The 57,671-nt window shown below is 59.9% G+C and carries 42 protein-coding genes, 2 pseudogenes and 1 riboswitch (2 of these 45 running past the window's edge); of the genes and pseudogenes, 14 read left to right on the top strand and 30 right to left on the bottom strand.

All coding sequences use genetic code 11. The features are described from left to right. The 11 genes from ACFSR7_RS17515 to ACFSR7_RS17465 form a co-directional block, all read right to left on the bottom strand. Positions 1-252 carry the 5' portion of a GNAT family N-acetyltransferase gene (locus ACFSR7_RS17515; protein WP_378163724.1) on the bottom strand. Its footprint begins 627 nt before the window's first position, so only the first 252 of its 879 coding nucleotides appear in the window; the start codon lies at positions 250-252; its stop codon lies off the left edge, out of view. 1 nt (position 253) lies between these two features. Further along, entirely contained in the window at positions 254-3,169 is a 2,916-nt protein-coding gene (locus tag ACFSR7_RS17510; RefSeq protein WP_378163722.1) for an S-layer homology domain-containing protein, read from the bottom strand. Between the two features lie 242 nt (positions 3,170-3,411). Then, positions 3,412-5,085: an S-layer homology domain-containing protein gene (locus ACFSR7_RS17505; protein WP_378163720.1), complete on the bottom strand. Its 1,674-nt coding sequence runs from the start codon at positions 5,083-5,085 to the stop codon at positions 3,412-3,414. A 31-nt stretch (positions 5,086-5,116) separates the two neighbouring features. Continuing rightward, on the bottom strand, positions 5,117-7,762 hold the full coding sequence (locus tag ACFSR7_RS17500) for a hemoblobin-interacting domain-containing protein (RefSeq protein WP_378163719.1): 2,646 nt from the start codon (positions 7,760-7,762) through the stop codon (positions 5,117-5,119). Between the two features lie 188 nt (positions 7,763-7,950). Continuing rightward, entirely contained in the window at positions 7,951-9,093 is a 1,143-nt protein-coding gene (locus tag ACFSR7_RS17495; protein ID WP_378163717.1) for a response regulator, read from the bottom strand. After that, entirely contained in the window at positions 9,090-10,898 is a 1,809-nt protein-coding gene (locus ACFSR7_RS17490) for a sensor histidine kinase (RefSeq protein WP_378163716.1), read from the bottom strand. Before ACFSR7_RS17490 ends, ACFSR7_RS17495 begins: the two co-directional genes overlap by 4 nt. A 195-nt stretch (positions 10,899-11,093) precedes the next feature. Next, on the bottom strand, positions 11,094-11,735 hold the full coding sequence (locus ACFSR7_RS17485) for an NAD(P)-dependent oxidoreductase (RefSeq protein ID WP_378163714.1): 642 nt from the start codon (positions 11,733-11,735) through the stop codon (positions 11,094-11,096). A 105-nt stretch (positions 11,736-11,840) separates the two neighbouring features. Then, complete coding sequence (locus ACFSR7_RS17480; protein WP_378163712.1) at positions 11,841-12,290, bottom strand: Rrf2 family transcriptional regulator; 450 nt, start codon at positions 12,288-12,290, stop codon at positions 11,841-11,843. Positions 12,291-12,408: 118 nt separating this feature from the next. Continuing rightward, positions 12,409-14,079, bottom strand: coding sequence for a hypothetical protein (locus tag ACFSR7_RS17475; protein ID WP_378163710.1), 1,671 nt, complete (start codon positions 14,077-14,079; stop codon positions 12,409-12,411). A gap of 30 nt (positions 14,080-14,109) precedes the next feature. After that, the gene (locus ACFSR7_RS17470) at positions 14,110-16,290 is read right to left on the bottom strand and encodes an invasin domain 3-containing protein (protein WP_378163708.1); all 2,181 of its coding nucleotides are present in this window, start codon (positions 16,288-16,290) and stop codon (positions 14,110-14,112) included. Between the two features lie 624 nt (positions 16,291-16,914). Beyond that, a complete protein-coding gene (locus ACFSR7_RS17465) occupies positions 16,915-17,943 on the bottom strand; it encodes an SDR family oxidoreductase (RefSeq protein ID WP_378163706.1) in 1,029 nt (342 codons plus the stop codon). A 310-nt stretch (positions 17,944-18,253) separates the two neighbouring features. Between ACFSR7_RS17465 and ACFSR7_RS17460 the strand changes: the two genes are divergently transcribed. Next, positions 18,254-21,385, top strand: coding sequence for a CBM35 domain-containing protein (locus ACFSR7_RS17460; protein ID WP_378163705.1), 3,132 nt, complete (start codon positions 18,254-18,256; stop codon positions 21,383-21,385). Between the two features lie 75 nt (positions 21,386-21,460). Here the strand turns inward: ACFSR7_RS17460 and ACFSR7_RS36500 are convergent, their stop codons facing one another. Then, positions 21,461-21,553 carry a calcium-binding protein gene (locus ACFSR7_RS36500; RefSeq protein ID WP_483862652.1) on the bottom strand — a complete coding sequence of 31 codons (93 nt, stop codon included), beginning with the start codon at positions 21,551-21,553 and terminating at the stop codon, positions 21,461-21,463. 152 nt (positions 21,554-21,705) lie between these two features. Between ACFSR7_RS36500 and ACFSR7_RS17455 the strand changes: the two genes are divergently transcribed. The 4 genes from ACFSR7_RS17455 to ACFSR7_RS17440 all read left to right on the top strand — a co-directional run bounded on the left by ACFSR7_RS17455 (position 21,706) and on the right by ACFSR7_RS17440 (position 25,259). Next, positions 21,706-22,170 (top strand): carboxymuconolactone decarboxylase family protein, encoded by a 465-nt coding sequence (locus tag ACFSR7_RS17455; protein ID WP_378163703.1) that lies wholly within the window; start codon positions 21,706-21,708, stop codon positions 22,168-22,170. Between the two features lie 185 nt (positions 22,171-22,355). Next, entirely contained in the window at positions 22,356-23,255 is a 900-nt protein-coding gene (locus ACFSR7_RS17450; RefSeq protein ID WP_378163701.1) for a sigma-70 family RNA polymerase sigma factor, read from the top strand. A 149-nt stretch (positions 23,256-23,404) separates the two neighbouring features. Further along, on the top strand, positions 23,405-24,220 hold the full coding sequence (locus tag ACFSR7_RS17445; RefSeq protein ID WP_378163699.1) for an AraC family transcriptional regulator: 816 nt from the start codon (positions 23,405-23,407) through the stop codon (positions 24,218-24,220). A gap of 100 nt (positions 24,221-24,320) precedes the next feature. Beyond that, positions 24,321-25,259, top strand: a complete 939-nt coding sequence (locus ACFSR7_RS17440) for an ABC transporter substrate-binding protein (RefSeq protein ID WP_378163697.1) — start codon at positions 24,321-24,323, stop codon at positions 25,257-25,259. A gap of 385 nt (positions 25,260-25,644) precedes the next feature. Here the strand turns inward: ACFSR7_RS17440 and ACFSR7_RS17435 are convergent, their stop codons facing one another. Genes ACFSR7_RS17435 through ACFSR7_RS17420 form a run of 4 tightly spaced genes read right to left on the bottom strand, consistent with a single transcriptional unit; the run spans position 25,645 to position 31,087 of the window. Then, a complete protein-coding gene (locus tag ACFSR7_RS17435) occupies positions 25,645-27,540 on the bottom strand; it encodes a glycoside hydrolase family 35 protein (RefSeq protein WP_378163694.1) in 1,896 nt (631 codons plus the stop codon). 4 nt (positions 27,541-27,544) lie between these two features. After that, positions 27,545-28,810 carry an alpha-L-fucosidase gene (locus tag ACFSR7_RS17430; protein WP_378163692.1) on the bottom strand — a complete coding sequence of 422 codons (1,266 nt, stop codon included), beginning with the start codon at positions 28,808-28,810 and terminating at the stop codon, positions 27,545-27,547. Between the two features lie 13 nt (positions 28,811-28,823). Then, a complete protein-coding gene (locus ACFSR7_RS17425) occupies positions 28,824-30,092 on the bottom strand; it encodes a Gfo/Idh/MocA family protein (protein ID WP_378163690.1) in 1,269 nt (422 codons plus the stop codon). Continuing rightward, positions 30,089-31,087 carry a metallophosphoesterase family protein gene (locus ACFSR7_RS17420; RefSeq protein WP_378163688.1) on the bottom strand — a complete coding sequence of 333 codons (999 nt, stop codon included), beginning with the start codon at positions 31,085-31,087 and terminating at the stop codon, positions 30,089-30,091. Before ACFSR7_RS17420 ends, ACFSR7_RS17425 begins: the two co-directional genes overlap by 4 nt. Positions 31,088-31,388: 301 nt before the next feature. Between ACFSR7_RS17420 and ACFSR7_RS17415 the strand changes: the two genes are divergently transcribed. The 5 genes from ACFSR7_RS17415 (at position 31,389) to ACFSR7_RS17395 (ending at position 38,352) form a co-directional block, all read left to right on the top strand. Beyond that, positions 31,389-32,315 carry an ABC transporter permease gene (locus ACFSR7_RS17415; RefSeq protein WP_378163686.1) on the top strand — a complete coding sequence of 309 codons (927 nt, stop codon included), beginning with the start codon at positions 31,389-31,391 and terminating at the stop codon, positions 32,313-32,315. Between the two features lie 21 nt (positions 32,316-32,336). Next, positions 32,337-33,227: a carbohydrate ABC transporter permease gene (locus ACFSR7_RS17410; protein WP_378163684.1), complete on the top strand. Its 891-nt coding sequence runs from the start codon at positions 32,337-32,339 to the stop codon at positions 33,225-33,227. Positions 33,228-33,301: 74 nt separating this feature from the next. Continuing rightward, positions 33,302-34,846, top strand: coding sequence for an ABC transporter substrate-binding protein (locus ACFSR7_RS17405; RefSeq protein WP_378163682.1), 1,545 nt, complete (start codon positions 33,302-33,304; stop codon positions 34,844-34,846). A 104-nt stretch (positions 34,847-34,950) separates the two neighbouring features. Then, the gene (locus ACFSR7_RS17400; protein WP_378163680.1) at positions 34,951-36,699 is read left to right on the top strand and encodes a sensor histidine kinase; all 1,749 of its coding nucleotides are present in this window, start codon (positions 34,951-34,953) and stop codon (positions 36,697-36,699) included. Between the two features lie 30 nt (positions 36,700-36,729). After that, the gene (locus ACFSR7_RS17395; protein ID WP_378163678.1) at positions 36,730-38,352 is read left to right on the top strand and encodes a response regulator; all 1,623 of its coding nucleotides are present in this window, start codon (positions 36,730-36,732) and stop codon (positions 38,350-38,352) included. Between the two features lie 852 nt (positions 38,353-39,204). Here ACFSR7_RS17395 and ACFSR7_RS17390 read toward each other — a convergent pair. The 8 genes from ACFSR7_RS17390 to ACFSR7_RS17355 all read right to left on the bottom strand — a co-directional run bounded on the left by ACFSR7_RS17390 (position 39,205) and on the right by ACFSR7_RS17355 (position 48,110). Continuing rightward, positions 39,205-40,866: a DUF4091 domain-containing protein gene (locus ACFSR7_RS17390; RefSeq protein WP_378163676.1), complete on the bottom strand. Its 1,662-nt coding sequence runs from the start codon at positions 40,864-40,866 to the stop codon at positions 39,205-39,207. 94 nt (positions 40,867-40,960) lie between these two features. Further along, entirely contained in the window at positions 40,961-42,469 is a 1,509-nt protein-coding gene (locus tag ACFSR7_RS17385; RefSeq protein WP_378163674.1) for a CehA/McbA family metallohydrolase, read from the bottom strand. Continuing rightward, the gene (locus tag ACFSR7_RS17380; RefSeq protein ID WP_378163672.1) at positions 42,444-43,685 is read right to left on the bottom strand and encodes an MFS transporter; all 1,242 of its coding nucleotides are present in this window, start codon (positions 43,683-43,685) and stop codon (positions 42,444-42,446) included. The genes ACFSR7_RS17385 and ACFSR7_RS17380 overlap by 26 nt, the downstream gene beginning before the upstream one ends. A gap of 34 nt (positions 43,686-43,719) precedes the next feature. Next, positions 43,720-44,658, bottom strand: a complete 939-nt coding sequence (locus ACFSR7_RS17375; protein ID WP_378163670.1) for a metallophosphoesterase family protein — start codon at positions 44,656-44,658, stop codon at positions 43,720-43,722. 87 nt (positions 44,659-44,745) lie between these two features. Continuing rightward, positions 44,746-45,567 carry an alkaline phosphatase family protein gene (locus ACFSR7_RS17370; protein WP_378163668.1) on the bottom strand — a complete coding sequence of 274 codons (822 nt, stop codon included), beginning with the start codon at positions 45,565-45,567 and terminating at the stop codon, positions 44,746-44,748. 20 nt (positions 45,568-45,587) lie between these two features. Next, on the bottom strand, positions 45,588-46,445 hold the full coding sequence (locus ACFSR7_RS17365) for a DMT family transporter (protein ID WP_378163666.1): 858 nt from the start codon (positions 46,443-46,445) through the stop codon (positions 45,588-45,590). A gap of 200 nt (positions 46,446-46,645) precedes the next feature. After that, on the bottom strand, positions 46,646-47,413 hold the full coding sequence (locus ACFSR7_RS17360) for a DeoR/GlpR family DNA-binding transcription regulator (protein WP_378163664.1): 768 nt from the start codon (positions 47,411-47,413) through the stop codon (positions 46,646-46,648). A 205-nt stretch (positions 47,414-47,618) separates the two neighbouring features. Then, positions 47,619-48,110, bottom strand: coding sequence for a pyridoxamine 5'-phosphate oxidase family protein (locus ACFSR7_RS17355; protein WP_378163662.1), 492 nt, complete (start codon positions 48,108-48,110; stop codon positions 47,619-47,621). 209 nt (positions 48,111-48,319) lie between these two features. Here ACFSR7_RS17355 and ACFSR7_RS17350 point away from each other — a divergent pair, with 209 nt between their 5' ends. After that, on the top strand, positions 48,320-48,784 hold the full coding sequence (locus ACFSR7_RS17350; RefSeq protein ID WP_378163660.1) for a hypothetical protein: 465 nt from the start codon (positions 48,320-48,322) through the stop codon (positions 48,782-48,784). A 73-nt stretch (positions 48,785-48,857) separates the two neighbouring features. After that, positions 48,858-49,037 (top strand): annotated as a pseudogene (locus tag ACFSR7_RS17345) (cyclic nucleotide-binding domain-containing protein); the annotation flags it as partial. On the opposite strand, the pseudogene ACFSR7_RS17340 reads toward ACFSR7_RS17345, so the two are convergent. The 5 genes and pseudogenes from ACFSR7_RS17340 to ACFSR7_RS17320 all read right to left on the bottom strand — a co-directional run. Further along, positions 49,024-49,110: pseudogene (locus ACFSR7_RS17340) on the bottom strand (hypothetical protein); the annotation flags it as partial. The pseudogenes ACFSR7_RS17345 and ACFSR7_RS17340 overlap by 14 nt on opposite strands. A gap of 125 nt (positions 49,111-49,235) precedes the next feature. Next, complete coding sequence (locus ACFSR7_RS17335) at positions 49,236-50,438, bottom strand: MFS transporter (protein ID WP_378163658.1); 1,203 nt, start codon at positions 50,436-50,438, stop codon at positions 49,236-49,238. 78 nt (positions 50,439-50,516) lie between these two features. Beyond that, positions 50,517-51,545: an ROK family transcriptional regulator gene (locus tag ACFSR7_RS17330; RefSeq protein ID WP_378163656.1), complete on the bottom strand. Its 1,029-nt coding sequence runs from the start codon at positions 51,543-51,545 to the stop codon at positions 50,517-50,519. Between the two features lie 287 nt (positions 51,546-51,832). Then, a complete protein-coding gene (locus ACFSR7_RS17325; RefSeq protein WP_378163654.1) occupies positions 51,833-53,053 on the bottom strand; it encodes a multidrug efflux MFS transporter in 1,221 nt (406 codons plus the stop codon). Between the two features lie 52 nt (positions 53,054-53,105). After that, positions 53,106-53,675, bottom strand: a complete 570-nt coding sequence (locus ACFSR7_RS17320) for a cysteine hydrolase family protein (protein WP_378163652.1) — start codon at positions 53,673-53,675, stop codon at positions 53,106-53,108. Positions 53,676-53,797: 122 nt separating this feature from the next. On the opposite strand from ACFSR7_RS17320, the gene ACFSR7_RS17315 reads away from it, so the two are divergent. After that, on the top strand, positions 53,798-54,421 hold the full coding sequence (locus tag ACFSR7_RS17315) for a TetR/AcrR family transcriptional regulator (RefSeq protein WP_378163650.1): 624 nt from the start codon (positions 53,798-53,800) through the stop codon (positions 54,419-54,421). A 498-nt stretch (positions 54,422-54,919) separates the two neighbouring features. Here the strand turns inward: ACFSR7_RS17315 and ACFSR7_RS17310 are convergent, their stop codons facing one another. After that, positions 54,920-57,100 (bottom strand): putative bifunctional diguanylate cyclase/phosphodiesterase, encoded by a 2,181-nt coding sequence (locus tag ACFSR7_RS17310; RefSeq protein ID WP_378163648.1) that lies wholly within the window; start codon positions 57,098-57,100, stop codon positions 54,920-54,922. A gap of 229 nt (positions 57,101-57,329) precedes the next feature. Beyond that, positions 57,330-57,410, bottom strand: a riboswitch (cyclic di-GMP riboswitch). Positions 57,411-57,566: 156 nt separating this feature from the next. Here ACFSR7_RS17310 and ACFSR7_RS17305 point away from each other — a divergent pair. Next, positions 57,567-57,671, top strand: partial view of a glycosyltransferase family 2 protein gene (locus tag ACFSR7_RS17305; RefSeq protein WP_378163646.1) — the 5' end (the start) only. 597 nt of this gene lie beyond the right edge of the window; only the first 105 of its 702 coding nucleotides appear in the window; the start codon lies at positions 57,567-57,569; its stop codon lies off the right edge, out of view.

Raw genomic sequence — 57,671 nt, 5'->3', positions numbered from 1 at the left:
GAATAGCGTACGCCCAACGCCCTGGCGACGCTCCGGCTCCCTTACGGTCAGCGCGAGCAAGCCCGCCGTATCGGATGCCTCACGCCGCTCGGCAATTGCCATTCCGACCGGCTCGGCTCCCCGACGGGCTCCCAGCGCCAAGAACGAAGCCGGAAGTCGCTGCTGCAACACATGACTTAACTCAGGGGGGATCAGGCCTGTGTAAACACCGGGCACTGCGTCCTGAATCGCCTCAATCTCCAGGGCTTCCATCTCAGTATTGCGGTACGTCTATCGTTGAATCGACGGAAAGCGCGTTCCCGGCATTATCCGTAATGCCAGTCGCGGCAATCCTGAATTTGCTGGACAATTGAGGCACAAATATAGATTTTGCTTCATCTTTCAACGTAATGATAATGCGCTTGTCGACGAAGCTGACAGAATAATGAGTATTCATAGTCAATGGCTCGAAATCGACGGCATTGCCGCTCTGCGAAAACTGTACCTGCAAGCTATATCCCGTTATTGGTGTCGTCGTCAACAATTCGTTTGCCGTCAGCGTGAACTGATCGTTGCCGTAGACACTGCTGCTCAACGTCGGAACCGTCTCGTCCATGACGATCGGCAGCGTCACCTGGCTGACCTCCTCGTTACCCTGTTTGACATGGAATACAAGGGCAGCCTCCGTGCTTTCGGTGGCGGCGTCTAACGGGTGAACGGTAATCCCGGAAGAGCCCGGCGTGACCTCCACAAGCGGGGATGTGGATTCTACAGTGATGGTGCCCACCACGCCACTTCCGCTCTCCGTTACGTTAAACTGCTTGTTGACGGTATCGTATTCGATCGTCTCGGATACCGCGCCGCGTTTGATTTGCAAATAATTTTTAATATTGCGCTTGTTGTATTGCTCAAAACTGTCGGCAGATAGAACCGTATCTCCGGTCGTGCCGGTTCTGCCGCTGTTGAGGTAGAAAGGACGCCCCTCCAAGGAGGCCTTCAGCAAATGCGACCCTGCGTCCTGAAACGCCGTAATTGCATTCTGCATTGCCCCCGTCGCGCTGTCGATCTCAGACTGCGTTGCTCCGGCTTTCCCCTTTGCTTCTTCCGCTGCCTCAATCGCGTCATTCAGCGCGTCGATCGCGCTCTGCGGGTATTGGCCTTCCAAGGTGCCGACAACCGCCGTATCGGCTAGGTTCGAAGCATCGGCGATCGCTGCGTCCAGCTGCGTCAGATCGATGTGAACGACAGCATCGCTAAACGTATCGATGGCGTCCTGCAGCGTGGAGACGGCGCTGGCGATCCCCACTTTTGTTGCCGCGGCGTCGTTCCTTAAGGCAATTGCAGCCTCAATCGCGTCATTCAGCGCGTCGACCGCGCTCTGCGAAAACTGGCCCTCGGCATCGCCAACGGCCGCCGCGTCGGCAAGGTTCGAAGCGTCTGCGATCGCTGCGTCCAGCTGCGTCAGATCGATGTGAACGACTTTGTCTTTAAAAGCATCGATCGCTTCTCGCAGAGTAAAGGCTGCGCTGTCGATCTCAGACTTCGTTGACTCCATATCGGCCATCACGACTCCCGCCGCCTCGATCGCTCCGTTCAGCGCGTCGATCGCGCTCTGCGGGTACTGGCCCTCCGCTTCGCCCGCCACAGCTGCAGCGACATAGCCCGAAGCGTCGATGATCGCCGCGTCGAGCAACGCGGTTCCGACATGGACGACAGCGTTCTTGAATACGTTAGTCGCCGTGCGCAAGGTCATCAAGGCGCCGTCGATCTGCGGCTGCGTCGCCTGAACGTCTGCCTTCGCCGCGCCGGCCGCCTCGATCGCTTCCTTCAGCGCATCGATCGCGCTCTTCGGGTACTGACCTTCCGCTTCGCCGGCCACCGCCGTATCGGCAAGGCCCGAAGCGTCGGCGATCGCTGCGCCTAGCGCGCTCTTGTCCGCAACCGTGGGCGGATTGTAGGATACGGGTGCCGATGGCTTCGTTACCGGCGCGCCGCTTGCCGATACGATACTGCCGATCTGCGCCTGCACCTGGCTCAGATTGGTGACGATGTCCGCCAGCGCGATACCGTCCGGCAAGACCAGCCGGTCGATCCGCACGTCGTTGCCGATGGTCAGTTTAGCTTTTGGATCGGTAATCTGAATCTCGCGATAGGCGCCTTTACCGGACAGCGTCACCGCCTGCCCCGTCAGCTCCAGACGATCGACGCTTGCGTCGACGAAGACGTTAGCCGCTTGATTTTGAAGGATCAGATTTTTAATCGTTCCTCCGCTGATCGCTATATGATCGCCCGATACCTTCAGCGTACCTCCGACGGGCATCCCTGTCGTATCTAGCTTTACCGGAGTTCCTGCCGTACCTGTGGCGACGATCTCCAGCTCCGATAGCACGTTCACGCTGCGAACGGCGGATTTGAATCGAAGCTTGGCGCCTGATAGCGCCTCTTTATTCCCTTCAGCCAGCAAAAGCTGCTTAAGCTTGTCCGAGACCAGCAGCGGCTTACCATCCGCCATAATCACGTCGCCGTCTACCTTCGTCACTACTGCGCTTAACTCTTTTTCCGCAAAAATATCTACCAGGAACTGCGCAATATCCGCTCTGGCCACCGGCTGCTGCGGTTCGAAGCCCTTCGCCTGCGGGGTCATCAAACCAAGCCGGAGCGCGGCTTGCACGGATGCTGCCGCCCAACCGCTTGCTCCGGAGGCAAGCGCAGGGTCCGTCTCCAGCCCGCCTGTCGTGTTCAGGCCGTTGACGGCGCGTACGAATACGGACGCCAGCTCCTGGCGAGTAACCTTGCGGTTCGGATCGAAGCCGATGTCCGTTCCGTTCATCAAGCCGGCCTTGCGCACGGCCTCAATATAACTCGCGCTCCAACTGTCGGAGGCAACATCCTTAAAGCTTGATTCGGCATTCGTATCCAACGGCAGATGCAGCGCTTTAGCCAACAGCACGGCCAATTGCGTTCGCGTGAGCGACTCTTCCGGTTTGAATTCCCCGTTCGGATAGCCGCTGATCAGCCCAAGCGAGACCGCTTCCCGAATAGCTGCCTGCCGATCGGCCGACACTGAACCGATATCTTTTAATGAAGCCTGCTCCACGGAAGCAAGAGGAGCGGCGAGCACGTTCCTCGCTCCGAATGCCGATGTGGCGATCATGCTTGCCAATAATACTGCTTTCCAATTCGTCGCCAATGTGATCCCATCCTCTTGATGTATAGTCCTGATGCTGCGCATGCGATTCGAGCCGCGTCGCCTCGGCCATTGATAAGCCGAAAGGTCAGTATGATCATCGTCAATGACTGAACGTTGACAAAACCGACGCGTTTCCATTCTCTAACGCTTCCGCCCAACTCCGGAGCTCAGGCGCCCCCTTGCCAAGACAGAAGAACCGCCGGATACGATCCTGACGGTTCTCCGTTTCGAATACGGCGTGATCAGTCGATCAAATCCGCAAATTGCATGAATCGCTTCAGCATAACGGCTGCTTGCGCGCGGCTTGCCTGCGCCGCAGGCACGAACGTGTCGCTTGTCATGCCGGTGATGATGCCGGCATCGACGGCCTGCGCCACGGACGCGCGCGCCCAGCTGCCGATCGCGGCTTTGTCCTTGAAGCCGCTCAGTGAGGCTTCCGAAGACGACGGCGCGGAGCCTTTCGCATACGCGATCGCTCTCGTGATCATGACCGCCATCTGCTCGCGGGTGATCGTGGCTCCAGGCTTGAAGCTGCCGTCCTCGAAGCCTTCGATCAGCTTCGCCTTTACGGCCGCGCCCGTTGCGCCTGCGTACCATGCGCCCGATGCGACATCCTTGAAGCTTGCAGCGCCGGATACGTCAGTCGTGAGGCCCAGCGCACGGACGAGCAGCGCCGCGAATTCGGCGCGCGTGATGCTGCTGTTCGGCGCAAACTGCGTATCGGACACGCCGTTGACCACAAGCTTGGAGGCGAGCAGCTCGACGTCCGCTTTGGCCCAAGGCGCGGTCAGATCGGTAAACGCCTTGTTAGCCGTCAGCACGGTGTAGATGCTGTTGCCGTTGCGCTTGAACGTAATCTTAAAAGTACCGTCCACCTGCTTCGTGAATTGCGCGGGCACAAAGGTTAGTGTCCCAGACTGTGGATCGTACAGCGCGACGGTCGCGTGCGAAGCGTCGATCGTGCCCGATGTGACGACCGTGCGTGATACATAGGTCGAGCCGAATTCATTCAGCTCGGAGGTTTTGCCTCCGCCGGTAGCGACGATCGAGAATTCGATCGCGCCTCCCTGTTGCGAGGCGCCGATGCCGGCCGCGCTAGCTTTAATCTTGGCGTTGATGTCATCTGCGGACGGGACGATGTTGACCTGAATGGTGATGTCCTGTGCCGATGCGCCGAGATTCGCGGCGATCGCGTCGAAGTTCAGCACGCCTAGCGGCAGCGAATATTCGCCTTCGCCGGTTTGCAGCGATACGATCGCGCCCGAAGAGGCGGCGTCCTTCAATGCGGAGAACGGCAGATTAAACTGCACGGCTTCTCCTTGCTTGCCTTCATAGGCAATGTACACGACAGGCGCAGCGCCTTTGTTATCCTGCTGCGCAGCCTTCTTCAGCGCGTCCGCGAGCGACGCGCCATCCTGCGTGATGACGGTCGTCGAGCGTCCCCCAACCTCTGTCGTCGAGGTCTTGTTCTTGCTCGTGTCGACCACGACCGGCTCAGCGCCACCTACCGGCGTGATGACCTTGCCCGTCGTTGGAGGCGGCGTCGGCGTCGATACGGACCCGCTTGGTGGCGGCGTGACCGTCTTCGCCGTCACTTTAAATGTCTTGCTGGCCACATCGCTGCCTTGACCGACGACCACCGTATACGTGCCCCCCGGCTCGCCTGATCCGATCGTAAACGGCGACGCGTATTGATTTGCGGTCACCGGCACGATATTGAAATACACGATGCTGCTGTCAGGACGTAGCACCTTGACGATGACCTCACCCAACGTAGAAGCGCCTTTAATATCGACTTGATCGCCCGCCGTAACATCCGCCACGTCCTGCAGCGAGACGACCGAGCTCTCGGCATAGGCTGCCGCTGCCGGCACGAAGGCCAGGCACAGCGTCAAAATCATGAATATACGAAGCATGCGCGATTTCACTGCTCGTTTCCCCGCTCCCTTAATCTCGATCATCGTTGTATTCCGACAGTACCATGGCTTCATCAATCTCCAACTGTGTCTTGACCGTGCCGAGATTCAGCCCCACATTGCCCATCTCGCCGTCAAAGCTGCTGACTATAAATGCCTTAACTGTGTAATTTTTAGAAGTCAATGCCGCATCCGAAACGCTGAATTTGGCCGTATACTTGCCCGTACCGACTGCCAGCTCGGCTGCTACAATGCTGACCGGCGTATCGCCGTCGAACAATTCGAACACGACATCTTGCGCGCTTGCGTTGCTACTGGATGATAATACATTAAAAGCGGATGAATTTTGGCTCCCATATGCCCGATTGTAAATGAACACTTCGGCAGTAACGCCGTTCTTCTTTGAAATCGACGGTGCAGTCATGTAGAAGAGATCGGACGACTTATAGGCATAGCCGTCATAGTATTGCGTGCTGTACCCTTCAGACTCAATGGCGATTTCATAACTCCGGTCTTTCAGGAAGACGCCCTTGTGAATCTTAATCTCACTGTCTGTAAGGTCATACTCGGATTTCGTCAGCTCTCTGTAAGTAGCGTTTTCGTAATCCCATACCTTAACGCTTTGGATATGGTTTCTCCACTCAGGGCTGTTCTCGAACTTTAAGGCCGTATCTGCATCGCTGAACAAATAGCCGCTCAACTGAGGCCTATTGGAGGTGATCGTCCGCCTTCCCCCGACGTTCACCAAGTAGTGATGCGAATCCGTAAGAACGCCTGGATCAATCTCGACTTGCATGGTTCCTGCCACGATTCGATTATGCAGGAGAATGCCGATACTGGAACCGCTCAAGATGACCTTGTCTTCTGTGGACAATGGATTAAACGTAACGCCATTATCCGTCGAGATTTTGATTTTTTCCTTTAGATGCGATCCGTTTTCATCCACAGTGAGATCTTCTAATGGCCCGGCTTCGAAGTATAAGCTGAGGAAACGACCGTTAAAACCGATGTTTGCATTGTTCATACCGAATGTCGCATCATTATTTACATCAATCCAATTGGTCCATACTCTACCATAATCTGAATAATTGCCTGCCAAGTCGGTGATTTTGCTTAGATCGAAACGCACATAGAAAACATTTTCGTCGATTAGCGTATTAAAATAAATAATAACCGTTTGTCCGGAAACCGTTACCGTCGCGTCCGATGGGAGCCCGTTTACATACCCGACTTGTGAATTGTACCAGCGAAAATTTTGCTTGAATGCGGCAAGATCTTGTTGGGACATCGCCACTTTCTCATTGAACTGTAAGGTCAATTGTTTCAAATCGCTTGAAAGTAGGTAGTTGATGTACTCCGGACCCGCTGTATCGGATGTGTCTCCCCCCGGATTCGCCGGAAGGTAAGGAGAGGCCATTTCATCCGAATAGTAATTCCCGTTCGCGTCCTGGAGCGTACCTCCGCTAATGACAATTTGGCTGCTCTCGCCGTTCAGAGCAGTCGCGAAATGGATATTAAGCTTGTCTCCAACAACCTCTACGGTGTCATTGGTGCCCAAATCCCTGCGATGACCGGATCCTTCTTTCAGCCAAATTCTCGAATTCAATTGCTTCGATGCGTTATAAAACGGCGTGGTGTAAATATTCCGGTCGAACGTGACCGTGACATCGTGATTGTCGCTGCTCAAAGCGGCGCTCTGAATGGCAGGCGGGCTCACGTCCAGAATCAACTCGGGCGTCATATTACCCGCCGCATCTTTAAACAAGCCGGCGGCAAGTTTAAATTTCGTTTTCGGGCCGGATACAATCTTCAGATCGTTCCGATAACTAATTTGAATAGAACTGTTGTCTCCGCCAACTTCAATAAGATCGTTGACGAGAGGCGAAAAATGCTCGCCATCCTGCGCAACTTGAATTTGGCTTTGAAGATATGCGATAGCCGCTCCTTCGTCCTCGATCGTATCGGGGAACACAGGGGTAATGGCTTCGTCGAAGTGCAGCTTCACGCTCCCACCATTGGCTAAGCTCTCCGCCCCGATGAACGCCGGCGGCACGATGTCCGCCCCGACGATGCCGCTCAGCTCGATCGGCGCGGTATAAGGCTCAGTCTCGCCATCCAGGACGACCGCACCGGCTGCGATGCGAACCGCATGGCGATCGCCGACAAGCTGCTGATCCAATGTCAGCACGATCGCATCGGGATCCTCGGCATCATATGCGACGGAATCCCCTTCGCCAAGCGCCTCGAATTCCGCGCTGCCCGCTTGTTTAATCGTGATGGCGCTCTTCAGTTGCTCCGGCGTTCCCGACGGCGCTATGCTCCTGTCGAAGCGAATGGTGAACGTCTTAAAGTCGTCGTCGAGCGTGCCCGTCACGCTGGGCGTACCCTCAGGCAGCAGGTCGCGTGCATCGCAATGCTTGCTTTGTAACGGCGCAGGATCACCCCACTCCTCGTTCGAACATCCGATGCCGTCCGTTGCCGTATTCGAGAAATAACTGCCGTCCGTCCCGTATCTCACTTCTTTGGTCCCGGTGAAGTCGCATACGCCTTGTTCATCCGCGCACTTGGTCCATGCGGGCATATTGTCCACGGTCGTAGCCGCACTCGCCGCAGGCGCGTACGAGAATACCGCGGAGACCAACATCGCCAGCATCAGAAAAACTGAAACTTTTTTCATTCTTCTTTTGTCACTCCTATATGTTTTTAGTGATTCTTTTAGCCCAGATTTTAGTATAAAGAAAGCCAATGACGGTAAAATGACAAACTTCGACGAAAATCCAGCCGATCGCCGTGACGGCATGCGAAATAGACTCGAATCCTTGCGGATCGAGTCTTCTCGTCAACCGCTTCTTTTGCGGCCTCTTCTTATTCGGCGGCTTCCAGCTGCGTCAACAGCTGTCCGTACAGCTTAGTCACCTCGATCGACGGCCGAACACCAAGCTCTTCCTGAAGCGTGTCCGAATACTTCGCGTACAGCCGGGTCAGCGCTTCTCGATTGTGCTGCAAGGCCAGCGCCTTCATATAAAGCTTGACCGTATCCTCGTCGAGCTCATTGTGCGCCGTGAGCTTGGCGAGGATACGAATCGCGGCCTGGATATCCCCCCGGTCCAACAACGCCCGGCCAAGCCGAAGGGTGAACGACGCGTACATTTGGGAAATTCGCTCGACCTCGCTCCACGCCCAAGGATAGGCGAGATCCCCGAAAAGCTGGCCTACGTAGGCACGCTCCAGCTCGATCGCCCGGTCCAGGTTGGACGCATCCACCCCCGCCATTTCCCGACAACCCTCTTCGAAGCGATGGAAATCGACCTCCGCCAGCGTCAGGTTCAGCGCATAGTGATTGGCATCCGAATGCAAGCTTCCCTTCATGCCGATCGCCTCAAGCAGCTTGCGGAGTTGATAAGCCGTCGTGTTGAGGTAGACCTCCGCATTCTTGCGGGGCATGCCGACGAAGATGTCTTCGATCAGCCGGGCCCTGGAGACGAGGCTCCCGCGCTGGAGCACCAGATAGGCGCATAGCTCCGCGCTCTTGCTGGACTTCCACTTGGCCAGCTCGCGCTGCGCGCCGCGAATTTCCATGCGGCCGAGGCAGTTGATCTGCACTTGCGGCATGGGGGCTGCGGGAGGTCCCGCGTTTCTCTTATCCCCGCTTGCTTCAGCCAATGCCCTTCGAACCGTATGCTGCAGCCGCTCCTGTACGACAGGCTTGACCATGAAGTCGTAGGCGTAAACATCGAATGCGGACAGCGCAAATTCAGTGTGAGACGTCACAAAGACGAGCTTGACCTCTCTCCCGCTCTCTCGAAGCCGCTGGGCGAAGGCCATGCCGCTCTCCTTGGGCATGTTGATGTCGATAAAGATCAGGTCCACCGCAGCGCTTTTTAAGTAAGCTTCTGCCGATGCGGTATCCGCGAAGCTGCCCATGATTTCGACGTCGTCGATTTTGGCCAGCATGCGCTTCATGATCAAATGCATTGCTTTTTCGTCGTCTACGATTAGGACCTTCATCCGATCTCCTTCTCCGCCATCGAGTCGCTCCCGGACGCGGCATCCGCCTGCGCGGCTGGCACGGTGAAGTAAAAAGTGCTGCCCTGCTCCGGCGTGCTGTCGAACCAGAACTCTCCTCCGTTCAACCGCACGAATTCCTTGCAGAGCGCGAGTCCAAGTCCGACCCCCCGCTCGCCCGCCGTTCCTTCGGTAGAAACGACATACCCCTCCCGCAGCAGCGTATACAGCCGCTCTTCGGGAATGCCCATGCCCGAATCGCTGACGCTGACGGTGACCGAGCCGCCCGACTGCCAGGCCCGCACCCGGATGTCGCCGCCAAGCTCGGTGAACTTGATGGCGTTGGACAGCAGGTTGCGCAGCACCAGGTCGAGCATCTCCTTGTCCGCGAATACGAACGCGTCCGGCTCGATATCGGATATAATCCGAATGCCCTTGCCGTCGCTGCGGCCCTGCAGCAGCCGGACATTCCGCTGCACGGAATGGGACAGGCTCTGAACGATCGGAACGAATACCATGCCTCCCCGTTGGCTGCGAAACCATTCGAGCAAGCTCTCGACGAGCGCAAAGGTGCTGTGCACCTGCCGGCTCATCTCTTGTACGATCTCCTCGTGATCCTCCCCGCAGACCGATGCCTCCTCCTCCAGCAGCTCGGTCAGATTCAGGAGCACCGCCATCGGATCCCGGATATCGTGCGCCACCACGTTGAACATCTGATCCTTGAAGGCGTTCAGCTCGCGAAGCTGCCTGGCGTTCTCGAGCAGCCGCTCCTCCGAGCGTACCGCGTCCGTCACGTCTCGAAGCAGCAGCATCTTGCCCGCAGGTCTGGATCGAAAGTCGGCAATTAGCGATACCTGGACGTTGTAGTAACGGTCGGCTGCCTTGTCCCTCAATAGTTCCTTGTCCTCGGACGCGTACGCCAGGTCGATCCTACGTAGAAGATCGGGATTGGCCGCGAAAACGGCCGAAGCCGGCTGACCGATTCCTTTTTTGCGGTCCAAACCTTGAATCGTGCGTCCTGCCGCGTGGTTGAAACCGGTAATGTTGTGCTCCAGATCCAGCAGCACGACGGCGTCCTGCATGGATTCGAATACCTTCTGCAACGCCATCGGCGCGAGTCGGAGCAGGTTGAACTGGTAGATGCCGAACAAGAAAAAGATGTTCGAGAGGACGAAGCCGAAGGGAGAGATATCGAAGGGCGTGGGCAGAACCTCGCTAAGATAGACAAGCGTGGAGCCGTAGGGCGCAAGCGATCCGATGAGCATGAGAACGACATGCTTTTTCATGGAAGGCGCGGACTTGAAATACATTCGAACGAGAAGAACGACCCCGACGAGGATCAGAACGTAAGCGTACACGACGTGGACGTAGTACAGCGGTCCCCTGACGATCCGGGCCAGCGGGAAGCCCTCGGAGTCGTCGAGCGTGAGGCTTTTGTAAAAAAGATGATGCCATTCGTTCGTATTGTGGGCGATAAAAGTCATAAAGGGTATAACCATCGCGACGGCGACGGTCCATTTGCGTATGTAAGCCTGCCTGCCGGTATATTGAAGGACCATGATAAACCAAAATACGGTGCCGAACGGAATGCCGATATATTCAATTCGCAGCCAGAAGCGGATGGTCTCGAGCGACGCGCTCACGAGCTCGGATGCGTAGCCGAACGTATAGAAAGCCGTGCTCAAGATGCACAGGCCGTAGCTGACCGCGATCGGCAGTTCCCTTCTTTTCCAGCACAGGTAGACGACCACCGCGGAGCAGCAGGCAGACGCAATGAGCAAGGCGGACAAGTATAAATTGAAGTTCATAAATGAGGACGCTCCTCGTACTGCTGGTGGGCTGAATATTCGTTCGCAGATGCGGGAGTCGTCGTCCGAATCAGCCGGCCGCCCGCTCCGTTTCTCCAGTATACACCCCTTTAATGATGAAGAAATGACAAATTTCGACGAATAGACGGCGCCGTATTCCCTATATGGGAATACGGCGCCGTCATTCGGCTTGCGTTATTCCGCTTCGCCCACGACAGTGAAGCGCTCGCCCTCATGCGCAGGCCGCTCAATCTCGTCTACGATCGCGATCGCATAGTCCGCGTAGCTCACGTAGCTGTCGCCCTTTGCATTGACGAGGAGTAGGTTCCCTCCCTTGCGGTAAGCGCCGGTGCGCTTGCCTGCCGGGTCAAAAAACGCGGACGGGCTGACGAACGTCCAGCGGATCCCGGCAGCGGCTTGCAGGTCCTGCAGGTTTTGCGCCTGGCTGGACGCGGTCGCCTTGAACATCTCGGGGAAGTCGGGCGTATCGACGACGCGAATCGTCTGGTCCTCGTCGACGAACAGGCTGCCGGCGCCGCCCACGACGATGAGGCGGGTATCCGGCGCGCCCTGCAGCGCCGCGATCAGAGCCCGGCCCGCTTCCGCGTGCAAATGCGCCTGGTCGAGCGGGGCGCCGAACGCATTCACGACCGCGTCGAACGCTTGCAGGTCGCTTGCTTGCAGATCGAAGACGTCCTTCTCGAGCACCGCCCAGCCCTTATCAGCCACCTTGGCCGCACTGCGGACGATAGCCGTCACCGTATGCCCCCGCGCCGCCGCTTCCTTGGCGATCGCGTCGCCGGCCTTGCCGCTTGCTCCAATAATTCCGATGTTCATGTTCATGTCTTCCTCCAAAGAATTGATATTTTTCAAATGGATGCTGCTTATGCGTCGAAATAAAGATGTAACCAAGACGAGTACAACCGTGACAAAGAAAAGCGCTTAGTCGTTCGCGACACGCTTCTCTTCGATCTCCCGGGCCAGCACGTCGACGAGCTCTCTCATCGTCACGACGGCCAGTACGCCCTCCATCGCCGCCTGTGCCTTGACCATCATCAGGCGCAGCACCTGCTCGATGTTGGCGCCTACCGGGCATGCCGGATTCGGCTGCTCGTGCATATGAAACAGGCGGTCTTCCTCCACTACGTCGACCGCACGATATACGTCAAGCAGCGTGACTCCGTCCAGTTCCTTCGCGAGCGTAGCGCCGCCGCTACCCGCCTTGACGTTGGCGAGTCCCGCCTTCTTCAGTTGACCGAGCACCCGACGGATGACGACGGGATTCGTCCCGACGCTGCCGGCCAGCCACTCCGACGTATGGTGGTCCTGCGGCCGAATCGCCAGCAGGGACAAGATGTGCACGCCGATGGAAAATCTGCTGCTGATTTGCATAAGCAACACCCTTTCGTTGTAATAATTATAGTTACAACTTTGACGAGATGTCAAGGCAGGTTATTTTAGGTTTCCGCAAAGAAGGGAAGCCGATCTGTCCCGGCTCCCCATTGGTTGCTTACTTGATCAAAAGATTTTCCGGCGTCGACGTAATTGTCGTAATTGCGTAGCCGGCAGCGCCCGACCCTGCAGCCGTGCTGCCTGTCGTACTGCCCTTGCCGCCATTGCCGCCGCTGGCGCCGCCGCCCCCGCCGGGGGTGTAGACGCTTGAGGAGCCCGCATTAATGCCCGCCGATCCCCCGTTGACGCTCAGCGTACCCGTTACGTTGACCGTGGCGCCCAGCAAGTGGATGATGCCGCCTCCGCCCCCGCCTCCGCCGCCTTCGGAATTGCCGCCGTTGCCGTCGAAGCCATTCGCGCCGTTGCCGCCGTTTGCCCGGATTGTTCCCGCAGCTTGAATGACACCTTTTGCGCCGATGACGACGATTCCGCCTCCGCCGCCCCCGGTGCCAACGATGCCCACTCCTGCCGTATTCGGGTTCGTCCCGTCCTGTCCGTTCGCGTTGATTATCCCGCCGCTGGCGATGCTGACATTCCCGCCTGCGGCCAGAACGATGGAGCCCCCGCCGCTGCCTCCGCTGCTGTTGGCGTCCCGATTGCCGGCTCCGCCGGCCGCTGCCGGAGGGCTGGTCAATTGGGCAGCCTGCAGCTTGGCGAGACCGACGCCTGCGGCACCAGGCCCGGCAGGCGCCAGGGAAACGCCCGGATTCGGTGCACCGTCTCCGGTGTCCTGGGCACCGGTCAAGACCGAGATCGTCCCCAAGCCGGATATCGTGATGTCGCCTGTCGCCCGGAGCGTGATGCCGCTAGGCACGATCAGCGTACCGTTGACCGTGATCGACGTAAATTGAAGGTTGGTAATGTTTGTCGTTCCCAAGGACAAGTCCAACGTGTTGCCCGGGGGAACAGACAATACGCCCCCGCTTCCATCTCCGTAGATGCCGCTTGCACCGCTCAATCCCTGCGGTCCTTGAGGCCCTTGCGGGCCTGTGGCGCCGGTTGGACCGGAAGGACCCTGCGGGCCTGTCCCGCCGTTTGCGCCGGCAGGGCCTTGCGGACCGATCGCGCCGTCGGCACCGTCTGCGCCGGCAGGGCCTTGCGGGCCGGCCGCGCCGTCGGCACCGTCTGCGCCGGCGGGACCTTGCGAACCGACTGCGCCGTCGGCACCGTCTGCGCCGGCGGGACCTTGCGGACCAATCGCGCCGTTGGCACCGTCTGCGCCGGCGGGACCTTGCGGGCCGATCGCGCCGTCGGCACCGTCTGCGCCGGCGGGACCTTGCGGGCCGATCGCGCCGTCGGCACCGTCTGCGCCGGCGGGACCTTGCGGGCCGATCGCGCCGTTGGCACCGTCTGCGCCGGCGGGGCCTTGCGGGCCGATCGCCCCGTCGGCACCGTCTGCGCCGGCGGGGCCTTGCGGGCCGATCGCGCCGTCGGCACCGTCTGCGCCGGCAGGGCCTTGCGGGCCGGGCGCGCCATCGACGCCCTTATCCCCCTTCTCGCCCTTTTGCCCCGGAAGACCGCGATCGCCCTTAAGGTTTAATTGGTACATCCGTTGATCGGCCCGACAGCTTCCTTCCGGATCGATCAGATTCATTTTGCCTTCGTTGCTGACGCAGATGCTGATCTTATCGAGCACCGTCGTCGCAGCCCAAGAACCTTGAATATTGAACCCTGCAAATGCGACGACAATAATAGCTGCGATCTTCGTCTTGAATCCCTTCACCTTCATGCCGAAATCCACTCCCTACCAGCGTTATCGTTAAATAAAGCGAATATTTCTCAACATCCTTGCCAGCATCGCGATCGCTTCGGCGCGGGAGGTATCGCTTCCCGGCCGGAACGAAGCCGACGCCTGAACGATCCCTGCGGCTTGCGCTTCCTCGATATCGTCGGCCGCCCACGGGGAAATCGCTGCCTCATCGCCGTAACGTTGGTACGACTTGAAAGGCTCGTTCGTTTCTGCACCCGGATACTTCATGGCTCTCATCAGCATGACGACGAGCTCCTCGCGCGTGATCTTGCGTTGCGGCCGGAACGTGCCGTCCTGATAGCCTGTGAGCAACCCCGCTCGATACGCGGTGCTGACGGCAGCGCTATACCATCCGCCCTGAACGTCCTTGAACGGACTAGCCGCCGTCGATTCGTTTAGACCGAGCGACCTGACCAGCAAGACGGCGACCTCGGCGCGCGTGAGCGTTGCATTGGGCTCGAACGTGTCCGGGCCACGCCCTTGGACGAGCAGCTTGGAGGCGAGCAGGCCGATATCGTCGGCGGCCCAATGATTCGCGATATCCGCAAACGTCGCAGGTCGGTCGATGACCGCATAAATGCTGGCTCCGGGCCGCGTCATGCTCGCGGTCCACGTTCCGTCGTCCTGCTTCGAAAAGTTCGTCGGCACGAACGCGAACTCGTTCGTATCCGCCGACCAGCGGACGCCTGTCGCCGTCCGCGGAACCGCCTCCGTGCCAAGAGGCAGCGTGCGGGTCACATAATGATTGAACGTGCTGAGAAACACGCTCTTGCCGTTGCCGCCGGCGACTGAAATCTCGAACGCGGTTGGCGACCCCAGGAGGCGCGCCTGCATATCGAGCGCCTTCTGTCGGATCGCCTGGTCGATGGCCTTGGCCGGCGGTCCTACACGGATTGCAAATACTACGGCGTCTTCCGGAACGCCGAACGCGACGCCGTAAGACGCTGCATCGAACTCGGACAGCGGAACCCGAATCGACGCCGTTCCGGCCGAAACCTCGAGCACGGTTTGCGGATTAATCTTACGGAGCGTACCTATGCCTGCGGCTGCGATATTGATCGCGCCTCCGTTCTCGGGGAGCCGGAGCTCGACGAGCCCTTTTTGCACGGATTCGTTCGTGATGGGATAGGCGTTGCCTTGCCCGTCCTGAAGAGACAGCACGTACGTCGGCGGCGAAGGCGTTGCTGGCGGCGGCGTAGTTGCCGGCGTAGCGGTTGGTGTGGCCGTCGATGTTGGTGTCGCTGTTGGCGTCGGCGTTGGCGTTGACGTTGGCGTTGGCGTCGGCGTTGGTGTAGTCGCCGGATCCGTAAACGCGACGCTCACGCTCGCCGCCAGGGGTTCGCCATTCAGGGTAGCCGTTATTTCCGAAACGCCAACGGATGCATCAGAGGTCAGCGTCGCCAGATAGACGCCGTCCGTTCGGTAGACTAGGGATACGGTGACCGGTAGATCGCTCCCCTCAGGTAAGCCGTCAGGGATCGCGCCGTCCGCGAAGCTCGACATCAAGTCGTCGACCGGTCCCGGCTCGGACGACCAATCGCCCAGATGGCCGTACTCGGACGAAACTAGCTCCGCTTCGTAGCGGCCGTAAGTCGCATGCGTCACGCTGTCGAGCGTGCCCAGCGTCGCGAACAATTGCACGGAATCGGCGGGCTCCGATACCGCATTGCCATACCGGTCCTTCAGGCGGAGGGTGACGAGCGTCCGGCTGGCGCCGTCCCCGGGAATCGACGCATGGGCCGACTCGATCGTCGAGGCTGCCGCGGACGGCACGCCGGCGCCGAAGCTGACGCGAGTCATATCCGATAGAACTGCGCCGCCGACCTCCGCCCGAATGAGCGCGACGCCGGCCGTCGTCGGTGCGGTCAGCATAGATTCGTACCGCCCGTCGCCCGAGACGGTGACACTGTCGTCGAGGGTGCCCAGTGTTGTCGTGAAGCGCACTTGCTCCGCAGGGAGCGACACGGGATTGCCCGCATCGTCCGCGAGCAGAAGCGTCACGGTCGTGCGGCTCGTCCCGTCCGCGGGCAGCGAATCCCGATCGGCGTCTACCGTACCGTCATACGCGGCCGCGAAGGCGTGCGAAAAAACCCCGCAGGGGACGAGGCCCGCGAGAAGAACGGCGACGAGGAGCAGCTTCGTCAGCAAACCGTCCCCATTGCGTTTATGGCTGATATTGCGGTCCAACATGCATTTCCCGCCTTTGCTAGATGACTCTCGTTCAGCGAGCTCCGCCGTCCTCGGCAGACTCTCGCATCGGATGTACATTATATCGAATTTCTGAGATCTTATTTTAAGGCGTTTTTGCTAATTATTAAGAAAACCGCCAGGGAAAATTGCCCTGACGGTCCCTTTAAACTTGGCGGATATCCGAAAATGGATTCGCCCGAACGCCTTTCGACGGCGCTCATCCGACAGCCGTTCCGAGAGGGTGCCCGATCGTCACCCGCGTCGTTCTTTCGCCGCAATGCCTGCAAATATACATCTAATTTCGCCGATGTCTATCCTTTTGAGAAGAAAAGATGCAAATGCTGCAGGTATTTTCCTCCATCAGTCCGATTTCCGGCTTGCGCTTTGAATTTGCCTGCACATTTGCAGGTATTTCATCAAGTGTCGCGGGCCGGTAGAAAATACATGTACAAATGCAGTTTTTGCCCGCCAAACACCCGAAAACGCCGGCACGCCGGACACGCGCTTACCGGAACGCAAAATGCATCTCATTCCCTAAATTTACCGGATAACAGTCCCTGCCGAGAAGGCGGCAGAGAGTGCTTTTAAAAGTAATATAAAACGACGGGCAGCCGGTCCGTCGCGCTAATCTGCAAACGACCGCCTAACCGCCGAAGTCGCCTCCTCCAGCGCTTCGACGACCTTGTCGCACCAGCCGTCGAATGCCGCATCCTCCCGCTGCAGCTCCGGATGCTCGAGGATATGCGCCACGGTTCGCTTGATTCCTTGATCGAAGCGGATCTCGGCCGTGAATCCGGGGACAAGCCGTTTCAGCTTGGCATTGTCGAAGACGACAGAATTCGCCTTGTCTCCGATTAACCCGCCCGTAAAATCTTCGCGGCTGCATGCCGCCAAAAATGCCGAAGGCGCGTACACCGCCCGTAGCGGGACGCCGAGCGCGTCCGCGATCGCCGCATAGATCTGGTTCCAGGTCAGCGATTCGTCCGACGTAATCTGTACCGACTCCCCGATCGCATGCAGATTGCCCATCAGGCCGATAAAGCCCTTGGCAAAATCCTCGTTGTGCGTCATCGTCCACAAAGAGGTGCCGTCGCCGTGAATGAGGACGGGCTTGCCTGCGAGCATCCGCTTGGCCACCTGCCACGAGCCTTGGCTGCCGTGCACGCCCAGCGGTATCGAACGCTCGTCGTACGTGTGGCTCGGCCGCACGATCGTAATCGGGAAGCGCTGCTCGCGATACTGCTTCATCAGATATTCCTCGCAGGCAATCTTGTTCCTCGAATATTCCCAATACGGATTGGCGAGCGGCGTGCTCTCCGTGATCCGGTAGTCGGACAGCGGCTTCTGGTAGGCGGAGGCGGAGCTGATGAAAATGAACTGCTTGGTTTTCCCCGCGAAAAGACGGTAATCCCGCTCCAGTTGGGCAGGCACGAAAGCGATGAAGTCCGCCACCACGTCGAACGACAGATCGCGGATCAGCTCCGCTACGCGCGCTTCGTCGTTGATGTCCGCTTCTAGCGTCTTGACGTTCGGGGGCAGCTCCCCGTTGCGCGTACCTCTGTTCAGCAGATACAGCTCGCAGCCTTGCACCGCCAGCTGTCTCGTGATCGCCGCGCTGATCGTACCTGTCCCGCCAATAAATAACGCTTTCATCAAAAAGCACCTCCGCGAAGTGGGATGGAGCAAGCGACAAACACTCGTCCTTATCTAGTATTCGCTGCCTGGAAGGCCGGTCCTGTCGCCGGGCGCCCGAAAAATTCGGCGGATCGACCGCCGTAGTCACAATCCTGACGGTCGAGGTCACCAGCTTGGTAGCCGGCAAGCCATTGGCGCTCCTACAATGGGTTCACGGTGCGGCCGTTACCGACAGCGGACCGCCCGCTTAAAGGAAGGAGGCGTCTATCGCAGCAAGGAGGAACGGGCACGAACGACTCCAATAATTCCACGATACGGAGGTTATGAAATGTTAAACTTGCCATGGCTTAAAAAAGCGGCGGCCAGCGTACTTGCTTTGACGCTGATCGCCGCGCTGGCGCTGGAGTTCCCGCGTACGAATGTCGCATCCGCCGCCCCCGTCGTGTACGAGGCGGAATCCGCAGCCAAGTCAGGCGGTGCCGTTACGGCGGCGGACCACGCGGGCTACAGCGGTACCGGCTTCGTCGGCGGCTATACGGATGCCAACAAGGGCAGCGCAGCGACGTCTTTTTCTGTAAGCGCTTCATCATCCGGCAGCTATACTGCGTCTTTGCGTTACGCGAACGGCACCGGCTCGGCGCAGACGCTGAGCCTGTACGTAAACGGCACCAAGCTGAAGCAAGTTTCGCTGCCGGCGACGGCGAATTGGGACACGTGGGCGACCGCGACGGAGACCGTGACGCTAGCGTCCGGCGCCAACACAATCGCGTATAAATACGATACGACCGATACCGGTAACATTAATCTCGACAGCCTGACGATCGACGTCTCTCTGGGCGCGAATTTGGCATTGGGCAAGACCGTTACCGCCAACAATACCTTTAGCGGATTTCCCGCCTCGAACGCCGTGGACGGCAATGCCTCCACCTACTATGAGGGTACGGCAGGCGCCTATCCGAACACGCTGACCGTCGATCTCGGCAGCGCGCAGAACGTAGGCACCGTCGTCCTCAAGCTCCCGGCCTCCTGGGGCTCGCGGTCTCAGACGCTCGCCGTATCCGGCAGCACGAACAATACGAGCTTCAGCACGCTGAAGGCGTCGCAGTCTTACGCCTTTAACCCTGCTTCCAACAATACGGTGAGCATCGCGTTCACGGCCGCATCGGCCAGGTACGTCAGCGTGAGCTTCACGGCGAACACGGGCTCCACCGGCGGACAGGTCGCCGAATTCGAGGTGTACGGATCCGGCACCGCGCCGACGCCAACGCCAACGGCCACGCCTACCGCGACGCCGACTGCGACGCCAACCGCCACGCCGACCCCGACGCCGCCGCTAAACGGCACCTATGAAGCCGAGTCGGCCGTCCGTTCGGGCGGCACGGTCGTGGCGACCGACCATACGGGCTACAGCGGCTCCGGCTTCGTCGGCGGCTTCACCGACGCCAACAAGGGCAATGCCGCGCTCCAGTTCAACGTGAATGTCGCCGCGGCGGGCAATTACTCGCTCAGCCTGCGCTACGCTAACGGCTCCACCGCGACGCAGACGCTCAGCCTTTACGCGAACGGCACGAAACTGACACAGGCGGCGCTGCCCGCAACGACCAACTGGGACACCTGGTCCGTCAAGACGGACACCGTCTCCCTGAACGCCGGCAGCAATACGATCATGTACAAATACGATACGACGGACACAGGAAACGTCAACCTCGACAGCATCCAGCTGGCTGTCGTCGTCGCGACGCCAACCCCAACGCCTACGCCGACGCCGCCGGTCGGCACGTATGGCGCGACGATGCCTTACGACACGTACGAAGCAGAAAACATGACGTACACCGGCGCCGTCGTCGGCCCGAACACGACGTTCGGCAACATCGCTTCCGAGGCATCCGGACGCAAAGCCGTGCGGCTCACCTCGGCCGGCCAATACGTGCAGTTCACGCTGGCCAAGGCCGCCAAAGGGCTCACGCTGCGCTACTCCATCCCGGACAACGCGGCCGGCACCGGCATCGACTCCGCTATCAGCCTGTATGCGGGAGGCACGCTGATCAAAGACGTTCCTCTGACTTCCAAATACAGTTGGATCTACGGAGCGTGGGGAACGGAAGGCGGCCAGATCCGCTGGTCCAACAACCCGAACGCCTCGCCGAGCACGCCCCATCACATGTACGACGAAGTCGCCGTCGTGCTGGACCAGCAATATCCGGCGGGCACGGTCATCAAGCTGCAGCGCAACGCGGCCAATCTGAACTTCAGCGCCGTCGCGAACGTCACCGTCGACCTGGTGGAGGCGGAGCCGATCCCCGCCGCCCTCTCGATGCCGGCCAATTATGTCTCCATCGCCAGCTACGGCGCGGTCGCAGGCGACGGCGCGGACGATACGACCGCCATTAACAATGCGATCAACGCGGTCAAAAATTCGGGCGGTTCGCTGAAGGGCATCTGGATACCTCCGGGTACCTTTAATCTCAATAACGGCAATCGCGGCGCCGGCTTCGACGGCTCGGGCACGCGGCTGTACCTGGACAGCGGCATCTCGATCAAGGGCGCAGGCATCTGGTATTCGACGCTGGCAGGCAACTATGCGGGCATCTTCATGCGGGCAGGCAACGTCACGCTGTCGGACTTTAAGATCAGCGCGAATGACGTCATCCGCGACGACTATAACGGCGTGACGGCCGTAGAAGGCGTCGGCACCAATTCCACGCTGACCAATCTGTGGATCGAGCACGCCAAGGTCGGCTTCTGGCTGACCGATCAGACGAACGGCGCGACGATCTCCAACACCCGCGTGCGACAGGTATGGGCGGACGGCATGAATCTCCATCGGGGAACGTCCAATACGACCGTCACGAACAACTCGGTTCGGGGCAGCGGCGACGACGGGCTGGCGATGTGGTCGGACGTCTACCTGGATACAAACAATACGTTCAGCTACAACACGGTCCAAATCCCGACGCTGGCGAATAATATCGCGATCTACGGCGGCCAGGGCAACAAGGTGATCGGCAACCTGTTGACGGACACCGTCGTGAACGGCTCCGGCATTTCCTTCGGCACGAACTTCGATCCGCCGTCGATGACGGGCACGCTGACGATCCAGAACAACATGCTGCTGCGGACCGGCTCCCTGCACAAGGACTACGGCTATCAGATCGGCGGCATCTGGGCGTACTGGCTTAACAATAACGGCAGGGCGCAAAATCTGACCGTCGCCGTATCCGGCAACACGATTCAGGACAGCACCTACTCGGGCATCTTCATCGAGGAGCCTGCGCCCAACATCTCCGTTACGTACTCGGGCAACACCATTACCAACGCCGGCACGTACGGCGTCTACGTCCGGGGCACGGCGACAGGCAACTCGACCTTCACCAACAACACGGTGAACGGCGCGCCTTCGGGCAAGTTCCTGAACACCTCGTCCAGCTTTACAGTGTCGGGTTCGGGGAACAACTGGTAACCGGCTTAGCGCAGAAAAACCCGTCGGGGGACGCCTCCCGACGGGTTTTGATTTGCGGCAGCGCCAGGCTGCCTATTATTTTCTTTTCCACACCGTACCGTCCGAAAAAGCGACTTTGTCGATACGGATATTGACGAGCTTGGCGGTATTCGAAAAGACGATGCCCAAATCCCAGGAATACGTCCCTGTATAATATTAGACGTCATATGAGATAAACAATCGAATGATTTTGAAATGCATTCGCAAGCTGTCACAAATCCGGACGCCTCGTTGTCTTAGATAGCAGGAACGACAAATACGAGCCAAACGGAGGAATCGACATGCAATTGCGAATGAACCATCAGGCCGTGAACCCCGCGGCATTTCAAGCACTGCTGAAGCTGGAGGAATCGGTCAAGAAAATGGGACTCGATCCGGTGCTCTACGAGCTGATCAAGATCCGGGCCTCGCAGATCAACGGCTGCGCGTTCTGCCTCGACATGCATACGACCGACCTTCGCAAAATGGGCGAATCCGAACGCCGCATCAACCTGATCGCCGTATGGCACGAGGCGCCGCAATTCACAGCAAAGGAGCGTGCCGCGCTCGCGCTGACAGAGGCGGTCGTGCGCATCTCCGAAGCAGGCGTGCCCCAGCACGTATATGAAGAGGCGCTTCGGCACTTCAGCGAGAGCGAGTACATCGCCATCGTCATGGCGGTCAACGCGATTAACGGCTGGAACCGTGTCGCGATCGCGACGGGCATGTTCCCCGGCTGCTTCGACAAGCAGGCGACGCAGGCCTAAGGGGCTGCGTAGGAGGCCGGCTCCTGGCAGGCGCAAATAGCGCATCTACGGTCCGTCTCGCCGCTGCCGCAGCGAGGCCTCCATAACCGCCTCATTCAAACAAAGCCACCCGGCCGGGTGGCTTTGTTGGCGTCGCGGATCGAAGTTGGATAAAATGAAGACAACAGGAAACGGAGGCAGGCCACTTGAATTCCAGCGACGCGACGCAAGACGTCGAACGGCTCTACCGCGAATACAAACCTCTGCTGACTTCGATCGCTTACCGGATGCTTGGCTCGATGAGCGAAGCGGAGGATGCCGTGCAAGACGTTTTCGTCGCGGTAAGCCGGCCGGGCGGCGGCGGGGAGATCGAGCATCCGAAGGCGTATCTCGTCAAAATGACGACGAACCGCGCGCTCAACATGATGAAGGCCGCGCCGCGCCGCCGGGAGAGCTATCCGGGGCCGTGGCTGCCAGAGCCCGTCATCGAAATGGACGACGCGGATCAGCCGCTCGTGCACATGCTCCGGCAGGAACGGCTCGGCTACGCCCTGCTCGTCCTGCTGCAGACGTGCACGCCGCCGGAACGGGCCGTATTCGTGCTGCGCGAGTCGTTCGGCTACGACTACGCCGAGATCGCGGCCATGCTGGACAAGACCGAAGCCGCCTGTCGCAAGATCTTCAGCCGGGCCGCCATCAAGATCGGTCATCTCCCGGCAGCGGAGCAAGAGGAATCGGCGGAACCCGCGATGGACCGCTTCGTCCGTTCCTTTGAGGAGGCGCTTGCCTCCGGACGCCCGGATTCGTTCATCCACCTGCTCGCGGAGGATGCCGTGCTGCTGAGCGACGGCGGCGGCATCGTGCGCGCGGCGATCAACCCGATCGAAGGCCCGGCGCGCATCGCCGCCTTCTTCGCCGGCATCGCCGGCAAGGGCTCGCTCGACGGCCGCTGGCGGCGCGTGCGGATCAGCGGCCAGCCCGGTCTCCTGCTGGAGCGGGACCGCCTGACGCCGGTCGCTTTCGCGATCGAGCCCGACGGCCTGGGCGGGATTCGCGCCATTTATATGGTGTCCAATCCGGAGAAGCTGACGCGCATCTCTCGCTGACGCCGCTCCCGGCGCCTGCGTGGCCCCCGAGTCTACCGACAAGCTCGCCAATAGACCTTGCGGCTCCCGGTAGATTGTCCGGCTCCATTTGTCCTTTGTCCATCCGAGTCCCCCTCCACTCCCAGTCCAAGAATCGGGTGATCAGTCTGTTGGATATCAACGTCATTGCCGAGCGTTACGCAGGAAGACTAGTCAAAGTCGTCGGCGTGTTCCGCGCCGCGATTCCGCCGAACACGGCCTTCCGGTCCCACACCGATGCGTTTCCCACACTAAGCCCCGGCTTCGTTTTCGGTATCAGAGGAAACGGGACTTTTATTTTCGATGGCATTTCCTACGAAATGCACGCCGGGAAAGTGCTTCACGGAAGCGAAGGAATGTCGCTAACCATGCGGACGGAGGCGTCGGAGCTCGAATATTTTCTCGTTCGCTATACGCTGCATGAGGACGGGCAAGCGGATCTCCCTCCAGCGGCGGCGCTCACCCCCTTCGAGCTGGATCCGGGCATTACGCCTGCCATGGCCGAACTGCTGAATCAGCTTCGCGATTCGTTTTACGCGTCGGGGAGCTTGGCGGCCATCAGAACCGGTTACTTGTTCGAGATGCTCCTGCACGAGACGCTGTCCGCCAGCCTCAACCGGCACAACGACGACAACCGCGAGATCATCGAGCAAGCCCGCCGCTTCATCCATGCGCACTATATGCAATCGCTCAGTCTTCACGCGTTGGCCGAACGGCACGGCCTGTCCGCCAAGTCTTTTTCTTATTTATTCCGCAAGCATACCGGCGTGTTCCCGATCGATTATCTCATTCAGCACCGGATGAAGCGCGCGCAAGAGCTGCTGACGATGAGCGATGCGTGCATCAAGCAAATCGCCGCCAGCGTGGGCTACGAAGATGCCCTTTATTTTAGCCGGCTGTACAAAAAACACTTCGGCATGGCCCCGAGTCAATCCCGGCGTATTTAGGCAATAATCCATATCGATTTCAAGATTTCTCTATTCCACGCCCGCGCCTTCTCTGCTATATTCACTTGGTAATGAAAATCATTCTCAGGGAGAAGAGCAGATGCATACGATCAGAAAACGATGGAACGTCCTGCTTGGCTTGGCGCTCATGTGCGCGGTCTTGCTGGCCGGATGCGGCAACGGAAACCATCTAACGCAAACGAATACCGGAAGCGCGACTGAGTCCACGGCGCCCGACGCTGCAGCAACGCAAACGAACCCGTCTAAAATCGTCGTCACCTATTTTCCCTACGCGGATCATTTGTTTGCATTAGGCAAGGGAGAAGACTTGATCGGCGTCGTTAACTTAAAATCGTTGAAGGACTTCACGGTTTATGAGCCTTTCCTTGCGGACGGACATGTTGCGGATCTGGGCGATGAGCTCGACCTGGAGAAGATCGCAGCCTTGAACCCCGATCTCATCATCGCCTCCAGCGCGGACGCCGACCAAATCGAGCAGCTGTCCAAAATCGCCAAGACGGTCACCGTCAACGCCACGTTGAACTGGCAAGAGACGATCCGGGGCGTCGCGGATGCGATTGGAGAGAAGACAGAAGCCGAGGCGTATATCGGAAAGTTTACCGCCAAACAAACGGAAGCCGCCGCCGTCGTCGAGCAATCGGGGGCCAAAGGAAAAACCGCCTTGTTTGTCATGCCCTGGCAAAAGTCGTTCACCTACTGGAGCGGCCCGCGTCTGGCGCTTTACTACGAAAAGCTCGGCTTTAAGCCCTTCGACGGCCTGTCCAACGTAGGGGACATCACACTCGAGGGCATCAGCGAGCTCGATCCGGAATACTTGTTCATCGGCAAAGACTATACGAACACCAGCGAGATCACGCTCGAGCAGTTGGAGAAGGATCCCGTATGGAATTCGCTGTCCGCCGTCAAAAACAAAAAAATGTTCGTGGTCGACACGGAGATTTTGGGGCCGCTTGCGATGGGACAATTCAAAGGCCTTGCGTACATGGAACAGCTGTTCCAGGAAAAGAAAGCCGAATAGCCGGGCGAAAACGCAAATAAAGCGCGTATCGTTTTCCTTCAGCGGAAAACGATACGCGCTTTTACGATGACGGCAACAACAGGATCAGGCCTCCGAGCAGGCCGGGATTCCGCTGAAGATGTTGAAGTCCCTGAACGGTCCGGGCACGAGGCGCAGGTACATGTCCAGATTACCGCGGATCAGCTTCCACTTGCGCGGCTCCCCTTTCGGGCTGCGGGCTTGGTCGGCGGCGGGCTTGCGGCCAACGAGGCTTCAGTCTTGCTCAAGCGCGTCACCTTCTTTTCTCTAGGCATGATCCATCTCCTCACCATGAGGTGCCGAGTGCGGACATACAATCCCTATCTGCTCGAAAACAATATTTTGATCACTCTCGCGTTTCGACGGATCAGCCTCCGTCTCCGACATCCGGCTCGTCCATGAACCGGACGACCGGACGGTTCACCCCGTTCAGCTCGAATACGACGATCTCATTCTCTCCTTTGCGGAGCAAAGGTCCGGGGACGTACAGCCGGCGCTGCGGCCCCAGGCTCCAGTACCTCCCGAGATTGAAGCCGTTCACGAATGCGACGCCCTTCGTCCATCCGTCCAGCGCAAGGAACGTATCGGCCGGTTCCTCCACCTTCAGCGCGCCGCGGTAGAAAGCGGGTTCGCCTTCCGGGGGTTCAACAGCCGAATTGGCCTGTCCCGCGGACGTCGGCGCGGCTTGTGTACATGGCGCGAAGACCAGTCCCGACAGATCCTCCAGCGGCAAGGCGCGCAGCTCCCAGTGGTACAGGAACTGGTTGCCAAGCCTGACGCCCTCGGTGACACCCTTCGGATCGCGCATCAACGGCCCGTAATTGATGCGCCCCATGTTCTCCACCAGAATGTCGAGCCGGACGCCTTCAGGCGGAATGTCGAAGCGAATCGGCGGATGCGACCTGCCGCTGTCCGCCCGTTCGACGACGCCCAGGCAGCGCCCGTCCACGAATATCAGCGCCCTGTCGCGCACCTCTTGAATGACGAGCTCGTTGTCCGGGCGCGGACCCGATACCCGCGTCGAGTACAGGATGAAGCCGTTCGCCTGCCCGACGTTCTCCATCGGCTCGGGCGTCGTCCGCTTCACCGGCGCGGACAGCGCGTCCAGCGATTCGAACAGCGAGGCTTGCTCGGCCAAGACCAGTTCACCGTAGTCCCGGCTCGGGATCGGGGCGGGCAGGGACTCGTCCGGCAGCTTCATATGCTCGGCCAGCACGCGCCGGACCGCCTCGTACTTGACGGTGGGACGGCCGGATTCGGACAGCAGCGCGTCGTAATCGTAGCTCGTGACGGTCGGCGCATAAGCGTCGCCATGGTTGGCCCCGCTCCAGAAGCCGAAGTTCGTGCCCCCGTGGAACATATAAAAGTTTAAGGAGGCCCCTTGCCGCAGGATCGCGTCCAGCTCCTGCGCCAGATTGTCCGCATCCCGGACATGATGCGCTTCTCCCCAGTGATCGAACCAGCCGTTCCAGAATTCCATCACCATGAGCGGGCCGGCGGGCTGATAGCGCCGCAGCTGCTTGAAGGCCTCCTCCGATCGGGAGCCGAAGTTCACCGTCGCCAGCGCTTCCGGCACCATGCCGCCCTGCAGCATGAAGTCGGCTTCGCCGTCGGACGTGAACAGCAGCACGTCCATCCCCCTGGCACGCATCGCGTCCCGCAAGTACGCAAGGTACGCGGTGTCGTTGCCGTAGCTGCCGTATTCGTTCTCGATCTGCAGCGCGACGATCGGCCCCCCGTTCGTGCACAGCAGCGGGCGCAGAATTGGCAGCAGACGGTCGTAATAGGCGTCGATCCGGCGCAAATAAGGCTCGTTGTAGCAGCGCAGCCGAATGCCCGGCTCCGCCAGCAGCCATGCCGGCAGCCCGCCGAACTCCCACTCCGCGCAGATGTAGGGGCTCGGCCGGACGATAACGTGCAGCCCCAAGCTTCCGGCCAGCCGGACGAAGGCGGCGACGTCGGCGATGCCGGCGAAATCGAACTCGCCCGGGCGCGGCTCGTGCAGGTTCCACGGCACGTACGTCTCCACCGTGTTGAGGCCGAGCGCCTTGAGCTTCAGCAGCCGGTCCTCCCAATATTCGGGTACGGTGCGGAAGTAATGAATCGCGCCCGACAGGATCCGGGTCGGCTCGCCGTCCAGCACGAATTGATCGCCTTGCACCTCGAACGTGCGCGACTTCGCAGCTGGCTCAGCCTGCGTAGACGCTGAAGTCTGCGCGAATACCGCAGCGTTAACAACTGCTGCCCCGTTTGAAGTTTTCATCTGCCTACTCTCTCCCCTCGGCATATACGCGCATCGCTCGTAGGATCGGCGCGCCTTCGCTCGCAAGCACATGCAGGCGGACGGCCTCCGCTTTCACCTGCGGCAGCCGATCGATCTTCTTGTGACCGACCGCGGTGCCGCGGGCGATCTCCGTCCATCGCCCGTCCGCCAGCGCTTCGACCGCATACGCGCGGATGCGCTCCCCGTGCCGGATGTCCTCCATCAGCACGAGATGCGAGAGCGCCGTCTCCCGGTCCAGCCGCAGGGTCAGTTCGTATCCCTCGCCCGCCGTCTGCCCTGCCGGATGCGCGAACCGCCGCCGCACTTCGTCGCCGAGCTCGCGCACGCGGCGGACGTCCGCCTCCGGCAGAAGTCCCCGATCGTCGGGCGATACGTTGAGCAGCAGATTGCAGCCATGCCCGACCGAACGATAGTAGATGTCCATCAGCTCGTCGAGCGCGAGCAGCTTGTCTTCGGCATCCGGATGCCAGAACCACTGTCTCCTGCGGATCGGCACGTCGCATTCGGCCGGAATCCACCGCGGCGTATCCTCCAGCCAGTCGGCCCCCGCGTCCGTGAACATGCTCAGCCGCGCCGCCTCGGCCGTATTCCAGCATGGATACGGCGCAACGCCGTCTTCGTTGCCCACCCAGCGGATGGTCGGGGCGCCCATGTTGAACACCATCGCCTCCGGCTGATATTCGCGGACCAGCTTCATGATGCGCGCCCAATCGTACGCGCGACCCTCGGAGCCGGCGCCGTCGAACCATACCTCGACCAGCGGCCCGTACCCGGTCAGCAGCTCCGTCAACTGAGCGGCATAGAAGTCGTCGTAGGCCGCCGGGTCCGCGTAACACGGCTCGTGCCGGTCCCACGGGGACAGATACAAGCCGAAGCCGACGCCTTCCTCCCGGCAAGCCTCCGCGCATTCCCGCACGACGTCGCCCCGGCCGTCCCGCCACGAGCTCGAAACGACGGAGTAATCCGTCGTCGCCGTCGGCCACAGGCAGAAGCCGTCGTGATGCTTGGCCGTCAGGACGAAGTACTTCATGCCGGCCTGCTTCGCCGTTCGCACCCACTGACGCGCGTCGAGCGCCGTCGGCAGGAACTTTTCCGCCGGATCGGCGCCCTCCCCCCACTCTTGATCGCAGAACGTGTTCATGCCGAAGTGGCAGAACATGCCCATCTCCATGTCCTGCCAGGCCAGCTGCGCTTCGCTTGGCAGCGGGCCTTCGTATTTTTCGGCCGCGTTCGGCTCTATTGCGTTCATCCGATCGTCCCCCTCATCCTTGCAATCCTTTAACGAACGCGGCCAGCTCGACCACGATTCCTTCCGTTCGCGACTTCTCCGCCGCGAAGGCCATCAAGTGGCTCTGAACGGACTGCTCCGCCGAGGTGCGGCCGCCGCCCGATCCTCCGCCTTCGCCGACCAGCCTGACAAAGTCCTGCATCAATCGCTCGTCCCCGCCGCCGTGGCCGACGTGACCGCCCGAGCCCCCCCAGGCGATCCGCTCCGTTTTCCCCGTGCCGAAGTGCAGCACTTCGATCGCGTCTTCCTCCATCGTGCCCCGGATCTCGCCCTTCGTCCCCATCAGCTTGATGCTGCGCCCGATGTCCCGCGTGAAGGCGCTCATCGTGAAGGCGGCAGTCGCGCCGCCCGAGAACTCCAGATTAACGACCTGACGGTCGACGACATCGTTGTCGCAGCGATAGACGCAGCGGCCGTACGGGCCCTCGAGCAGCGCGCGATATCGCGCTTCGTAGCTCGGATCGTCGCTGATGGCGGAGGTCGGCCAATCGGTGTTGTCCGTCAGATACTGCCTGGGCGCGTAGTAGAGGCATTCGTCCGCGGCCGGACAGCCGTCCAGGCAGCGCTGCGGCGCGCCTGCCGGGGCATGCTCCGGCCGAAAGTGGCCGAGCGAGCCGAAGGAGGAGACGTGCACGCAGTCCGTCCCGGCCAGCCAGAGCAGGATGTCGAGATCGTGGCAAGCCTTGGCCAGAATCATCGGACTCGCATCCGCCGTCCGGCTCCAGTTGCCTCGCACGAAGCTGTGCGCCTGATGCCAGTAGCCTACATTTTCGTTGTGCACGATGTTCGTCAGCCTGCCGATCCGTCCCTCGTCCAGCAATGCTTTGATCGTGGAGAAAAAGTCGGTGTACCGCAGCACATGGCAAATCGAGAAGATCCGTCCGGCGCTCGCTGCAGCCTCTCCAAGCCTCAGGCACTCCCCGGCATCGGGCGACATCGGCTTCTCCAGCAGGACATGGTATCCCGCAGCCAGCGCCTTCATCGCCTGCTCGTAATGCTGCTTGTCCTGCGTGCAGATCAGCACGGCGTCCGCGAGCTTCGGACGCGCGAGCAGCTCGTCCGCGCTGTCGAAGCGCAGCTCCGGCGCGATGCCGTGCGCCTGCGCGATCTGATGCTTCCGCGCGGCGTTCGGCTCCGCGACCGCGACGACTTGCATCTCCGCCGGATGATCGATCGCATACGACGCATAATAAATCCCTCGCAGCCCCGCTCCGATCAGGGCGACCGTTACCTTGCCGTTCATCCTGCGGGCTCACTCCCTGCTTTTTTATACTTGTCCGTCCCCATCGCGCCGATCTGCGGCGTCCGGCCCGTCGGTTCGTGTCTCGGCTGCGCCTTCAGCACGGCGCCGTCGGCGAGCCGAATCCATGTGTCGAAGCTCCGCTCGCCCTCGCGGAGCTCGATGACCCGCGCGCCCGGGAGGAAGGGCTTACCGAGATAGGCGTTGCGGGTCGTTCGTCCGTAGCAGAGCCGGATGCCGTGCCACTCGCCCCAATAATCGTGACCATGGTCGTGACCGACGAACGTTCCCATGACGTCGCCCTGCTCGATCATCGCCGCGAAAATGCCCGAGTTGATCCACGGCGCGCAGCAGAAGTCGGCATTGCGCTCCCCGTAGCAGACGCCGAAATCCCATACGTCGTTGTATTCGGGCAGCGGGATATGAAAGAACGCGAGCGCAGGCAGCGGTACGCCGCCGTTGTCGCAGGCGAGCCGATGGGACTCTCTGGCATACCAATCGATCTGGTCGCGGCGAATCCAGTCGTAGAAGCCCATCCGGCTGTATTCAAGCGGCGAGTAGCTGCCGGAATCCAGGAAGTACAAGGCGGCTGCCGCGCTTTGCTCCCGCCCCTCTATCGTCAGGACGTAGTTGCCGGCGCCATGCACGCCCGGCGCGTCCGGCTTGGCCGCATTGCGCGGATACGTCAGCTGGATGGCATGCAGCTGTTCCCGCGTGACCGTCCCCTCCGAGTCGTGATTGCCGAAGACGGCCGCCCAGGCCGTCTTCGTCCGTTCCGGCACCTCGCAGGCGCGGCGGAACGCAGCCGCCGGATCGGCATGGCCGGCCGAAGCGATCACGTCGCCCGTATAGACGACCAGATCCGGCTTCTCCGCTTCGATGATCTCAAGCATCATCCCGGTCATCCGCACTTCTTCCTCGTCCGGATCTGCGAACTCGGGATCGGTGAATTGCACGATTCGGAACGTCCCGTCCGCTTTGAACCGCATCGATTTCATATGAGTAAAAGCCACCTCCGCAATCGCTTAACGCGCTTCCGACGGCCGTTCCCGGTCCGCCGGCCTTGGTTACGCCACTAGCATATGAGCCCCTTTCCGCCGCGTCAATACGCGGTTCCGCCGATCGCGCAACAAGTCACGAGCGTGCCAAGATCAAGTCACCATCCTAGTAGTGACGCCGATCGGCCCCTTGCTATAATCGAGTCACCGCAACGGAAGCACAGAAAGGATGAGCCATTTGGCAGCGCTACCAACGATAGATTCGGCCCCGACCCAAGCGGATCTCCGCCGAGCCGTGCCCGTGTCCCGGGCACGAACGCTATGGAGGCAGATCAAGAAGTACAAAGCTCTGCTGCTCATGACGCTGCCCGGCGTCGTCTACTTGATCGTCAACAACTATATTCCGATGTACGGCGTCATTCTTGCCTTCAAAAACTTGAACTACGTACAGGGCATCTGGGGCAGCCCCTTCGTCGGCTTCGACAACTTCAAGTTTCTGTTCCATTCCCCGGACGCCTTCCTGATCACGCGCAATACAATCGCTTACAACGTCGCATTCATCGTCTTTAATCTGATCCTGGCGCTCCTGACCGCGCTGCTCATCAACGAGATCAAGGACAAGTTCGTCGCCCGCTTCTACCAGAGCACCTTCCTGCTCCCCCACATCATCTCGATGGTCGTGGTCGCGTACCTGGTATACAGCTTCCTCAACACGGACAGCGGCCTCGTGAACCGGCAGATCGTGAAGTGGTTCGGCACGGACGCGATCTCCTGGTATACCGAGTCCCGCTACTGGCCTTACGTTCTCGTAATCGTCAACGCCTGGAAAAACGTAGGCTACTTGTCCATCATCTACTTTGCCGCCATCATCGGCATCGACAAGGAGTATTACGAAGCGGCGACGATCGACGGAGCCAGCAAGTGGAGGCAGATGACCCGGATCACGCTGCCGCTCATCTCGCCGGTCATCGTCGTCATGACGCTGCTCTCCATCAGCTCCATCATGCGCTCGGACTTCGGCCTGTTCTATCAGGTGCCGATGAACTCGGGACCGCTGCTGCCGACGACCAACACGATCGACACCTTCGTCTACCGGGCGATGGTCGGGTTCGGAGATATCGGCATGTCCGCCGCGGCCGGCTTGTACCAGTCCGTCGTCTGCTTCTTCCTGATCCTCGGCGCCAACCTGCTCGTCCGCCGGGTCAGCAAGCAAGACGCCCTATTTTAACGAGAGGAGGCACGATGCCGCATGCCGATTACCAGCCGCTTGCGCAATCCGTTAATACATTTGTTCTTCGTGTTGTTCGCCGTCGCGTCGCTCTTGCCGTTCGTACTCGTCTTCCTTGTATCGATCACCGACGAGCAGTCGATCGCCAAGCACGGCTACTCCTTGTTCCCGAGCAAGATCAACTTTGCCGCCTATAACTTCCTGTTCAACGACTTCTCGCAAATTGCCCGGTCCTACGGCGTCACCATTGTCTGCACGTTTATCGGCACGATTCTGAGTGTGCTGATCACGGCCCTGTTCGCCTACCCGCTGTCGCGTCCGGGGCTGCCGCTGAAGCGGACGTTGAGCTTCTTCCTGTTCTTCACGATGCTGTTCAGCGGCGGCATGGCGCCTTGGTATATCACCTACGTCACGATGTTCGGCATGAAAAACACGCTGATGTCCATGATCGTCCCGAACCTGCTGCTGAGCGCGTTCAACGTCTTGCTGATGCGCAGCTTTTTCGCCAACACGATACCGGAATCGATCGTCGAATCGGGCACGATCGACGGGGCGAGCGAATGGAAGATCTTCCTGAAGCTGATCGTGCCGCTGTCGGCGCCGATCGTCGCGACGATCGCCCTCTTCAATCTGCTGTCCTACTGGAACGATTGGTACAACTGCATGCTGTTCATCGACAAGGCCGGACTCATGAACATCCAGTATCTGATGACGAAGATGCTGCTGAACGTCCAGTTCCTGATCGAAAAGTCGAGCTCCTCGAGCAATGCGGGAGAACTGCTGTCCAAGATGCCGACCGAGACCATTCGCATGGCGCTCGCCATCATCGGCATCGCGCCTCTCCTGGTCGCATATCCGTTCTTCCAGCGGTACTACATCAGCGGTATTACCAGCGGCGCGGTCAAAGGGTAATTCCCAGCGACCTGCCGTTGTCAAAGAATTATAGATGCTTAATACTAGAAGGTAGAGAAGGGAATGGGACACAGATGAAAAAATCGCAAGCAGTCATCACCCTCCTGGCGGGAGGAGCGCTGCTCCTGTCCGCGTGCGGCAACAATTCCGGCAACGGCAACGGCGCAGCGAATTCGCCATCGGCTTCGGCCGGTTCCAGCGCAGGTTCCTCCGCATCCGCTTCCGCTAGCGGAAGCGCTGCGGCTGCGAATCTGAAACCGTACAAGCTGACGCTGGTCTATCCCGGTTCGGCCCCTGCCGACCTGCAGCTCGTTCAAGACGAGATGAGCAAGTACTTGACGGAGAAGATCAACGCCACGATCGAGCTGAAGCCGATCGACTGGGGTTCCTGGCTCGACAAGACGAATCTGATGAAAATCTCCGGCGAGCAGTTCGACCTGATCTTCACGGCGAACTGGTACAACTACGCCATCGACGTATCGAAAGGTCAATTCCTCGAGCTGTCCGAACTGATGGAGAAAAACGGCAAGGACATCCCGGGCGTGCTCGGCGACGACTTCCTGAAGGGCGCCAAGATCAACGGCAAGCTGTTCGCGCTCCCGACCAAAAAGGAATTCGCCCAAGGCTTCGGCTTCCTGCTGAACAAGTCGCTCGTCGACAAGTACCGGTTCAATGTCGAAGGCGTCAAGACGCTCGAAGACATGGAGGCAATGTTCAAGACGATCAAGGAGAAGGAGCCGGGCATCATCCCGATCGCCGGCAACAAGTTCTCGCAGACCTGGGGCGCCGCCAACTACGACGGCGATCTGCCGCGCGACAGCAAGGAACTGAAGGTCGTCGACAGGCTCACCGATCCTAAGTACATCGACTTCTTCAAGCGGATGCGGCAGTGGAACCAGAACGGGTGGTTCGACAAGGACGTCGTCACCTCCAACGACAGCGACCAGGCCCAGAACCTGATTAAGGCCGGCAAGGCGTTCGCCATCGGCCAGTCGCTCAAGCCGGGCAAGGACAAAGAGATGTCCGTTCAGCTCGGCATCCCGCTCGTTCAAGTCGAGACGGCCGTGCCGTATACGACGACCGGGGAAGCGCAAGGCGCCATGCTCGCCATCTCCCGTACCTCCGGCGATGCGGACCGGGCGATGATGTTCCTGAACCTGCTGTATACCGATCCGAAGCTGCTCAATATGCTGGATTGGGGCATCGAAGGCAAGCATTACGTCAAAAAATCGGATAACGTCATCGATTATCCGGAAGGCGTGAACGGTCAGAACACGGGTTACCCGACGCCGGGCGGCTGGATGTTCGGCAACCAGTTCAACTCGTACCTGTGGGCCAACGAGGATCCGGACAAGTGGGCGCAATTCGAAAAGTTCAACGCGAGCTCCGAAAAATCGCTCGCCCTCGGCTTCACCTTCGACCCGACGCCGGTCAAGTCGGAGAAGGCGGCGCTTGAAAACGTCGACAAAGAATTCATCAACGTGCTGAATTCCGGTGCGGTCGATGTCGACGCCGCGGTTGCCAAGTACAAGGCGAAGCGGGATGCGGCAGGGTTCCAGAAGGTGCTCGCGGAAGAGCAGCGCCAGATGGACGAGTGGGCGAAGTCGCAAGGCAAATAAGACGGCAGGAGCTGGGGCGCGCCCCAGCTCCATTTCCCTTTCTCTTTCCTGTCCCCCCGTGGGGAGTTATGCCATAATGACTAGAAAACGCCCGGGGGTTGAAGATGAATCCGAAACGATCGCTTCGCTCGATGTTGACCGTCGGCTTCGCCGCGATCGCACTGCCTCTCGTCTGTCTGCTGCTCTACAGCAACCATACGGCCTCCGACGCGCTGCGCGGGCAGGCGGCCGAGGCCAACAAGAACATGATCACCCTGTACGCCAATCAGATCCAGGCCGTTCTGGGCAACGAATCGAAATATTTGTACGATCTGGCTTCCTATAACTCCGACATCTTGTCGCTGGACGGGTTGATCGACGACTCCACCGAATACACGCTTGCCAAGGTGCGGATTCGCAACAGCCTGCAGCAATATATCCGCTTCAACAGCGGCGTGGACATCCAATTCGCCTACCACGCCGCTTACCGGGACCTTATTGCAACGAACTACAACACCGGCTCTTATGAAGAGACGGCTGCGATAGCGTCGTGCCTGAACCGAATGCTCGCTTCCGTTAAGCCCGGCGATCCGAGCTTCTCCGGATGGAAGGAGCTGCGCTGCGGCGACGTCGACAGCCTGGTCCGCCTCGTGGATACCGGATACGGCGTATATTTGGGCGGCTGGGCGCGTCTCGATCATCTGATGGTGCCGCTCGAGCTGATCCAGCTCGGCGGGGGCGGCTTCGCCGCTTTCGCAGACCGGCAGGGCCGGCTCATCTCCGGCACGTTCGACGCCGAACGTCTCGAAGATGTTCCCGTCGTCGACTCCCGGCAGGACTACCAGCGGATTCGTGGGACGCATGAGACCTATATTGCGGTCAGTAACCCGGTCGCTACGACCGACGTCGGGCTGGCCGCGTTCATTCCCGAAGAGCGGATGCTGCAGAACCTGTCCTGGTTCCGCAAGTTCATCGCCTGGTTGCCCTTCTTTGCAGTCGCCCTGCTCCTGCTCTATCTGCTCTACTTGAACAACATCATCATCAAGCCGATGAACGGCTTGCTCAAGGGCATGCGTACGCTGACGCGGGGAGATTGGAAGATTCGGCTGGGCAATACCGGCTCAAGGGAGTTCAACGCCTTGAACGACGCGTTCAACGGCATGGCCAACGAGATCCAGGATCTGAAGATTCACGTCTACGAGGAACAGATCCGGACGCACAAGGCCGAGCTGAAGCATCTGCAGCTCCAGATCAACCCCCACTTTCTGCTCAACAGCATCAACGTCGTCTACAACCTGGCGCAGTTAAAAAACTACGAGATCATCCAATCGATGTGTCTCAATCTGGTCAAGTACTTCCGGTTCACGACGCAGACGAACCAGCCGTTCGTGACGCTGTCCGAGGAGCTCGATCATATGGACAGCTACTTGCGCATTCAGCAGCTCCGCTTCCCCGGCAGGATTACGTTCCGGATCGGCTTGGAGGAAGAAGCGCGCGAGGTCCGGCTTCCGCCGCTGATCGTGCAGCCCTTTATCGAAAACGCGATCAAATACGGCTTCGACTTCATGGAGGAGCCCTTTCATATCGAGATTCAGGCGATGCTCGCCGAAGGCGGCCGGCGCTGCCTCATCCGGATCGCCGACAACGGCTGCGGATTCCCGGAGGATGTGCTGAACGCCATGCAGAACGGGGACTACTTCCGCAGGTCCGACGGCAATCATCTCGGCATCTGGAACTGCTACCATCGCCTGCAGCTGCTGTACGGGCCGGAGGCGAAGCTGTCGTGCGGCAACGCCGCGGAAGGCGGGGCGCTGATCGAGCTGACGGTCCCCGCCCAGCTGTCCGATTCCTCCGCCAGCCTTTTGCACGCCTAAGAAGCGACCGATCAATGGGGGGATTTGACCGTGAACGTATTGATTGTCGACGATGAGATGTATGCCGTACTGGGAATGAAGGACGCGATCGACTGGGAATCGCTCGGCGTCACGGCCGTTTACGAAGCCTATAATATGAAGCAAGCCATAAGCCGCTTCGAAGCGCAGACGATCGATATCATGATCTGCGATATCGAGATGCCGAAGGGAACCGGGCTCGACCTGCTGGAATGGGTGAACGAGCATTCGCCGGATACGGAGACGATCTTCCTGACGGCCCACGGGGACTTCCGCTTCATGCAGCGGGCCATTCAATTGAGCAGCTTCGACTATATGATGAAGCCGGTCGAATTCCCCGCTCTGGAGGCGACGGTCCGGCGCGCGATGGAGACGGTGGAAAGCCGGCGGAACGAGCGGATTCGCAACGAGAGCTACAAGCCGTACTACGAGCTGTGGAACCGCAAAAAAATGCTGCTGAGCGAGCGCTTCTGGTACGACCTGCTGGCGCAGCGCGTCGTTATTGACGCGTCGTCCGCGGCGGCGACGGCGGCCGAATACGGCGTTCAGCTGCGCGAGGGCGACCGGCTGCTGCCGATTCTGGTCAGTGTGGAAAATTGGATGCGGGAGCTCACCACGCGGGACGAGGAAGTCATGGAGTACGCCGTCCGCCAATCGGCCTTGGAAATGCTCATTGCCGACGCCCGGGGCGAGGTCGTCCAGACAAAGCAGGGCGTGACGATCGCCCTCCTCTATCTCTCGCCCGATGAAGAAGCCCAGCTGTCTTCGAGCCGGATCGGCGGCGCCTGCCAGGAATATATCGCTGCCTGCCGGCAGTACTTGAACTGCCAGCTATCGTGTTATATCGGAGAGCCGACGGCGCTGCACGAGCTCGCCGCCATGTACAAGGCGCTCCTCGCCATGGAGTTCAACAACCTGAGCGAAGCCAACCAGCTCAACCGGCTGTCCGAGCAGCCGCATGAACCGGCGCCCGGCTTGCGGCCGCCGCTGCCCGACTTCGCCGTATGGTCGCAGCTGCTCGAGCTCGGCAAGGCCGACGAGCTGATCCGGGAGCTGCGCGGCAGCCTGCGGGAGCTGGGGGCGGATCGGCGGTTCGGGGCGGACGCCCTCCAGTCGTTCTACCAGGGGTTCCAGCAGATGATTCATTACCATCTGCAGAAGAAGGGGCTGTCGGCCAGCCAGCTGCTGCTGGATGGCGACGGCCTCGTTCAAGGCGCCGCGCCTCCGCGGACGCTGGAGCAGATGGAAAAGTACGGCTCGGAGTGGATTGGCGCCATTCACCGCAGTTTGTTCCAGAACGAGTCGGTCGTCCAGCGTCTTCGCGCCTACATCGCCGATCATCTGGGCGAGAACGTCACCCGCGAGATGCTGGCCGAATACGTCCACTTGAACCCGGCGTACTTGTCCCGGCTTTTCAAGAAGGAGACGGGCCTCAGCATCACCGACTATCTGCTCGGCGAACGCATGCGGATGGCGAGGGAGCTCATCTCCCGCTCCGCGCTCCCGATCTCCGAGATCGCTCGGACGCTCGGGTACAACAATTTCTCGTATTTCTCCCGGATGTTCCGGAAGGTGTACCACGCCAACCCGCAGCAATTTCGCAAGCAAGCGGGGTTCATGGATAACGGGACGTGAGCGCTGCGAAAGGTTGGCAGATAGGCAGAAAAGAACCGTGGAGGGCGCTCCGCGGTTCTTTTTGTTTTCTTTATATAGAAGGCGATTACTCCGTCGGGTGCGCGTTTGGCCTCATCGCCTTCTCTACGAGAGGCGATTGCCACGCTGAGCACGCGTTTGGCTCCATCGCCTTCTCAACGAGAGGCGATTGCCACGCCGGGCACGCGTTTGCGCCCATCGCCTTCTCTACGAGAGGCGATTGCCACGCTGAGCACGCGTTTGCGCCCATCGCTTTCTCTATGAGATGCGATTGTCACGCTCGGCACGCGTTTGGCTTCATCGCCTTCTCTACGAGAGGCGATTGCCACGCTGAGCACGCATTTGGGCTCATCGCCTTCTATACGAGAGGCGATTGCCACGCTGGGCGTGCGTTTGGCTTCATCGCCTTCTCTACGAGAGGCGATTGCCCCACTGGGCACGCGTTTGGGCTCATCGCCTTCTCTATGAGAGGCGATCGCTCCGCTGGCACGCGCCTGCGCCTCATCGCCTTCTCTACGAGAGGCGATTGCTCCGCTGGGCACGCGTTTGGGCTCATCGCCTTCTATATGAGAGGCGATTGCCACGCTGGGCGTGCGTTTGGCTTCATCGCCTTCTCTACGAGAGGCGATTGCCACGCTGGGCACGCGTTTGGCCTCATCGCCTTCTATACGAGAGGCGATGGCCACGCTGGGCACGCGTTTGGCCTCATCGCCTTCTATACGAGAGGCGATTGTCACGCTGGGCACGCGTTTGGCTTCATCGCCTTCTCTACGAGAGGCGATCGCCCCGACGGACTCGCAAGCTGGCGCGAGTATGTATCCGCATCCCCGTCGCCTACGCGCGTCCGGATACGCTCGACTTGATCCGCTCGTTGACCCGCTCCCGCAGCGACAGCAGCCAGTCCGCGTCTCTCGGATAGTCCTCGAACGTGATCGCCTGCGTCAAGCCTTCCTCGACGAGCCGCAGCGTCTCTTCCTTGCCGATCTTCGACTCCAGCAGCCGCAGCGCCCTGAGATCCTGCAGGGCATCGTGCAGCACGACAAGCCGGAGCGATTCGAGCGGTCCGTCCTCGCCGGGATAGACGACGAACGCGTCGCCGGACGGGAAGGCACACCCCGCGTCCGTCACCTTGTACGGGTCGATCGAGTACTTGGAAAATTGCGAGTTCCAGAAGTTATAGCCCCAATGCAGGAAGCCGGCCGCATTGAATTTATAGAGCTGGATGCCGAGTATGCGGTTGCGGTAGGACGGCATGTGGAAAAACCGGTTTGCCACCTTCTTGTTCTGGGAAACGCAGTAATACGTCCACAGCGGCTCGACGCCCCGCTCGATGAACGGCTTCACGTGATCGCTCGCCGGAATCGGGATGTCGACCGCCCCAGTCGCGTAAAAGTCATAGTCAGACAGCGCGTCGATGACCGGAAAGCCCGCCAGATGGCCGCGAATAATCTCGCTCGCCGCCCGGTAGTCTTCCAGCGCCGCCATGGCCGGCTCGTCGGAGACGTGGAAGTAGCTGCGCTCCTTGAGACCGTGCTGCTCGATAAAGGCGACCAGTTCCGGGAGGAACGCGTCCAGGAAGCCGCGGTACGCCGCCCCGCCCGCATCCGTTTCCCAGCCGAACAGGCGCTTGTACGCGCCATTTTCCATACCCATGATCTTGGGCGCGTGCTTCGCCCCCCACTGCGTGAACAGATGGGAAAATTCGAAGTACTCCACGCCGCTCGATAGACAGAGCTCTACCCAGCGCCGCAGCTTGTCGAAGCTGAACCGGTAGCCGTCCCCGGTCCGCTCGACGTCGACCAGCTGCACCGTCGTTCGCTCGCCGCCGATCTCGGTATCGAGCGGAGGCGTGAACAACGGCGTCAACAGCATGTTGATGCCGTTCCGGACGGCGTTCCGGATATACTTGCCGAGCAGCTCCCACAGCCTCTCGCTCCAGACGTCCTCCCGGTAATAGGCAGCGATGCAATCGACGTGGAACCATTCGGTATGGACGAGTCGTTGAGGGGGAAGCGACGCCGCGACGACCTCCAGCTCGAACGTCTCGGCTCCCGCGACCTCGCCATTTTCTTGCATGAAGCGAATCTCGATCGGATACGTGCCCGGATCGACCGACTCATCGATATCGACCGTCACCCAGAGCGAGCGCCATTGACCGGGCAGCGCAGAGAAGCCGATCCCGGCGCGAGGAGGGTATAGCGGGTCGGGATACAGCCCCGGCGTCGTCCGCAGCACATCATCATCATGATCCGCATGGCACGGCAGCTCCGAGGGGACGAGCCCGACGGCCCGGACGGAGATGTGCGGCGCCAGATCGGAGACGATGCCGGCCGACAACGACTTGAGCAGCGTCTCCGAACGGTAAGCCACCTGGTAGGAGAAACGCTCATTGCGGAGGGCGGATGCCCGGCCTACGCGGGCGTCGCGGAGCTCCTCGTCCGCGAACACCTTCGATAGCGAGCTCAAGCATCGGGTTTGAAGGGAATTATGACTCATAGGGCGTTAAGCCGCCTTTCGTTTCAGTTTAGAGCCGTGCATTCACCAGTATACAGCCGTACGTTCAACAGTTTAAAGCAATACGTTCTTCAGTTTAATTCCGTGCGTTCACCGGCATCTCGAAGCCGGCCCGCTCCAGCAGTTGCCGCCATGTCCGTACGCCTGCCTCGCGATTGCCGTAGAATACAGGGTTCGTAAATGCTCGCAGCGCGCCCGCCGGATCGCGAATCTCGAGGCGTGCCCACCGGTAGGCTTCGCCTCTCCAGTCGAGCTCGATCTCGAACGTCTGATCCGGCGCTTCGATCGGAAGCGACGCCTGAAGGCCGCCGTTCTCGATGATGTTCACGCTCCCAGCGTCCAGGCCGCTCACGGCCAGCCGGACGCGAACCTTCCCGTCGTCCGACTCATCCACCGCCTCAGTCGTATCGCCGCCCAGCCGCAGCGGGCGCCTTCCCGCGGCGACTTCAATTTCGAGCACGGGGCCGAGCGATACGTATGCCCGCCCGGCTCGGGCCGCGTTCACGATCGCCGATGCCGACAGCGCCTCCGCTTCGACGTAGGTGGCCGGCAGGCCGATCCTCTCCCCATGCGGAGCATCCGCATCGCCTTCCTTCGGCGCGCCGTGCACGTCCGATCCGCCCAATCCTGTGAGCCTGACGCCTTCGTTCCAGGCCGCGCTCCAGACGACGAGCATCTTCTCGGTGTTGGCGCCGTCCGTCGGCGTGTTGACGATCTCGAGCGCATCCAGCTCGGAGAGCGGCGTATCCGCGAACATCCAGGCCCATGGGACGGTCAGCGGATGATTAAGCGAACGCAGCGCCCCCCGGCTCCCGGCTTCCGCCATGAGTCTGTCCATGCCTTCCTGCGTGCCGATCCCGCCGTCCCGCGACGCATGCCGCCAATCCGGCCAGCGGTCCAGGCCGATCGCGTTCCAATCGCCCTTGCCGAACGAGGTGATCTCGATGCCCGGGATGACGCGCACGCCGCTCTTCGGCCAGCGGTGAGGCATGATGTTATGATCGGTAATCGCGAAGAAATCGAGGCCGCGGACCGCGGCCTGACCGGTCAGCTGTCCAGCCGTCATCTCGCCGTCCGACAACGCCGTGTGCGTGTGAAAGTCTCCCCTGTACCAGCGGCGCCCTCCTTCACGGCTGTCGGTCCAATCATACCGGTTCAGCACGTAGGCGCCGTCATCGCTGCCGCCAGCCGAATGTTCGGCATGTCCGTCGGACCAGACGTCCCATTCTCCTTCAGGCGGACCTTCCGCCGCCGCAGGCAACGCTCCGCTGCCCGTCCGCCATGTCAGGGCTAGCGTCTTGGGCTTGCCCCGAACAAACTCGATATGCCACTCTCCGGACGGGATGTCGCCGGGGATGGCCAGTTCGCTCGTGCGCAGAGGGTCCCGGTGAACGGTCACCTCTCCGACACGGTTGACGTCCAGATAAGAGAACCGGATTCGGCCCTCCGGATCCCAGACGTTCATAAAAATCCAGCTTTCGTGGCGATCGAACTCAAATGAGAACTGGAGCCACTCCGCGCGCGCTTCGACTCGGAACGAGGTCCGTTCCGGAGCCGGGTCACAAACGATCCGATTCGATTCCATCTGCCGCTCTCCTTCGTTCCATGAATGGTTTTCCGTACGCCACGCCGACTGCAATGAACAGCATCGCGCACAGGATATAAGTTGCCTGCAGCCCATACTGCGCGCCGAACGCACCGAAGACGACGACAGGACCGATCGCCGCCCCCAGGTCGGTCGACACCGAGTAGGCCGTCATCACCTTGGCGGCGGACCCGTTACGGACGGCATCCGCCGCCATGGCGTCCATGATTGTGCCGAGCGTCGTGGCGGTCGCCATCGCGAGGAGGACGGCCGCCACCCAACAGACGAGCGGCAGCTCCCACGGGATGAATGCAAACGCGGCTGCCGCACCGACGAGCGACAGCAGGAGCCAAGGCAGCCTGCCGCCCGGGCCGTCCGTTCGGCGTCCGATCCAGCCGGCCAAGAACGGCTCCCATGCGCACCTGAGAGCAGTGAGCGCTCCGCCGATCGCCGTGCTCCCGGCCGCCAGCCCGGCGAACGAAGCGGCCGTCACGTAGTTCTTATCGATGACATACGTCAGCGTCGCTCCGAAGACAGCCTGCACCAGCGCGACGACGAGTCCGCAGAGCACGATCTTCGTCACCGGGATCGTCCACAGCGGCCCCTCCGGACGGCTCTTCGAATCGTAGCGGCCGGTCCGCGAATCCGCGGCAGCCTTCGTCCGAACCGCGGCGGCCACGAGCGGGAGGCCGACCAGCGCCAGCGCGCCGAACGCGATCCCGACAGGCCGCAGGCCGATCTGCGGGACGAGCAGTCCGCCGACCAGGACGCCGGCCAGACTGCCGAGCCGCCAGACGCCGTTATATCTTCCCATCAACCGCCCTCGGTTCGAAACGTCGGAGGTCTCGATGACCGTCAGAAAGCCGCCGATCCGCAGCAGCGACCAGGCGATGCCCCAGACGGCACGAAGCGCGAGCCAAACGGCGAATCCGCGGCCGACGCCGTAGCCGATTGTCGTCGCGGCGCCGAGCAGCACGGCGACGTGCAGTCCCATTTTCAACGACATATGCCTGTACAGCCACCCGATCAAAGGATTGAGCGGCAGCCGGACGAAGCGGTTCACGGCCAGCAGCGCGCCGACTTGCCACAACGAATCGAGTCCCGCCTCTCGCCAATAGACGGGCAGCACCATATAAACCATCGAATCTCCCAATAAGGCGGCCGCGGTCACCAGCCCGACCGCAGAGATCGTCCGCTCCGCCTCGTTCTTGCCCATGAAGTTCACGCGGCGCGGTACCGGTACGGCGGCATCATCGCGCTTCCTGGCGCTCGGGACGGTGCTCGGTCTGCTGCATGTCCACGCTGCCGTCGTCCAGGCGAAGCCACGACTCGAAGCCGCGCGCGCCCCGGGCCAGCCGGATGACCCGCGCCCCGCGGGGGAAACCTTCCTTGCCGTACGTATGATAACCGGTGGCGCGGCCATAGGCGAGGCGAATGCCGTGCAGCTCCCCCCAATAGTCGTTGATATGATCGTGGCCGGCAAACGTGCCCATGACGTCCCCCATCTCCGTCATCGCCGCGAAAAAGCCCGAGTTGAGCTGCGGACTGCATACGCTCTCGTGCTTGCTCCCGTAGCAGACGCTGCGCTCCCACACGGCTGCGTATTCCGGGAGCGGGATATGGAAGAAGGCGAGCGCCGGCAGCGGGCTCCCGCCGTTCAGCGCCGCGAGCTTGCGGGATTCGGCCGCGTACCAGTCGATCTGATCCTTGCGGATCCAGCCGTAGCCCTCGACTTGGGGGAGCGGGGCGTAATCCCCGCTGTCCAGGAAATAGAGCGCTGCGGCGTCGGTCCCGTCCGAAGCCGCTACTGTCAAGACATAATTGCCGAACCCGCTGATGCCCGGCGTATGGCTCGCCAGGCAATTTTCGCGTGCTAGGAGCGCATCCAGCATCTGTGCCCGCGTCACGTTCGCCTCGGCATCGTGATTGCCGAACACCGCCGCCCACGGGATGCCGCTCTCTTCCGCGGCCAGAACCGCCTCGCGCAGGGAACGCCTAGGATCTTCGCAATACCCGCTGTATACGAGATCTCCCGTGAAGACGATCAGATCCGGGGCTTCCGCTTGCAGCACGAGACGCATGAGCGCCTCCGTCCGCTTGTCGTCGGCCTCCCCGTTCTGCCAATGCACATCGGTAAATTGCACGATCTTAAACGTTCCGTCTTCTCTATAACGCAGTCGACTCGTCACTGTGGCTTCCTCCTTGCATAGTTTCTTGGTCCCCATCCTCGCCGTCGCTCACGGCCGATCGCGCATCCGGCCAAGTCCTGTGCACCGTCACCGCGGCGAGAACAATCCCTGCGGCAGCTTCGCTTCCCAAGCCTCCGGCGCTGCGAGCCCGAGCGCGTGAACGACGACGGCCGCCGTATCCTTGATCGAGACGTCCGTCCGAAGCTCGGCGCCCGCGGTTATTCCGGGACCGGCGCAGCCCCAGTAGATCGTCTTGTCCATCGGGTGATCGCTGCCGTGGCCGTACTTGTCCGCGCCGCCGCCGCCGTGGTCGGTGACGAAAATGAGCAGGCTGTCGCCTGACAGACCGGCTTCCTCGATCGCGCGCAGGATAATGCCCGTATTCGCATCGGTCTCCTCGATCGCCGCGATCTGACCGGGCGTATTGTAGCCGTGCTTGTGCCCTGCCGCATCCGGCAGATCGAGCTCGATATAAAGCAGCCTCAGGTCGGGATTTTCCCGAACGTAATCTGCGGCGGCTTGCGCCAGATCGGCGTCGCCCATAGAGACTTTGTGCACGCCGATCGCGTCCTCGACAATACCCGCGTTGATCGGCCGCCAAGCGCTGAACGCCGCCAGCTTCGCCTCGGGCCAAGCCTCCCGCGCGACCCGGAAGATCGATGGATACGGAGAGTCGGCCGGATACGTTTCCTTGTCCGCCTTCTCGTTGGTCAAGCCGTGCTTGGCGGGAGACACGCCATGCATGAGCGATCCCCAGCACTCCGCGCTGATCGTCGGCGACTCGGTCTGCGCCTCGAACGTGAACGTGCCCTTTGATACGTAGCGATCCAGGTTCGGCGTATGCGCATCTTGTACGAAAGTCCCTGCGCCGTCCCATCCGATTATAAGGACTCGGTTGATTTTCTCCATCGTTATTCCTCCCCCGTCTTTTACGATCCGTGCGCGGACGATGCGACCAGGATGATCCCGGCGGCCACCGCCGCAGAAGCCGTCACGCGGCGAACGCCTTGCCGCTCCTTCAGAATGAACAGGCCGAACAGCGTGCCGAACACGATGCCGACTTCGCGTACCGGGGAGATGGCCGACACGTCCGCCCTGCCCGCAGCCAGCAGGAAGAGCAGATAGGAGCCAGGAGAGAGCACCGTCCCCAACCACAGCGTTCTCCAATGGTTCCTGAGGGTGCGGCGAAGGCGGCCGCGCCTGCATGCGGCGGGCGTCAGGCCCAGCATGAATCCGATATTGGTCACCTCCAACAACGCCAACGGAGAGATATGCTGCAGGTTGATCTTGTCGATCAGCGTGTACGAGGCTATGCATAGGCCTACGCACACCGCCAGCGCGATCGGCTTCCGGAATTCCCTGCCCGTGTCGCCCCCCGGGGAGCGTCCGATCATGACCAGGAATCCGACGAGCATGCATCCGATACCGATCCATCCCCACGGCGGCATGCGCTCGCCGAGCAGCAGCGCGCCCGCGAGCGGGACGAGCAGCGTAGGCATCCCTCTCATGAGCGGATAGACCTGCGACAGGTCCCCCGCCTTGTAAGTCAGAGACAGCAGCACTGCATATAGCGCCTGCATGCCCAGAGAAGCTCCAAGCAGCAGCCACTCACCTGCGGCATAGCGCGCTTGCACCAGTTCCGCAACCAGCGACGGCAACAGGAGGACGGTGGCCGGCGCGTAGATCGCCCACAGGAAAACTGCTTTATCCTCGCTTTGCTTGGCGAACAGATTCCACAGGGCGTGGGCGAGTCCGGAGCACAACACAAATATAAAGGCGATCGTCATCGTTGGACATCCACTCCTCCTCGCTTTCTTTTCACACATGATAACACATAAACACACACATTTAAATAAAAAACCACATTACACACACAATCCCACAACAATAAACATGCCAGGCAAGGGAAACCGCCGGCAGGGCCGGCTCAACGACGCGCAAAAAAAGACGCTATCCGCGTTGTCCGGATAGCGCTCGTATGCGAATCTTACTCGTATATCAATTCATGCCCGCTCTGCCTGAACTGCTCCGCCAGCTCCCGATCGATCCTCGAATCGGTCACGAATCGCTCGACCTCCGAGCAGGCGCACACCTTGATCAGGGAGAGCTGGCCGAACTTGCTGCTGTCTCCCAGCGCGATCGTCCGCTTGGCATTGGCGAACATGATTTTTTTCACCTGCACCTCGCCCATGCCGTTGTCCGTTATCCCCTCGGCCAGCGTCACGCCGCTCAAGCTCATGAAGAACAGATCCGCGTGGAACCGCGACGCGAACTCTTCGGCGAGATCGCCGACGACGCTCTGCTCCTGCTGGCGGATGACGCCGCCGATTAATACGAGCGTGTAGTCCGGGACGGCGATGAGCTCCTGAACGATCGGCAGCGAATTGGTCAGCACCGTCAGCCGCTTGAACTTGGCCTTGAGCACCTTCGCCAGGGTCAGATTCGTCGTGCTGGCGTCAAGGGCGATCGACATGCCCTCCGACACGAAGCGAGCCGCGATCAGAGCAAGCTCCGTCTTCTCCTCCTGGTAGATCGATTCCCGGATCGGCAACGGAATCTCCGAGCTGTAATCCAACTCCCGCGCGATCGCGCCCCCATGAACGCGTTGCAGGCAGCCCTCGTTCTCGAGATATTCCAGATCGCGCCTGACCGTCTCGAAGGACACGCCGAACAGGTCCATCAATTCAGAAGCGCGGACCGACCGGTCGCGAGCCAGCTTGTCGACGATGGCTTGGTGTCTCTGTTGCGCGAACAACCGATCCTCTCCTTTCGGCTTTTCTTCCGCATGATCGTGTGCCGATCTGCCGAAGTGAAGCAATTCCCCCCCATTCTACACGAATCCTTGCACCTGTATCTATAAAAAGAGCCGTCCCGCAGTCATAAATGACGGGACAGCTCTTTTAGCTCCTTTAACTCGCGACATCGTGCGACTGCGGGCAAGACAGCCCCGGTTCGCTCGCTCAGTGCAAATCCACGGTCTTGTTCAGATCCGAATCCGGTCTGTCGTGACCGGTCAGCCGCTGGAACAGATGTGTGACCATCTTCATCTTGCTGCCCGTTTCCCAATATTCGGCCGTCTCCGCTCTGACCTTGATCAGCACCAGATTCGGATCGTCGTACGTCGTGTCGAGCAGCTTCTCGTAGGCGACGTTCCAGAACTCGCGGATCTTGGCCGGGTCGCTCACCAGCTCGGCTTCGCCGCGCACGGACACGTACGATTTGCCCACGTAAGCGACGTTTACGCGCAGATCCTCCAGCAGTTCCTCGTATTTATCGGTATCCTTGGACGTCAGAAACCACAGATCCCCGTCGAATTCCACTTCTTGCGTCTTGAGCGGGCGCGACACCAGACCTTCGGGCGTCACCGTCGTGAGCATGGCGGTATCGATTCCCTTGATCAGGTCTCTCACCTTGTCGATCGCTTCCTGGCTGGCCGTATGAATATTTGGCATGTCCTCACCTCATCGTTTGGAATAACGCCTTTCGACGCTCTCCGTATTATTTAAACCTAATCGGCGCCCCTTCAACCAACTGAGCCAATCGTCCTCCAACCTCCCGCAGCTAAGCATTGACGCACGGAAAGGAAGAGGCGTAAAATAATTTCGGCAAGTCCATGGGAAGTCCATGGGAATAGATCAGGTATGGAAGAGGTTGAATTGTTTTGAATTTTAAGGCTGTCGCAGTTTGCTTATATATCGTAGGCGTTTATTGGCTCTCATCGCACATGCCCGCGATGCATGCATTATTTTTCCCGACGCTCGGCGCTTTTAGCCTGCTTTTTATCGCGCATCCGTTTTCTCCGGGCAAACTGGGCAAAGTCGCCTTCGGCGCCGTCGTTGCCGTATTGATCGGTACGACGTTATCTTACGTGTATTCGGGCGCGGTTTCCTTGTTGATCGACTTGCTCGTCGTCATTTACCTGATCAATCGGTTTAAATGGAATGCGCCGCCGATTCTCGCCGTGTCGTTGATTCCGTTTTTCGTGCATTCCGACATCGTCTGGGTCATCCCCGCTTCCGTCTGCGTCTCCCTGATCGGGCTGGTGCTCACGCTGTGGATTGCCCATCATGTAGAGCGCGTCATCCCCGTGCAGACCCGGCGCGCGAGCCAGGCGGAGTCCGGCTAACACCAAAAAAGCGAATCGCCCTTACCGCGGCGCATTCGCTTTTTTATCCCCCCCTTGAGCGGAGGCGGCTTGCTTGATCTTGCAAAAAGGCGAGATTTTGTTTCGGCAAGGAGAATCGGGGCCCCTGTATCATCTGAAAAGCGGACTGCTCAAGATCGTGCGCCTTCATCCGGACGGCTCGCAATATCTCGTCAACGTCATCGTCCCGGGAGAAACGATTCCCCATCACTCGCTTATCAGTAAAAATGCTTGGTGATCGTCGAGCCATGCTGCTCGAGCACGGGCACCGCGGATTTGATGATCTCTATCGTACGGGAACTCAGCATGATCGGTTCTCCTCGCTCTCATGGACTTGGGATGCCCCAAGTATAATAAAAGCGGGAAGCCGTGTCCGTGTGATCTCGATCACACCAATTCGCAAGGATGTGTGAAGAAGAGGCCCGAGGCCTAGTCAGGCCTTTCTCAGGTAAGCGTTCAATCGTTCCGAGAACAAGAACATCGCTGCGGCCGATAGTGCGAGATAATACGGGAATATGCCGATCGTCGAATGCGAGGCGAGAAAGCCGAGCAGCGGCGGCATGAGCGTGCTGCCCGTATACGCGACGGCCATCTGGTAGCCCATGATGGACGGGGCGTGCCGCTTGCCGAACCTCACCGGCGTCTCGTGCAGCATGCACGGATAGATCGGGGCGAGGCCCAGGCCGATAATCATCAAGCCGGCGAAGGAGAAGCCCGCTGGCAGCGGGAGGACCAGCAGCAGGGCGCCGGCCAGCGCCGTCGCCTGCCCGTAGCGGATGAGCGCGCGGTTGGCCAGCTTGAAGGTGACGAATCCGGTGATCAGCCGGCCGATCGTGATGCCCATATAGAACATCGACACCCATTGCGCGGCAGTCGCGGCGGACAGCCCTTTGTCGCTGACGAGATAGCTGCTGCCCCACAGGCCGGCGGTCGATTCGACGCCGCAGTAGAACAAGAAAGAGACGAGCGCCAGCTTGACGCCTTTGACCTGCAGGGGCTTGATCGGTCCGTCGTCGGCGTCTCCGCCCGGCAGGGCTGACTCGTCCGGCGTCTGCCGGGCGGACGCGCTCGCGCGGCTCCGCGCGACGCGGTCCCACAAAGGCAGCGACGCGAACAAAATAACGACGAGGACGAACTGGATCCCCGCCACGGTGAGATAGCCGTCTCTCCAGGAGCCCGAGCCCGCTCCTCCGATATAGCTCGCCATGATCATAGGTCCGAGCGTGGCGCCAACGCCCCAGAAACAGTGCAGCCAGCTCATGTGCCGGGCTTCGTAATGCGCGGCCACGTAGTTGTTGAGTCCGGCATCGACGGAGCCGCCGCCGAGTCCGAGCGGGATGGCGAAGAGGACGAGCCAGATCAGCGAGGGCGACTGGGAAAAGCCCAGCAGCGCGCCCGCGGTCATGACACAGCTGATCGCCGCGACTTTTCCCGTGCCGAACCGCTTCAAGACGGCTCCGCTCGCCAGACTGGACACGATGGTGCCCGCGGCGACGATCATATAGAGGACACCTGCGGTCCCGAGCGGCGCATCCATGTCCGCGTGCATGACCGGCCACGATGCGCCCAGCAGCGAATCGGGCAAGCCGAGGCTGATAAACGCCAGATAAATAATCAATAAAAAGAAGGTTGCCATCGCTTGCTTGCTCCTTTAAATCCGTATGCAGAAATCTGGAAGCTGGATGTCTGTGTGCTGGATGTCCTTAAGCCGGAATTATACGCTTGCGCCGGAGATCATCCGATGCAGCCCGAGGCTCCGCAAGCCGTCCAGATAATCCTGCCGCCAGTCGCTCGCGGTCAGGCGAGGCAAATGCGCCGGCGGCACGTAGACGCCGCTCTGCTTGGCAATTCGGTCCAGCAGCGTCTCGCTCACCTCGTCCCGGCAAAAGACGATCGTATGCGGGTTCAGAATCGCCGTGCAGGAAGCGACCATCCGGCTAACGGCATCGAGCTCCCTTTCATTCATCAGTCCCGGCGGGGATGCATGGGCGCGATTCAGCGCCTGCGTGAAGTTCCGGTCCTCGTACTGGGGCAGGAAGGACACCTCTCCGGCAAAAAAGGTACTCCCGCGCACGATGTCCCCGTTCACGAGGATGCCGGCGCCCGGCCCGTTCTGGCCGAAGTACAGATAGACGATCGACGGATTGACGTGCTCGCTCTTCTTTTCGTTGAAGCCCAGGACGGCGGCGTTCATGTCGTTTTCCACGATGACCGGAATTGCGAACCGCGCCTCCAGGAAACCCTTCAGATCGAAGTCGTGGTACGTCTCGTAGCTTGGTATAAAGATGATCTTGCCGTTGTTGACCGACCCGGGCACGCCGACGGCCAACGCCCGAATTCTGGGGTGCCGGGCGAGGATCTGCGCGATATACGCCGACAGTATCTCCGCGTCCCCTTCGAGCAGGCTCGACGTCGTCCCTTCCTCTTTGACTTCGCCGAGGCAATTAAAGATCGAATAATGGCTTTCGTTCTTCTCCAAAAACAGGGCAAGCCCCAGCATATGCTCCGGATTGTACGCATACCGCTGCGCCCGCCGTCCGCCGCTCGACTCGTCGAGTCCCGCCGCGACCAGTTCTCCTTCGCCCTCCATGTCGGACAGAAACTTGCTGATCGTCGGGAAGCTGATGCCCAGCATGCCGCTGAGCTCGACCTTGGTCATGCTGCCGTGCGTAAGCAATGCGGCGCGTATGCCGCTATAAATCAATCTGCTGCGGTCTTTGGGCGTCGCGATTCGTTCCTTCACGGGGTCACCGCCTTTCATTGCACAGACTTATTAAACCAATTTAATAAGTGGATGTCGCAAGTTTAACAGATGCGGCGCGCTTTGAATAGCACAAAAAAGAGGGGGAAACGCCCCCCTCTCCGCAGGTACACGCTATTCAGCGCAATTCCGCCGCCGCGGCGCGTTAACGATATGTCGCATCTTTATTGCGACTCTCCCGCGCGATTTGGACAAAATAACGATGTGCGACATCGTTACTCTTACCCGCTACCTCCGTGGAGGCACGGCAGCGATACGCCGCGGCCTTATCATTTCGCTACAACGACTGCCGCATCGCTTGGCCGAGCCGCCAGTTTGCGATAAACCTTCGCGTACACCCATACGGCATTCGCCAGCAGCAGCGCGCCGGTCAGGCCGAACACGTACCGGAGCCCGAACCATGCCGCGACCTGGCCGCCCAGTACGGAGCCGGCGAATACGCCGAGATAACCCGCCGCCATGGAGAAGCCGAATACTCGGCCGGTGATCTGCTGAGGCGTAATCTTTTTGAGCAATATATTGACTGAAGGCGTGAGCCCTGCGGACGTCAGTCCCAGCAAAAAGCGCAGGATCATGAGCTGCCACGGCGCGGTCACGAACGCTTGGGGAATGAACAGCAAGCCTGCGACGGCGATCGATGCCAGCATGACCTTGTGCGCGCCGATCCGGTCGGACAACCTGCCAAGACGCGGAGCTGCGAAGATGTTGGCGAGGCCCGACGCCGAGAACGTAATGCCCGCGATCAGCGCGACATGTCCGGCACCGCGAGATAGATGCGTGATATATACGGTGAGGATCGGCTCCACCGAGTAGAGGGCAATCGTCAGCACGAAAAAGGTGGCGAACAGGACGAGCGTGAGACTTTTCTCGGGAACGAGACTCCAAATTTCTTTGAACCTCGGCACCCGTTTGTCCTCGCGCTCGAACGATTCCCGCACGAATAGCGCGGTCGCGACAAATGCGACGAACAACAGCGCGCCCGTGAAAAAAAACACGTCGCGCATCCCGAAGTTCTCGCCGATGAAGCCGCCCACCGTCGGACCGAGCAGCGATCCCGCGATACTCGCCGTGGAGAGCGTGGCAAGCGCATAACCCGCATGCTCTTTGTCCGTCTGCGTGGCAATCATGGTCGTACAGGCCGTTCCGTAGCCGGTAATGACGCCTTGCAGCAACCGAAGCCCGATCAGCACGTATACGTTGTGCGCAAAGCCCATGCAGCCGATAACAATCGCCATGCCGAGGCTCGCGCGCAGCAGCATCGGCTTGCGACCGAACCGGTCCGCCGCAAGCCCCCATATCGGCGAGAAAATCGCCGAGACGATAAACGTAATGCCGAATGCAAGCCCGGACAGTTGAGAAACATACGCTTTGTCTTGGACGCCGAGGTGCTGGATGAATAGCGGTAGCACCGGTGCAAGCTGACTCATGCCAATCCCCGTGACGAACATCCCGAACCAACATACGAGCAGGTTTCTTTTCCATATCGGCATGGCCGACAAGCCTTCTTTCAGCCGCGGGAACGGCAGCCCGTCCCGCGATTCGTTAATTCAAGCCGTGCGCCCATTCGCCCGCGGTCAGTACGTCCGCCTGCCGCGGAAATACCTTTTCGGTGAGCACGCGGTGCACCTCGGGATCCGCATCCAGACAGGCATCCGACAGTACGCTCAGCGTAAAATCCCGGTCTGCCGCTTCCCGCAGCGTCGACAGCACGACGCCGCTCGTAGAGATGCCGCACAGGACCAGCGAGTCGATCCCGCGTGCGCGGAGCAGGACGTCGAGTCCGCTGCCTGCGAACGCGCTGACTCGAATCTTGGTGACCACCGGCTCGCCAGGTTCCGGCCGCACCTCATCGAGAATCTGCGTGCCCGCGTCCGCAAAAGTGGCGCCGCTGTATTGCGCGATTCCGGCGAACATTTTGTTGCCCGGATGAACCTCGGGATACCCTTCGCGGAAGGCGAGCCGGATGTAAATGACCTGAACGCCGTGCTCGCGCGCTGCGCGAACGGCTGTCCGAAACGGCAGCCACCGCTCCTCATCCATCGCGTATCTTGCGACGATCGACTGCTGCATATCCATGACGAGCAGCGCCGTCCTGCCGGTTTTTCTATCCATGTTGAACACTCCCCTGCACCATGATAATATTAACCGGAGACATCTCCACTTGATATTAAGCGGAGACCTCTCCGCTGTCAAGCGAGACCGGATTTGTATAAAGGCAAGAGGGGGAGTCCCGCATGAATGATAAAGAAGAAGCCGTTCCGCGCCCGGAGAGGCGCGATGCCGCCGAGAACCGTCAGCGCATTCTGGATGCGGCGCTCCGGCTGTTCGACCTGCATGGTGCCGGCCAGGTCAGCATGAATCAGATCGCGACCGAAGCCCAGATCGGCCCGGGCACGCTCTATCGCCGGTATCGCAACAAAAGCGAGCTGTGCCTCGACCTGATGAAGGACAACATTGTCCTGCTTTTCGACGATATCGAAGCTTATCTCGAGACGCATCGCGCAGGCTCGCCGAGCTTGCGGCTGCGCGGCATCGTGAGCCTGTTCGTCGGTTTCCGCGAGAAAAAAAACCAGCTGCTGGCGGGTATCGAGGAGTCCCCTCCCGCAAACCGTACCAAGCCGAGAACGCTGAGCCCGCTGTACGGGCAGCTGCATGAGATCCTGGTCGTGCAGTTCGAGGAGATGCGCGGGTCCGCGCAGGACAACGCCGCCGCGCAAGCGAGCGCCGTATTCAGGGCGGACATGCTGCTCGTGGCGCTCAGCAGCGAGTCCTATTCCGCACAGCGGGACGTTCGCGGGCTATCGCCGGAGGAGATCGTCGAGCAGCTGCGCCAGACTTTTTTCCCGGAAGAGGGCTGACTGGGCGACCGTATAAGAAGAAACGCAAGGGATAGTCGAAAGTCGCCCTGGCGGTCTCTTTTAAGGTTGGCGGATAGCCGAAGCTTAATTTGTGGGGAATGCCTGTCGATGCTTCGTCCGATAGCCTTTCCAATGGACCCGCGTATCGTCGCCCGCGTCGTTCTTTCGCCGCAATGCCTGCAAATATACATCTTTTTATGCCGATATCGTCCCGTTTAAACAAGATAGACGCAAAAGCGCAGTTATTTTACGCCATAAGTCGAATTTCCGGCTTCCGTTTTGATTTTGCCTGCATATTTGCAGGTATTTCATCAAGTATTGCTCGTCGGCAGAAAATACATGTACAATTGCAGGCTTTTTAAACCACCGAACTCCAAAAACGCCGGTACGAGCATCGTGCGCTTCCTTGTCCGCGAATTGCCGCCCAATCTATACATTTAAATCTTCCAAAAAAAAGCGCACCTCCCGACCGTCGGAGAGCGCTCTTGCGTATGGCCGTTATTTTGCCCCCGGTACCTCCGCGGCGGCCAACATCGCCTCGAACGCCTCCGGGCTCACCGGCCTGGAGTAAAGATACCCCTGGCCCACCGGGCAGCCATGCTCCATCAATACCTGCCGTTGATGCTCGGACTCGATGCCTTCCGCGACGACGCCCAGGTTAAGGCTGAGCCCCAGGTCGATGATCGTCTTGAGCATGGACAGCTGAATGCGGTTGTCGATGTCGTCGATGAAGGACTTGTCGATCTTGATCGTATCGATCGGCAGCTTGGGGATTATGAATAGCGACGAATAACCCGTGCCGAAATCGTCGATCGAGGTGCTGATCCCCATTTTTCTGAGCGCATGCAGCACGTCCGTGCTCTCCTTCACGTTTTGCATAATGCTCTCCGTGATCTCGAGCTCCAGATACGCGGCGGACAAGCCCGTGCGTCTGAGAATGCTGCGGACCGACATCAGGTACTCGCGATGCTGGAACTGACGGACCGATACGTTAACCGACACGCTGAGCGCCGGGTATCCTTTGTTCTGCCAGGCTTTGTTCTGCGCGCATGCCTGCTCCAGCACCCAGTCTCCGATAGCGACGATCTGTCCGGTCTCTTCGGCGATGGGGATGAACTCCGCAGGGGAAACGAAGCCTAGCTCCGGATGCTCCCAGCGAAGCAGCGCCTCCATGCCGATGATGCGCTTGGTCCGCAGGTTGACCTTCGGCTGGTAATGCAGCCTAAACTGCCGGCGCTCGATCGCCCATCTCAGCTCGTTTTCCAGCTTCATCTTGCGGGCCATGATCGCGTGCAGCTCCGTATCGTAGAAGCGGAAGCTGTTTTTGCCGCTCTCCTTCGCCAGATACATGGCCGCGTCGGCATATTTCAGCAGGTCGTCGCTCGAACAACCGTTATCCGGATAAATGCTGATGCCGATGCTGGGCGTTACGATAATTTCGTTGTCCTCGAAACGAAACGGCTCGCGAAATTGCCCCAGAATCCGGTCGGCGGCGGCAGCGCACCAGGAATTCGCGGCATCGGTCAGAATGACGACGAATTCGTCGCCGCCAAGCCTGTATAGCGGCGAACGGGCGCCGACGGAGCGTCTGAGCCGCTCGGCTGTCTGAATCAGGATGCGGTCCCCCGCTTGATGCCCGAGCGTATCGTTGATTACCTTGAACCTGTCGAGATCGATCAGCAGCAGGCCCGCCCGCTCTTCGGTTTTTCCGATGATCCGTTCCAGGTCCTGTTTGAAGCCGATTCGATTTTTTAATCCCGTGAGCGGATCGTGGTAAGCCAAGTAGCGGTACTCGTCCATCAGCTTGTTCAGGACGCGCATCATGCGGAGCTGACGCCCTACGACCAGCAGGAAGAGAAGCAGCAGGCCGAGGCTGAGCGCATTGAAGTCCCAGTGGCTGCTGAGGACGAAGAGAACGACAAGGACGGCGATGCTGGCATACGGAAAGACGGATTCCTTAATCTGCGAATCGGGCTCGCGCTCCTGCGTCGGGTCGTCCCGCGTCGGGTCGTCCCGCCCGTCTCCCGCATAGCGGCCGCCCAGTCCGATCAGGAGCAATGCGAGCACCCAGAGCACGTCCACGAATTGGCCGGAATGCTGCTCCCGCTGCTCAGCAAGATATGCGTAGCCGATATCGCCCACCACCTGGCACAGCATGCCCCAGACGACATACAGCATCGAGTTGGTAAGCGCGCCCTGCTGCAGCAGGGAATAGTAGAGAATCAGGGTAATCAGGAAGATGCTAAGCGACGCTAAGGGATAGACGACGGAGAGTACCGTGACGAACGGAGATTCGTCGGCGATGGATATGATCGGATTGATGACGAAGTGAATGCTGGCGCAGGTTGCCGTAACCGTAAATACGACGATATTGAATATATATCCGCCCCTGGCCGAATGGCCGTGGACAAGTCTGAATTTGCCGAACAAGGCAGCGAGGAAAAGCCAATAAGCGATTAGCCAGCAGATGTAGGAAAAGACGGAATAGTCGGTAGCCGTGGAAGCCAGCTGTTTGTAGAGAAGCTGAAAATTGGACAGCGTGTTAAACATCAAGCCGACGCCAAGCAGCAGCCAGAAGCTGCGGCGCTTGCCCGCCGATCGCAGGCCGGTTCCCAGCGTCCAACAAGCGCCGATGACGCCTGCCGCAATCTGCAAGATGTTGGAGCCCAAGACGCGCATCCATTCGTCATCCCAGTAAATAAAATACCAGCATCCGATGGCTGCAGCGAATCCGCCTAGCAAAAATAAAGGCAAGCGTCCAGAACTTAACATAGTAATCCCTCACGATGACTAGAATTGGGCGGCGATACACTCGAGGAAATACGTATTAGGTAATCATTTGATTTGCAAAAAGCGTAAAACAAAAAGCTATTTCCCACGGAAATAACCTTTTGTACGGTACAGTTTCCTTGGCAGCCCGGCGACCGTAGTTTCCCTTAGGCCCGTAGCTTTGCGTCCTCGCCTTTCGACGAATTTGCCTTTTTCATGCCTGTTCAATTGGTTATATACTATCACCTTTGCTCCCAAATACATAGAACTTTTTTCCTATAAAAGAAATAATTCCGCTTTATCCATGATAGGCGGATGGCGATACGCAGCGGCGGATTTTTCTCATATGATGAGGTACGAACGGAGGAGAGCAACCTTGAGCAAACCCGGCGTATCCATCGTAGCCTGCACGAACCGTCCCGAATTTTTTGGCAACGTGCTGGACAATTATATGCGACAGCGTTATAGGCACAAGCAAATG

The sequence above is a fragment of the Cohnella sp. GCM10020058 genome (assembly GCF_042683485.1).
In the GTDB taxonomy this organism is placed as follows: domain Bacteria; phylum Bacillota; class Bacilli; order Paenibacillales; family Paenibacillaceae; genus Cohnella.
Note: the sequence above shows the minus strand (reverse complement) of the source record. Positions and strands in the feature narration are given on the sequence as shown.

Coding starts and splice junctions, on each gene's coding strand:
- ACFSR7_RS17470 (WP_378163708.1), bottom strand. CDS start 16,290: ATGTTGGACCGCAATATCAGCCATAAACGCAATGGGGACGGTTTGCTG.
- ACFSR7_RS17440 (WP_378163697.1), top strand. CDS start 24,321: ATGCATACGATCAGAAAACGATGGAACGTCCTGCTTGGCTTGGCGCTC.
- ACFSR7_RS17385 (WP_378163674.1), bottom strand. CDS start 42,469: ATGGAATCGAATCGGATCGTTTGTGACCCGGCTCCGGAACGGACCTCG.
- ACFSR7_RS17370 (WP_378163668.1), bottom strand. CDS start 45,567: ATGGAGAAAATCAACCGAGTCCTTATAATCGGATGGGACGGCGCAGGG.
- ACFSR7_RS17400 (WP_378163680.1), top strand. CDS start 34,951: ATGAATCCGAAACGATCGCTTCGCTCGATGTTGACCGTCGGCTTCGCC.
- ACFSR7_RS17390 (WP_378163676.1), bottom strand. CDS start 40,866: ATGAGTCATAATTCCCTTCAAACCCGATGCTTGAGCTCGCTATCGAAG.
- ACFSR7_RS17455 (WP_378163703.1), top strand. CDS start 21,706: ATGCAATTGCGAATGAACCATCAGGCCGTGAACCCCGCGGCATTTCAA.
- ACFSR7_RS17465 (WP_378163706.1), bottom strand. CDS start 17,943: ATGAAAGCGTTATTTATTGGCGGGACAGGTACGATCAGCGCGGCGATC.
- ACFSR7_RS17365 (WP_378163666.1), bottom strand. CDS start 46,445: ATGACGATCGCCTTTATATTTGTGTTGTGCTCCGGACTCGCCCACGCC.
- ACFSR7_RS17320 (WP_378163652.1), bottom strand. CDS start 53,675: ATGGATAGAAAAACCGGCAGGACGGCGCTGCTCGTCATGGATATGCAG.
- ACFSR7_RS17480 (WP_378163712.1), bottom strand. CDS start 12,290: ATGCAAATCAGCAGCAGATTTTCCATCGGCGTGCACATCTTGTCCCTG.
- ACFSR7_RS17490 (WP_378163716.1), bottom strand. CDS start 10,898: ATGAACTTCAATTTATACTTGTCCGCCTTGCTCATTGCGTCTGCCTGC.
- ACFSR7_RS17315 (WP_378163650.1), top strand. CDS start 53,798: ATGAATGATAAAGAAGAAGCCGTTCCGCGCCCGGAGAGGCGCGATGCC.
- ACFSR7_RS17430 (WP_378163692.1), bottom strand. CDS start 28,810: ATGAACGCAATAGAGCCGAACGCGGCCGAAAAATACGAAGGCCCGCTG.
- ACFSR7_RS17425 (WP_378163690.1), bottom strand. CDS start 30,092: ATGAACGGCAAGGTAACGGTCGCCCTGATCGGAGCGGGGCTGCGAGGG.
- ACFSR7_RS17485 (WP_378163714.1), bottom strand. CDS start 11,735: ATGAACATCGGAATTATTGGAGCAAGCGGCAAGGCCGGCGACGCGATC.
- ACFSR7_RS17435 (WP_378163694.1), bottom strand. CDS start 27,540: ATGAAAACTTCAAACGGGGCAGCAGTTGTTAACGCTGCGGTATTCGCG.
- ACFSR7_RS17335 (WP_378163658.1), bottom strand. CDS start 50,438: ATGGCAACCTTCTTTTTATTGATTATTTATCTGGCGTTTATCAGCCTC.
- ACFSR7_RS17405 (WP_378163682.1), top strand. CDS start 33,302: ATGAAAAAATCGCAAGCAGTCATCACCCTCCTGGCGGGAGGAGCGCTG.
- ACFSR7_RS17420 (WP_378163688.1), bottom strand. CDS start 31,087: ATGAAATCGATGCGGTTCAAAGCGGACGGGACGTTCCGAATCGTGCAA.
- ACFSR7_RS17460 (WP_378163705.1), top strand. CDS start 18,254: ATGTTAAACTTGCCATGGCTTAAAAAAGCGGCGGCCAGCGTACTTGCT.
- ACFSR7_RS17410 (WP_378163684.1), top strand. CDS start 32,337: ATGCCGATTACCAGCCGCTTGCGCAATCCGTTAATACATTTGTTCTTC.
- ACFSR7_RS17495 (WP_378163717.1), bottom strand. CDS start 9,093: ATGAAGGTCCTAATCGTAGACGACGAAAAAGCAATGCATTTGATCATG.
- ACFSR7_RS17500 (WP_378163719.1), bottom strand. CDS start 7,762: ATGAAAAAAGTTTCAGTTTTTCTGATGCTGGCGATGTTGGTCTCCGCG.
- ACFSR7_RS17355 (WP_378163662.1), bottom strand. CDS start 48,110: ATGCCAAATATTCATACGGCCAGCCAGGAAGCGATCGACAAGGTGAGA.
- ACFSR7_RS17310 (WP_378163648.1), bottom strand. CDS start 57,100: ATGCGCGTCTTGGGCTCCAACATCTTGCAGATTGCGGCAGGCGTCATC.
- ACFSR7_RS17380 (WP_378163672.1), bottom strand. CDS start 43,685: ATGGGCAAGAACGAGGCGGAGCGGACGATCTCTGCGGTCGGGCTGGTG.
- ACFSR7_RS17505 (WP_378163720.1), bottom strand. CDS start 5,085: ATGCTTCGTATATTCATGATTTTGACGCTGTGCCTGGCCTTCGTGCCG.
- ACFSR7_RS17325 (WP_378163654.1), bottom strand. CDS start 53,053: ATGCCGATATGGAAAAGAAACCTGCTCGTATGTTGGTTCGGGATGTTC.
- ACFSR7_RS17475 (WP_378163710.1), bottom strand. CDS start 14,079: ATGAAGGTGAAGGGATTCAAGACGAAGATCGCAGCTATTATTGTCGTC.